The sequence below is a fragment of the Mycobacterium spongiae genome, assembly GCF_018278905.1.
Taxonomy (GTDB): Bacteria; Actinomycetota; Actinomycetes; order Mycobacteriales; family Mycobacteriaceae; genus Mycobacterium; species Mycobacterium spongiae.
The window spans coordinates 2,131,231-2,188,901 of the sequence record NZ_CP046600.1; the positions used below are offsets into that span (position 1 = coordinate 2,131,231).

Annotated in this window: 47 protein-coding genes and 1 pseudogene (1 of these 48 running past the window's edge); 35 read left to right on the plus strand and 13 right to left on the minus strand. The window is 66.5% G+C overall.

Going from position 1 to position 57,671, the window contains the following annotated elements; genetic code table 11:
- The first annotated feature begins 829 nt into the window (after positions 1-829).
- A complete protein-coding gene (locus F6B93_RS08815) occupies positions 830-4,843 on the plus strand; it encodes a PE family protein (RefSeq protein ID WP_211698756.1) in 4,014 nt (1,337 codons plus the stop codon).
- A gap of 69 nt (positions 4,844-4,912) precedes the next feature.
- Here the strand turns inward: F6B93_RS08815 and F6B93_RS08820 are convergent.
- Positions 4,913-5,905, minus strand: a pseudogene (locus tag F6B93_RS08820) (integrase catalytic domain-containing protein); the annotation flags it as partial.
- Between the two features lie 166 nt (positions 5,906-6,071).
- Between F6B93_RS08820 and F6B93_RS08825 the strand changes: the two are divergent.
- Positions 6,072-7,100 carry an Rv2578c family radical SAM protein gene (locus F6B93_RS08825; RefSeq protein ID WP_211698757.1) on the plus strand — a complete coding sequence of 343 codons (1,029 nt, stop codon included), beginning with the start codon at positions 6,072-6,074 and terminating at the stop codon, positions 7,098-7,100.
- 154 nt (positions 7,101-7,254) lie between these two features.
- The gene (locus tag F6B93_RS08830) at positions 7,255-7,650 is read left to right on the plus strand and encodes a heme-binding protein (RefSeq protein WP_211698758.1); all 396 of its coding nucleotides are present in this window, start codon (positions 7,255-7,257) and stop codon (positions 7,648-7,650) included.
- A 16-nt stretch (positions 7,651-7,666) separates the two neighbouring features.
- Here the strand turns inward: F6B93_RS08830 and F6B93_RS08835 are convergent, their stop codons facing one another.
- Positions 7,667-8,116, minus strand: a complete 450-nt coding sequence (locus tag F6B93_RS08835; protein WP_211698759.1) for a MarR family winged helix-turn-helix transcriptional regulator — start codon at positions 8,114-8,116, stop codon at positions 7,667-7,669.
- Between the two features lie 94 nt (positions 8,117-8,210).
- Positions 8,211-9,812, minus strand: coding sequence for a purple acid phosphatase family protein (locus tag F6B93_RS08840; protein ID WP_211698760.1), 1,602 nt, complete (start codon positions 9,810-9,812; stop codon positions 8,211-8,213).
- Positions 9,813-9,973: 161 nt separating this feature from the next.
- On the opposite strand from F6B93_RS08840, the gene F6B93_RS08845 reads away from it, so the two are divergent.
- Positions 9,974-10,360 (plus strand): hypothetical protein, encoded by a 387-nt coding sequence (locus tag F6B93_RS08845; RefSeq protein ID WP_425518533.1) that lies wholly within the window; start codon positions 9,974-9,976, stop codon positions 10,358-10,360.
- 301 nt (positions 10,361-10,661) lie between these two features.
- Here the strand turns inward: F6B93_RS08845 and ypfJ are convergent, their stop codons facing one another.
- The 3 genes from ypfJ to F6B93_RS08860 form a co-directional block, all read right to left on the minus strand.
- On the minus strand, positions 10,662-11,555 hold the full coding sequence (gene ypfJ / locus F6B93_RS08850; protein WP_211698761.1) for a KPN_02809 family neutral zinc metallopeptidase: 894 nt from the start codon (positions 11,553-11,555) through the stop codon (positions 10,662-10,664).
- A gap of 34 nt (positions 11,556-11,589) precedes the next feature.
- A complete protein-coding gene (locus F6B93_RS08855; protein WP_211698762.1) occupies positions 11,590-12,105 on the minus strand; it encodes an SRPBCC family protein in 516 nt (171 codons plus the stop codon).
- A gap of 61 nt (positions 12,106-12,166) precedes the next feature.
- The gene (locus tag F6B93_RS08860) at positions 12,167-13,063 is read right to left on the minus strand and encodes an oxidoreductase (protein WP_211699363.1); all 897 of its coding nucleotides are present in this window, start codon (positions 13,061-13,063) and stop codon (positions 12,167-12,169) included.
- 81 nt (positions 13,064-13,144) lie between these two features.
- On the opposite strand from F6B93_RS08860, the gene aspS reads away from it, so the two are divergent.
- The 4 genes from aspS to F6B93_RS08880 all read left to right on the plus strand — a co-directional run bounded on the left by aspS (position 13,145) and on the right by F6B93_RS08880 (position 17,733).
- On the plus strand, positions 13,145-14,935 hold the full coding sequence (gene aspS / locus F6B93_RS08865; protein WP_211698763.1) for an aspartate--tRNA ligase: 1,791 nt from the start codon (positions 13,145-13,147) through the stop codon (positions 14,933-14,935).
- Entirely contained in the window at positions 14,932-15,366 is a 435-nt protein-coding gene (locus F6B93_RS08870) for a nitroreductase family deazaflavin-dependent oxidoreductase (protein ID WP_211698764.1), read from the plus strand. Before aspS ends, F6B93_RS08870 begins: the two co-directional genes overlap by 4 nt.
- A gap of 75 nt (positions 15,367-15,441) precedes the next feature.
- The gene (locus F6B93_RS08875) at positions 15,442-16,491 is read left to right on the plus strand and encodes an FUSC family protein (RefSeq protein WP_211698765.1); all 1,050 of its coding nucleotides are present in this window, start codon (positions 15,442-15,444) and stop codon (positions 16,489-16,491) included.
- 297 nt (positions 16,492-16,788) lie between these two features.
- Positions 16,789-17,733, plus strand: coding sequence for a transglutaminase family protein (locus F6B93_RS08880; RefSeq protein ID WP_211699364.1), 945 nt, complete (start codon positions 16,789-16,791; stop codon positions 17,731-17,733).
- 34 nt (positions 17,734-17,767) lie between these two features.
- Here the strand turns inward: F6B93_RS08880 and F6B93_RS08885 are convergent, their stop codons facing one another.
- From F6B93_RS08885 to F6B93_RS08895, 3 genes are all read right to left on the minus strand, one after another.
- Complete coding sequence (locus F6B93_RS08885; protein WP_211698766.1) at positions 17,768-20,470, minus strand: circularly permuted type 2 ATP-grasp protein; 2,703 nt, start codon at positions 20,468-20,470, stop codon at positions 17,768-17,770.
- Between the two features lie 14 nt (positions 20,471-20,484).
- The gene (locus tag F6B93_RS08890) at positions 20,485-23,886 is read right to left on the minus strand and encodes a transglutaminase family protein (RefSeq protein WP_211698767.1); all 3,402 of its coding nucleotides are present in this window, start codon (positions 23,884-23,886) and stop codon (positions 20,485-20,487) included.
- Positions 23,887-24,293: 407 nt separating this feature from the next.
- A complete protein-coding gene (locus F6B93_RS08895; protein ID WP_211698768.1) occupies positions 24,294-25,415 on the minus strand; it encodes a hypothetical protein in 1,122 nt (373 codons plus the stop codon).
- A 203-nt stretch (positions 25,416-25,618) separates the two neighbouring features.
- Between F6B93_RS08895 and F6B93_RS08900 the strand changes: the two genes are divergently transcribed.
- Complete coding sequence (locus F6B93_RS08900) at positions 25,619-26,989, plus strand: replication-associated recombination protein A (RefSeq protein ID WP_211698769.1); 1,371 nt, start codon at positions 25,619-25,621, stop codon at positions 26,987-26,989.
- Between the two features lie 111 nt (positions 26,990-27,100).
- Here the strand turns inward: F6B93_RS08900 and F6B93_RS08905 are convergent, their stop codons facing one another.
- Positions 27,101-27,724, minus strand: coding sequence for a hypothetical protein (locus F6B93_RS08905; RefSeq protein ID WP_211698770.1), 624 nt, complete (start codon positions 27,722-27,724; stop codon positions 27,101-27,103).
- Positions 27,725-27,928: 204 nt separating this feature from the next.
- Here F6B93_RS08905 and F6B93_RS08910 point away from each other — a divergent pair, with 204 nt between their 5' ends.
- The 10 genes from F6B93_RS08910 (at position 27,929) to aroQ (ending at position 37,684) form a co-directional block, all read left to right on the plus strand.
- A complete protein-coding gene (locus F6B93_RS08910) occupies positions 27,929-28,318 on the plus strand; it encodes a secondary thiamine-phosphate synthase enzyme YjbQ (RefSeq protein ID WP_211699365.1) in 390 nt (129 codons plus the stop codon).
- Between the two features lie 160 nt (positions 28,319-28,478).
- Positions 28,479-31,199 carry an alanine--tRNA ligase gene (gene alaS / locus F6B93_RS08915; protein WP_211698771.1) on the plus strand — a complete coding sequence of 907 codons (2,721 nt, stop codon included), beginning with the start codon at positions 28,479-28,481 and terminating at the stop codon, positions 31,197-31,199.
- A complete protein-coding gene (gene ruvX / locus F6B93_RS08920) occupies positions 31,200-31,736 on the plus strand; it encodes a Holliday junction resolvase RuvX (RefSeq protein ID WP_211698772.1) in 537 nt (178 codons plus the stop codon). It begins immediately after the preceding gene.
- Positions 31,729-32,973: an endolytic transglycosylase MltG gene (locus F6B93_RS08925; RefSeq protein WP_211698773.1), complete on the plus strand. Its 1,245-nt coding sequence runs from the start codon at positions 31,729-31,731 to the stop codon at positions 32,971-32,973. Before ruvX ends, F6B93_RS08925 begins: the two co-directional genes overlap by 8 nt.
- Positions 32,951-33,871, plus strand: coding sequence for a shikimate dehydrogenase (locus F6B93_RS08930; protein ID WP_246541044.1), 921 nt, complete (start codon positions 32,951-32,953; stop codon positions 33,869-33,871). Before F6B93_RS08925 ends, F6B93_RS08930 begins: the two co-directional genes overlap by 23 nt.
- Positions 33,872-33,893: 22 nt before the next feature.
- Positions 33,894-34,334, plus strand: coding sequence for a prepilin peptidase (locus F6B93_RS08935; protein WP_246541045.1), 441 nt, complete (start codon positions 33,894-33,896; stop codon positions 34,332-34,334).
- Between the two features lie 21 nt (positions 34,335-34,355).
- A complete protein-coding gene (gene aroC / locus F6B93_RS08940) occupies positions 34,356-35,579 on the plus strand; it encodes a chorismate synthase (RefSeq protein WP_211698776.1) in 1,224 nt (407 codons plus the stop codon).
- A gap of 7 nt (positions 35,580-35,586) precedes the next feature.
- Positions 35,587-36,138: a shikimate kinase gene (locus F6B93_RS08945; protein WP_211698777.1), complete on the plus strand. Its 552-nt coding sequence runs from the start codon at positions 35,587-35,589 to the stop codon at positions 36,136-36,138.
- Positions 36,135-37,223 carry a 3-dehydroquinate synthase gene (gene aroB, locus F6B93_RS08950; protein ID WP_211698778.1) on the plus strand — a complete coding sequence of 363 codons (1,089 nt, stop codon included), beginning with the start codon at positions 36,135-36,137 and terminating at the stop codon, positions 37,221-37,223. The genes F6B93_RS08945 and aroB overlap by 4 nt, the downstream gene beginning before the upstream one ends.
- The gene (aroQ, locus tag F6B93_RS08955; RefSeq protein ID WP_211698779.1) at positions 37,220-37,684 is read left to right on the plus strand and encodes a type II 3-dehydroquinate dehydratase; all 465 of its coding nucleotides are present in this window, start codon (positions 37,220-37,222) and stop codon (positions 37,682-37,684) included. Before aroB ends, aroQ begins: the two co-directional genes overlap by 4 nt.
- On the opposite strand, the gene F6B93_RS08960 is transcribed toward aroQ, so the two are convergent.
- A complete protein-coding gene (locus F6B93_RS08960) occupies positions 37,671-38,444 on the minus strand; it encodes a B-4DMT family transporter (RefSeq protein WP_211698780.1) in 774 nt (257 codons plus the stop codon). The genes aroQ and F6B93_RS08960 overlap by 14 nt on opposite strands.
- Before the next feature lie 33 nt (positions 38,445-38,477).
- On the opposite strand from F6B93_RS08960, the gene F6B93_RS08965 reads away from it, so the two are divergent.
- The 5 genes from F6B93_RS08965 (at position 38,478) to F6B93_RS08985 (ending at position 44,318) form a co-directional block, all read left to right on the plus strand.
- Positions 38,478-39,620, plus strand: coding sequence for a M24 family metallopeptidase (locus F6B93_RS08965; protein WP_211698781.1), 1,143 nt, complete (start codon positions 38,478-38,480; stop codon positions 39,618-39,620).
- Positions 39,621-39,630: 10 nt separating this feature from the next.
- Positions 39,631-40,194, plus strand: a complete 564-nt coding sequence (gene efp / locus F6B93_RS08970; protein ID WP_211698782.1) for an elongation factor P — start codon at positions 39,631-39,633, stop codon at positions 40,192-40,194.
- Between the two features lie 2 nt (positions 40,195-40,196).
- A complete protein-coding gene (gene nusB, locus F6B93_RS08975) occupies positions 40,197-40,715 on the plus strand; it encodes a transcription antitermination factor NusB (protein WP_211698783.1) in 519 nt (172 codons plus the stop codon).
- Positions 40,712-41,119, plus strand: a complete 408-nt coding sequence (locus F6B93_RS08980; RefSeq protein WP_211698784.1) for an antitermination protein NusB — start codon at positions 40,712-40,714, stop codon at positions 41,117-41,119. The genes nusB and F6B93_RS08980 overlap by 4 nt, the downstream gene beginning before the upstream one ends.
- 367 nt (positions 41,120-41,486) lie before the next feature.
- The gene (locus F6B93_RS08985) at positions 41,487-44,318 is read left to right on the plus strand and encodes an aminotransferase class I/II-fold pyridoxal phosphate-dependent enzyme (RefSeq protein WP_211698785.1); all 2,832 of its coding nucleotides are present in this window, start codon (positions 41,487-41,489) and stop codon (positions 44,316-44,318) included.
- Positions 44,319-44,420: 102 nt separating this feature from the next.
- Here the strand turns inward: F6B93_RS08985 and F6B93_RS08990 are convergent, their stop codons facing one another.
- A complete protein-coding gene (locus tag F6B93_RS08990) occupies positions 44,421-45,635 on the minus strand; it encodes a serine hydrolase domain-containing protein (RefSeq protein ID WP_211698786.1) in 1,215 nt (404 codons plus the stop codon).
- A gap of 39 nt (positions 45,636-45,674) precedes the next feature.
- Positions 45,675-46,373 (minus strand): class I SAM-dependent methyltransferase, encoded by a 699-nt coding sequence (locus tag F6B93_RS08995; RefSeq protein WP_211698787.1) that lies wholly within the window; start codon positions 46,371-46,373, stop codon positions 45,675-45,677.
- Positions 46,374-46,481: 108 nt separating this feature from the next.
- Between F6B93_RS08995 and pyrR the strand changes: the two genes are divergently transcribed.
- The 11 genes from pyrR to coaBC form a co-directional block, all read left to right on the plus strand.
- Positions 46,482-47,087 (plus strand): bifunctional pyr operon transcriptional regulator/uracil phosphoribosyltransferase PyrR, encoded by a 606-nt coding sequence (gene pyrR, locus F6B93_RS09000; protein WP_281426157.1) that lies wholly within the window; start codon positions 46,482-46,484, stop codon positions 47,085-47,087.
- On the plus strand, positions 47,084-48,043 hold the full coding sequence (locus F6B93_RS09005; protein WP_211698788.1) for an aspartate carbamoyltransferase catalytic subunit: 960 nt from the start codon (positions 47,084-47,086) through the stop codon (positions 48,041-48,043). The genes pyrR and F6B93_RS09005 overlap by 4 nt, the downstream gene beginning before the upstream one ends.
- Entirely contained in the window at positions 48,040-49,332 is a 1,293-nt protein-coding gene (locus F6B93_RS09010) for a dihydroorotase (protein ID WP_211698789.1), read from the plus strand. Before F6B93_RS09005 ends, F6B93_RS09010 begins: the two co-directional genes overlap by 4 nt.
- Positions 49,333-49,408: 76 nt before the next feature.
- A complete protein-coding gene (locus F6B93_RS09015; RefSeq protein WP_211698790.1) occupies positions 49,409-49,936 on the plus strand; it encodes a PH-like domain-containing protein in 528 nt (175 codons plus the stop codon).
- A 108-nt stretch (positions 49,937-50,044) separates the two neighbouring features.
- Positions 50,045-51,175: a glutamine-hydrolyzing carbamoyl-phosphate synthase small subunit gene (gene carA, locus F6B93_RS09020; RefSeq protein WP_211698791.1), complete on the plus strand. Its 1,131-nt coding sequence runs from the start codon at positions 50,045-50,047 to the stop codon at positions 51,173-51,175.
- Positions 51,175-54,537 (plus strand): carbamoyl-phosphate synthase large subunit, encoded by a 3,363-nt coding sequence (gene carB, locus F6B93_RS09025; protein WP_211698792.1) that lies wholly within the window; start codon positions 51,175-51,177, stop codon positions 54,535-54,537. The genes carA and carB overlap by 1 nt, the downstream gene beginning before the upstream one ends.
- A complete protein-coding gene (gene pyrF / locus F6B93_RS09030) occupies positions 54,534-55,358 on the plus strand; it encodes an orotidine-5'-phosphate decarboxylase (RefSeq protein ID WP_211698793.1) in 825 nt (274 codons plus the stop codon). Before carB ends, pyrF begins: the two co-directional genes overlap by 4 nt.
- A gap of 536 nt (positions 55,359-55,894) precedes the next feature.
- Positions 55,895-56,212, plus strand: a complete 318-nt coding sequence (gene mihF, locus F6B93_RS09035; protein ID WP_003407240.1) for an integration host factor, actinobacterial type — start codon at positions 55,895-55,897, stop codon at positions 56,210-56,212.
- A gap of 308 nt (positions 56,213-56,520) precedes the next feature.
- Positions 56,521-57,147 (plus strand): guanylate kinase, encoded by a 627-nt coding sequence (gene gmk / locus F6B93_RS09040; RefSeq protein ID WP_211698794.1) that lies wholly within the window; start codon positions 56,521-56,523, stop codon positions 57,145-57,147.
- Positions 57,148-57,236: 89 nt separating this feature from the next.
- Positions 57,237-57,569 carry a DNA-directed RNA polymerase subunit omega gene (gene rpoZ / locus F6B93_RS09045; RefSeq protein ID WP_211698795.1) on the plus strand — a complete coding sequence of 111 codons (333 nt, stop codon included), beginning with the start codon at positions 57,237-57,239 and terminating at the stop codon, positions 57,567-57,569.
- 16 nt (positions 57,570-57,585) lie between these two features.
- On the plus strand, positions 57,586-57,671 hold the start of the coding sequence (gene coaBC / locus F6B93_RS09050) for a bifunctional phosphopantothenoylcysteine decarboxylase/phosphopantothenate--cysteine ligase CoaBC (protein ID WP_211698796.1). 1,177 nt of this gene lie beyond the right edge of the window; only the first 86 of its 1,263 coding nucleotides appear in the window; its start codon is at positions 57,586-57,588; the stop codon falls past the right edge of the window.

Here is a 57,671-nt window from a genome sequence, read left to right on the forward strand (position 1 = left end):
CTCGACGCCGCTCTGTTGGCCGACACGTGCGTGCACATGCTGCTCGACCCGCTGGGTGGGCTGCCCGGCTTTACAGCCGACCTGGTGAACGCAATCGCGCCGCGCTCCACGTCGGATGTCTGATCCGGAGCCCACGATGGCTAGAGACGTCTGATCTGCTGGTCGTTTCTGCTAGGCGGGGCCGCCTGGCATTGCCGAGCAAAGGGTTTTTCGGGCTGCGGCGTGTTGGACCTCGGCGAGTCCAGTACTGTCGGAAACTTTCGTTCACGCCGTGTCGTCGAGTGCGGCACCCCGCGCGCCGGCCGCAGGTGCCGGCGTCGGCGTGAGCGCCGGAATCGGTGCGGTCGGTCATCGCGGCCGGACCGATGAACGCATCCTGGTCATGGTCGGGCATATCTGTCCGACAAGGCTCGGATCGATCGTACTAGCCCGAGGGTGTGACCGTGTGTAGCTGAGCGCCTCACGGGTCAGCGCCGGGCGCGCACTAGCTTTGCCGCGGTCGGATCTTGGGCGCTGGCTTGTTAGACCCGTGCCTCGGCGCGGCGGTCAGTGTCTCGCTATTAGCAAACATCTGTACGAGCAACTTGGTCCGGGTAACGCTGCGTATGGTTGTTTGCCAGAAAGCGATTTCAAAACTTCAGTGCGATGTTAACGTTCGCGATATACTCGGGTGGACGCCTCTTGAGGCGCGTAGAGGGACCAGATTAGCAAAGCAAAACGGTTCGGCGGACCACAGATCAGCTTCGCTTATGACTTCGTCCCCACCGCCTACATCGACGGCGCCGCCGGCTATTGCGGGGTTGTGGACAGAGAATGCGAGGTTTGCCAGATGCCTTATATGTTCGTCACACTTGAGGTGTTGGCCGCGGCGGCCGCTGATGTGCAGGGTATCGGCTCGGCGCTGAGCGCGGCGAATGCGGCCGCGGCGGCACCCACGGCCGGTGTGCTGGCCGCCGCTCGTGATGAGGTGTCGGCGGCCATTGCGGAGCTGTTTTCTGGGCATGGCCGCGATTATCAGGTGCTTAGCGCCGAGATGGCGGGGTTTCATCAGCGGTTCGTGCAGACGCTGACCGGTGCTGGCGGGGCGTATGCGGCCGCTGAGGCGCTCAACGCGTCGGCGCAAAGCATCGAGCAAGACGTGCTCGGGGTGATCAACGCACCTACCGAGGCGCTGTTCGGGCGCCCACTGATTGGTGATGGGGCGGCTGGGGCGCCGGGGCAAAACGGTGGGGCTGGTGGGTTGTTGTATGGCAATGGTGGGGCTGGCGGTGCGGGCGATGCGCCCAATCCCAATGGCGGTCGTGGTGGGGATGCCGGGCTGATTGGTAATGGCGGGGTTGGCGGTGCTGGTTTTGGTGCGGGTAGCGGTGTGGGTGGGGCCGGGGGGAATGGCGGGTGGCTGTTCGGTAACGGTGGGGCTGGTGGTATCGGGGGCATCGGTGCCGCTGGTGGTAACGGCGGCGACGCCGGACTGCTGTCACCGTTCGGTACTGGCGGCAACGGTGGGGCCGGTGGTACCGGCGCGGCTGGCGCGGCTGGTGCTGTGCCTGGTGATCCTGGCGCCGATGGTGGTAGCGGCCTTCCCGGAAAGGCCGGCGGGACAGGGTCGCCCGGCGCTGCTGGTGGTACTGGCGGTGTGGGCGGTAACGGGGGTAGCGGGGGATGGCTGACTGGCACTGGGGGTGCCGGGGGCGCCGGTGGGGTCGGAGGGGTTGGCGGTGTGGGCGCGGTTGGTGGTAGTGGCGGTGCCGGCGGTGTCGGTGTTGCCAATGCTGCGGGAGTCGGTGGTGTTGGTGGGGTCGGTGGGGGTGGTGGTACCGGCGGCGCTGGTGGTGAAGGGGGGGGTGGCGGCAAGGGTGGAGTTGGTGGTGCGGGTGGACTGTTCGGGGCGGCCGGGCTCGCCGGTGACGGTGGGGAGGGCGGCCTCGGCGGTCTTGGCGGGGCCGCAGGTGACGGCGGGTCCGGTGGTGGTGGCGGGACCGGACTGGCCGGCGGTACGGGCGGCGCTGGTGGGGCCGGTGGTGCCCCAGGCGCGGGCGGGACCGGTGGTCAAGGCGGCGCTTCGGGCGGCGTCGGCGGCAGCGAGGGTGTGTCCGGTGGGGGCGGCGCCATCCCAACCAGCGGCGGTAACGGCGGGGCTGGCGGTGACGGTGGGGATGCTACCGGCACCGACGTTGCCGGTGTGGGTCTTGCCGGCGGGGTCGGCGGGGCCGGCGGTAACGGTGGGTTGGTCGGCAATGGTGGTGCTGGTGGTGCGGGTGGTGCTGGTGCGGCTGGCGCGGAGGGTGCCAACGCTGGCGCCTCGGGTGACAGTGGCGGTATGGGTGGTACCGGCGGGGTTGGCGGAGCCGGCGGTGCGGGTGGGACAGGAGGAGCCGATGCCGGTGACGGCGGCCGGGGCGGGGTCGGAGGTACGGGGGGGATTGGTGGCGCGGGAGGTCAGGGCGCCAGCGGTGCCAATGGCGACGCTCCCGGTGTGGCCGGCGACAACGGCGGCAACGGCGGCAACGGCGGTGTCGGAGGCGTCGGCGGGGCCGGTGGGGCCGGTGGGGTCTCGCAGGCCGTCGGGTTCCAGGCTGGCAGTCTAGGCGCTGGCGGGGCCGGCGGTGACGGCGGGACCGGCGGGAGCCCCGGCAATGGCGGTCACGGTGCCCTGGGCCCCACAGGCACCGCGAGTGTTACGGCTGGTGTGGGTGGGGCTGGTGGTAGTGGCGGTAACGCCGGTGCGGGCGGCGTTGGTGGGGACGGCGGCACCGGCTCGACCACGGGCTCATCCGGTGCAGCGGGTGTCAGCGGCAGTACTGGCGGGGCCGGCGGTAAGGGCGGCACCGGCGGCACCGGCGCCGCGTCGGGCATCGGGATTCACGGCGGCGACGGCGGGGCCGGCGGCCAGGGCGGCGACGGCTTGGTCGGCGGCGACGGCGGTGGCGGCGGCGCGGGGGGTGTGGCGTTGGCCGATGGCGGTAGCGGCGGTATCGGCGGGGCCGGCGGGGCCGGCGGCGCGGGCAGCAGCTACGGCGCAGGCGGTGACGGCGGCGATGGCGGCGGGGGCGGTCTCGCGGTGGGCACCGCAGGTAATGGCGGTGGCGGCGGCGCGGGCGGCGGCGGCGGGGTCGGCACCCTCGGCGGTAATGGTGGCGCCGGCGGCCTCGGTGGGACCGGCGGGCTGTCTGGCGACGGCGGTGCCGGCGGTGAAGGGGGCGGCGGTGGTGACGGCGGCGCAGGTGGAGACGGCGGAGCGGGCGGCTCAGGCGGGGCCGGTGGGCTGTTCGGGGGCACCGGCGGCGGTAGCGGCGGAGCGGGCGGCGGCGGCGGAGTCGGCGGTGACGGTGGCTTGGCCGGCTTCGGCGGCACGGGTGACGGCGGCGACGGCGGTATCGGCGGTGAGGGTGGGATTGGCTCCGGAGGGACCTCGGCCGCCACCAACAGTGGTGCGTCCGGTATGGCCGGCGGCGACGGCGGGTCCGGCGGTGCTGGCGGAGCCGGCGGCAAAGGCGGAGACAACGGCGGCAACGGCGGTGCCGGTGGTGATGGCGGCAACGGCGGTGCAGCCGGGGACGGAGGCGACGGCGCCCGAACCTTTGTCAGCAGCGCCACCGGCGGTGCGGGCGGCGCCGGCGGTGCAGCTGGGGACGGAGGCGAGGGCGGGGCCGGCGGCCACGCTCCCAACGGTGACGGCGGTAAGGGCGGTGCCGGCGGTGACGCCGGCGCCGCCGGCGACGGTGGCAACGGAGACGAAGGCGGACTCAACGATACCGCCGGCTCCGGCTCCGGCCCCGGCGACGGCGGGGCCGGCGGTGCTGGCGGCACTGGTGGCACCGGCGGCACGGGTGGGGCCGGCGGCGACGCCGGCGCCCTAGGCACTGGCGGTAGCGGCGGTGACGGTGGCAACGCCAGCGACCCGGGTCGCGGTGGTGACGGCGGTGACGGCGGTACCAACGGTAGTTCCGGAACTGGGCTCACCGCCGGTACGGGCGGTGCCGGCGGGACCGGCGGTAATGCCGGCGCCAGCGCCGCTGGGGGGGCCGGCGGCACCGGCTCCATCGCGGGCGCATCCGGCACAGCCGGCACCACCGTCGCGGGCGGGGCCGGCGGTAATGGCGGCTTCGGCGGTGTGGACCACGGTGCTGGCTTCGCTGGTGTCGGCGGCAGTGGCGGCAATGGCGGCACTGGCACCGATAGCGATGGTGGCACTGGCGGCGACGGCGGCCTGGGTGGCATTGCCTTCGGAACCCCTGGTAAGGGCGGTGTTGGCGGTAATGGCGGCAACAGCACCAACGGTGATGGTGGCACCGGCGGCAGGGGCGGCCCCGGCGGTTTGGACATCACAGGCAGCGTTGCCGGCGCCAACGGTGGTGATGGCGGCAGCGGGGGTAACAGCACCAACGGTAAAGGCGGCACGGGCGGTATCGGCGGCGGCGGCGGCACCGCCACTAACGGACTCAACGGCGGCACCGGCGGCACCGGCGGTACAGGCGGCACTGGGGTCAACGGTGGTGATGGTGGCGTTGGCGGCACCGGCGGTGGCGGGGCCTCCGGTGCTGGCGGCACTGGTGGCGATGGCGGCAAGGGCGGCGCCGGTGGTGTTGGCGGTGGTGGTACGACGGGCAGCGGCGGCGACGGCGGGGCGGGCGGCGTCGGCGGCCAGGGCGGCACCGGCTCACTCGGCGGCAGCGGCGGCACCGGCGGTACCGGCGGCACCGGTGGCCCCGGCGACACCAGCGGTGTTGTTGCGCCCGGCGGCGCTGGCGACGCCGGCAAGGCCGGCAGCCCCCCCACTAACAGGACCGGCGGCGGCGGCGGTCCCGGCGGCGATGGCGGCAATGGCGGCCAGCCGCTGTGACGGTGCTCGTGTGGTGCGGCAGCGACGGCCCGGGAGCTGTTGCGCTAACCCGGCGTCGAGGCCCGTGGTGTCGTATTTCTTGGTCACCTTGGTGCCGTCACGGACGTTGGATATCAGCTTCTGCTGGGGGTAGAAGTAGTTGGTCAACTGTGACCGAAGGTGCCAAATCTCGTTGAGTAACAACAGCTCTGCAGCAGTATCGTGGCGGTAATAGCCAACCACAGTGCGGACCACTGCCCAGTTTTTCTGCTCGACATGGCAGCCGTCGTTCTTATTGGTCGGCCGTGCCCGGGTGAAGGTGATCTTGCGGTTTCTGCACCAGATGAACAGATAGGCGTTGATGAACTCAGCTCCGTTGTCCGAGTCCACCCCCCCGGATCGGGAACGGCATCTTCTTCGCGATGCTTTCCGAGGCGCCTAGCACACATTTGGCCTCTTTGCCGGGCGCCGAGCGGTTCCGGTCCAGCCAGTGGCGACGTCAGTGACCGTGAGGGTGAACGCAAACGGACCGATGGTGTTTCCGCCGTCGTGGGAGACCAGATCGATCTCAACAAAGCCCGGCACAACGTCGTCCCTGTCTGCCCAGGTGCGAACCGGGATCTGACTTCTCAGCAGCGACCCGGCTTGGTGGCGCAACGCCCCTTGATCTGCCGTTTGGCTCGCTCACCTGTTAGGCGACGATCAATGGTGGCCGCCGACACGACACCAACAGTGCTGCAGTGTCATCATCGATGGTCAGTTCACCAAAGTGTCGTAAACTGCCACCAGTTTGTTCAGCATCGGCGCCAGCCTCTTGCCAGCCGGCATCCCTAGCACTGTCCAGCACACCGTGAGCGCAGCAATGACATCCGGACCGTACTTGGGTGGACGCGGACTTTGTCGGGGCGCGACCACCTTGGGCTGCAACGTCGCCTTCAGGGCCTTGCGGGCATGGCTACGGTGCCAACCTGTGTTAGCGCATAGCTCGCCCAACATCCTGCTTTTGAATCGCTTATCAGCGACCACGTAGCGGATCGTGGTCATCTCGGTCACCGCCCTGCGCTCAGCCAACGTCAATCCCATCGCCGAGGCCTAGCCACACCCCACTGAGACCTCACGTAGGCATGCCGCACGCGCGCATTTTCAATGAGGCAACGAATAGCCGCTTCGCGCGCACAAAAGGCGATTCGACGCGCCCTAGCTCGACCCTAGGCTTGACATTGTATCGAACACCAGTTCGAATAGTGGCATGCGTTGGGCTGGCCAGGCCGTCGCGATCAATGGGAAGCCGGTCGACGACGGCGCGCTCCCCGGGCTGCAGCGGATCGGCTTCGTCCGCAGGGTGCGTGCTCCGGAATTCGACGGCATCACCTTCCACGAAGTGCTGTGCAAGTCCGCCCTGAACAAGGTGCCCAATGCTGCGCTGTTGCCATTTCGGTACACCGTCAACGGCTATCGCGGATGTTCGCACGGCTGTCGGTACTGTTTCGCGCGGCCCACTCACGAATACCTGGACTTCAACTGCGGCAGCGATTTTGACTCCGAGGTAGTGGTGAAGACCAACGTCGTCGAAGTATTACGCCGCGAGCTGCATCGGGCGTCGTGGCGGCGCGAGACCGTGGCGCTGGGCACCAACACCGATCCCTACCAGCGCGCCGAGGGCCGCTACGTGCTGATGCCAGGCATCATTGGCGCGCTTGCTGGGTCCGGAACACCGATGTCGATTCTGACCAAGGGCACGCTGCTTCGCCGAGACTTGCCGCTGCTCGCTCAGGCATCCGAACAGGTTCCGGTGGCGCTTGCGGTGTCGCTGGCGGTGTGCGATCCGGAACTGCAGCGCGATGTCGAACCGGGCACGCCAGCCCCGGCTGCGCGCCTGGCGCTGGTTACGGCGATCCGTGAAGCGGGCCTCGACTGCCATGTGATGGTCGCGCCGGTGCTTCCGCACCTCACCGACTCGGTGGAGCACCTCGACCTTCTGCTTGGCCACATTGGCGCCGCCGGCGCCTCTGGCGTCACGGTGTTCGGTCTGCACTTGCGCGGTTCGACACGTGGCTGGTTCTTGTCCTGGCTGGGTCGCTCGCACCCCGAGCTTGTCGGCACGTACCGCGAGCTCTACCGGCGCGGTGCCTACCTGCCCCCGAGCTACCGAGAGACGTTGCGCCAGAGAGTAGCCCCGCTCATCGCGAAGTATCGGTTGGCGGGAGATCGTCACGAGGCTGTGCCGGCGACCGAATCGGTGGTGACGCAACCACGTGGGCAGCTGACTTTGTTCTAGTCCAGGTTCTAGCATGCGCAGCACAGTTATCGGATCGTTACCCCCGAGATCGTCAAGTAACTTGACAGTCTTCTAGGTCGCCCGTAGCGTCCGAAAAAAGCCGATCTGCGCTCGTCGAGGGCGCAGCCGTCTCGCCATAGCGAAGGAGCGACTAATGAAATCTTGGAGCATCCCTGCCCCGTCGGTGCGCCGTACTCTGGCCGCTTGTGGAATTGGCGGAGTCACCGCAGCCGCACTTGTCATTCCATCGGCGGGCGCCGCGCCGAATCCGTGCACGGCGCAAGGACTCTTCACGACCTCCAGCTCGGTATTTGCGGCCACTGGGCAGTACCTAGAAGCGCATCCAGCGCTCAACCAAACCTTGACTGATGTGAACTCGCAGTCGGATGATCAGGCCCAGGCCACGGTTCGGGACTACTTCAGCGCCAATCCAGGGGAGTACCTTGAAATGCGCGAAATCGTTCGGCCGCTGGGCGATTTGCAGGATCAATGCAACTCTTCGGTCGGGCCTAGCAGAGTCGGTAAGTTGATTCAGGGCTTGCTGGCATAGCCGGCGGCCAGAGGTATTACGAATCGGCTTCCGCGTCGAGCAAGATCTGCAAGGTCTTGCGTAGCTCGCCAAATCGCTGCTGGCCCAGGATCTGCTGCCATTGCTTTTCGACATCGAGGGCATCGGAACGCATCACCCGCAGTGCGCGGCGGCCGCGCGGAGTCAGCCTGATGATGCGGGTGCGGGCGTCGGCCGGGTTGGGCACGCGAGTGACGTAGCGGTGTCTTTCCAAGGCCGCCATCCCCTGTGCGACTGCCTGACGGCTCACCCCGAGGCGGTCGGCCACATCCGATGCATGCAGTGCGCCTCCGGCCAGTGGTACCAACGCGACCGCTTGCGCCGGTCGGATCCCGTCGAGTCCGGCTGCGGCGAACGCCGCCCTCAAGCGCGGACCCCTGGATGCAGCCACCAATTGCACCAGAGCAGGAACGGTGGGCTTCCAGCCGGCATCAAGACCACGTCGCATGACCCGAGTCTGCCACCCGAGCGCGAATGACAAGATGCTTGGCAAGTGAGTCGCGGGGTAGCGGTTCTGGGCAGAAGCGAGCGCGTCGTGAGGCTCACGAGGCCGCATCGCCACGCGGTTTGGTCAAGGTGAACTGGTCGATCGCCGTGACTGTGCCAAACGGCCCTGTCACCGCATAGTGCGTCGCCTCGATCGAGGTGCTCCCACCCGGCTGGCCGGGATCGACGTCGAAAGCCACAAAGCCGTAAGGGTTGTCGCGGTCGCGAAACGCAGACCAGGGCGCATCCTCGAGCACGTATCGGGGTGCCTTGTGCCCAAGCGCGGGATCAAACGGGCCGACGCTCGTCAAGACGCGGCATCGAGGTCGGGGGAAGAAGTTCGCATTGGATGGTCTGGACGTGCCGCCCCCGCCTATGACGAGATGGACGGTTCCTCGGGTGGCGTCGATGACGTCGGTGCCGGCGTCGACAGGGATCGGCGTTCGGACATCGGTCCCGAGTGCTCCCCGTACGGGATGCGACCGCTCGTAGTGATGTTCGTGACCGCACAACACCAGATCAACCCCGTACCGGTCGAATAGTGGCAGCCATTCTTCGCGGATACCGAGATCGGCGCCGTTGGTATGGTCGGTGGTCGATATCGCCGTTTGATGCATGACGACGACCACCCAATCAACCTCCGGGCTGCGTCGGGCAGCGGCGAGTTCGCCCTCGAGCCAGTGCCTTTGCTCTCCGCTCGAGTAACCTCTGATGTAGGAGGCGCCGCCGTCTTGGTAGGCGACGTCGTCGTTGCTCAGGCTGATCACGCGCACCGAGCCAGCGGTGAACGAATACCACAAACCTCGAAGTTCCCCAGGCGATCCGGAGTCAGGTAATGCGAAGTAAGTCTGATATGCGCCGAAACCGATTGGCCCGTTCCCCAACTCGTTCTCGTGATTGCCCGCTGCGGGCATCCAGGGCCGGTATCGCGCCGAGCGAGAGTTGTTCGCGAACCAGTCCGACCAGGTGCGAATCCGGTCCAGTGCGAGGTTTGCATAGCACAGGTCGCCGTTGACCAGGTTGAACAACGGAGCGATGCGCTCGATCGCGACGGTAATGTCGGCAGCCGCGGGTGACCCGAGGTTGTCGCTGACATACCGGCCGCCGGTCAACCTGCCCAGGGTGGGCGTCGCCTGATCCCCGAAGCTGGTGAAGCGCAGCGCCTTTCGCCCGAGCGGCGCGGTTCGTATAGTCCCTAGCTGCGGATCGGCGCCGTCGTGCACTGCGGCATACACGTAGTCGGTGTCCGGCGTCAGGTTGGTCAGGCGGGCATGGTTGACCCGGACCTCGGTTGTGGATTTCGCGTCCCGGTATGTTCGGGTTGCCGCCGCGACTGTCTTACCGAAGCCGGAGGTCGGCGTACCCAGCATGACCCGTGGATTGCGAACCGCGTCGGTGGTGTGCCATGACACCACGACCTCGGTGGCGGCGTTCGCGCCGAATTGCAGATGCAGACCGCCCACTGGCGCCGCCCCATTCGTATCGGGCTGGTACCAGACGGTCGGGTCGTGGCGGCGGGGCCACAACAGTGCGGCTCCGCCGACCCCGACGCCCATCCCGAGAAACGCTGAGGCTGCGCCCGTCGTCAAGAGCTTTCGCCGGTTGATCCCCGGAGGTGGCGCGACACCATCGGCGTGCTGCTGCGTTTCGTCGCCCATTGATGCTTCCTACCGGAGCCGAGTGAACGTCGCGCAACTGGCCTGCCCGTCGTGGCCGCACCGCTGCGCGGTCGCGTGCTCGCTCAACCACGAAGCGTGGTAACACGGCGGGTAGCGTCGTCGATATGAAAGGCATGCACATAGGGGCGACTGGCCTGTCGATGGCAGCGTGCACTGTGACCGTTCTCACCGTGGCCATGCCGGCGACCTCGCATGCCGATCCGGCCGGACATCAGGTCACCTACACAGTGACGACCACCAGCGATCTGACGGCCAACATTCGATACATGCATGCCGATCCGCCGAGCCAGGCAGCATTTGACGCGGAGTCGTCGAAGTACCTGACCACGGTGCACACCCCGATCATCGGTGGCCAGCCACTGGTGTACACGGCCACCTTGGCGGACCCGAACCAGTGGGCGATAGTTACCGCGAGCGGCGGCCTGCGGGTCAATCCGGAATTCCACTGCGAGATCGCCGTCGATGGCCAGGTGGTGGTGTCAGAGAACGGTGGCAGTGGCGTGAAGTGCTCGACACGCCCCTGGTAGTTGGTGAGCGATCGCTCGCGACCGAGTGGGCCATAACGCTCAGTGCCGGCGGAAATCAGACGCTGCATGATTTCCGCCGGCACTGGCACCCGAGAAGCGGATCCGGGCTATTTGGTCGGCCTTGTCAGTCGCAGATAACCGCTTGAGCTACCTCAATTCGGCGCGTTCTCATGATCCCTGCCATTCGGTATTTGCTGCAATCCACCAAGCGGGCCGAATAATTGTCCTGCGCTAGGAGGAAGCTCGTGTCCCCCAATCGGGGGATATGGCGTTGGTTTCGGCCCGCGGTGCCGCGCAGCAGCTAGCCGAGGTCGCGAGTGGCGAAGGTGTCGCACTTGTTCGGGTCGCCGGTCTGATAGCCGACGGTAAACCACTTCTGCCGTTGCGCCGACGATCCGTGCGTCCAGGATTCTGGGCTGATATGCCCCGTCACCTGCTCCTGGATGCGGTCGTCGCCCACCGAGGCCGCGGCGGAGAGCGCATCCTGGATATCCTGGTCGCTCAACGGTTCTAAGAACGGCACGCCGGTGCTCTCTTGCCTGACGGTCGATGCGTAGTGTGCCCAGACGCCTGCGTAGCAGTCCGCCTGTAGCTCGGTGCGCACGCCGGTGCCTGCCGCGCCCTGGGCGCCGTGCTGAGCGCGGCCGAGCACGCCCAGCAAATTCTGCACGTGATGACCATATTCATGGGCCACCACATACTCCTGCGCGAAGGGTCCTCCGCTAGAACCGAATTCTTCGACGAGTACCTGGAAGAAATCGGTGTCGAAGTATGCGGTTTGGTCCGCCGGGCAGTAGAAGGGCCCGACATCGCTGCTGGCCGGTCCGCATCCGGTGCTCACTTGACCGCTGAACAGTCGCAAGTTCGGCCGGGTGTATCCGGGCATCAGCTGCTTCCACACCGCATCCAGCGAGTTCGCGGTGGCTACCACACGGCATTGGACGAACGTGTTGGCGTCGGCCCCGGTTCGGCACTGGCTCAGATCGAAGCCAGGCGCCACGTCGCCGCGGGTATCGAGCGGTTGTTGGCTCAATACGCCGCCGGGATCAACACCCAGCAGCATCGCGATCACGACGATCGCTAGTCCGGCCAGACCGCCGCCGACCGCCATGCGGCGGCCGCCCCCGCCGCCCGCGGCCGACCCCGACGTCGACGCCGCACTGGTGTCGATGCGCATTCCCTCGTTGAAGGTCATCGCACGCTCCCCAGATCGATCCGGCCGAGACAGCCTAGCGCGGCGTGGCGGTGGCGAACCGGGTGTCGGTATAGCGGCGCAGGTTGCGCAGGAATCGGCGCAGGCCCAAGTTCAGTAGCGGCCGAAACATGTACATTCCCAGCCGCGCGGGGCCGGCGGGCTTCTGGGCCATCGTCCAAGTCAGTCGGCAGCCGGCAGGGATGACCTCGACCCGGTAGTCCTCGGCGAACGCGGCGACAGCTTGTGTGGAGCATTCATTGAACCGAAACGCCATGTGGGTGCAGGGCTCCCACGCAAGGAACTCCTCATTGCCAACGATGCCACCGCGCATCGCGACCGTGCGGGTGGTGCCGGCATGGTACGGCTCGGGGCTGGTCCAGGTCACCTTGGTGATGACGCTCGCCCAGTGCGGCCAGGCCTCGGCATCAGTGAACACCTCGAACAGCTGCTCGGGCGTGATAGCAAGCTCGATGCTATTGCGAAATACATGTGGCGCTTCACCGGAATCTGGGTCGGTGAAACTCAGGTCGACGCGCTCGCACGGGAACATACTCCTAGACACTAGACACAACCCGGACGCTAGACATCAGGCGCTAGACTGACGATTTCACCTAGCCTGGGCCGTCGCTGGCCGCGGCCAGCAGGGGGACGATGACGTCGCTGATCGGGGTCGCCAGGCCATGGATGCGCGCTTTGCGGACGATCACGCCGTTGCGCAGGTCCCATTCCAGCCGCTGGTGGTTCTCTCGATCCGCCAGGATCGAGGTGCCCATATCCTCCGGGGCCTCCTGGAAGAGGTCGACCATCTCCTCGACGGCGTCATCGCCGAGGCGGGCGCCCTCGGCCCGCGCCACCGCCAGGCATTCGCCGAGGTAGCGCCGCGACAGTGCCGCGATGTCGTCGCGGCGAAACATTCCCGACCGTCGGCCGGATAACGCCATGAAGCCGGCCAGCGCGTTGAGTAGCAGTTTGCGCCACGCCCCGGTGAGGAAGTCGGGATCGCAGTCCACGGTGGCGCCGGCGTCGCGCAACAGCTGGGCGAACTTCTCGGCGGCCGGCCCGGTGGGAACCACCAGTGCGGCTGGGCCGCGCAATCGCACCCACCCTTGGGGCTGTGTCTCCGCCGAATACCACACGATCGCGGGAACCACGGTCGCGGACGGACACAGCGGCTGGACATGTTCGACCTGTTCAACACCGTTTTGCAGGACCGCGACGATGGTGTGGCTGTGGCATAGTCGGGCCAGCCAGCCGCGGGCGTCGTCGATCTGAGTGGCCTTGACCGCTAGCACGAGCACATCGACCGGGCCGGTCACCGCACGTGGGTCGGTGTGCATCGGACCGGGCACCACGATCGGGTCGGCGTCGTCGGGACGCAGCTCGATCGCCGCGTGACGTGGGCGGGGGGTACGGCCGCACAGCAGCACCGAATGCCCGGCCTTATGCAACAGCGCGGCGACCGTGGTTCCGACGGCACCCGGTCCGACTAGGGCAACGGTGGTGGAGATGAACCCGAAGGTACCCTGCGTCGCCGACGCCGGTCCTGGGCCCCTTTACACTGAGCAGTCGATCAAGCCGGTTGGAGGGGAGTGTTTGTGCTGCGCAGCCACGCCGCTGGTGCATTACGGGATCGCGACGCGGGCCAGCAGGTGACCTTGGCCGGATGGGTGGGTCGCCGCCGCGACCACGGCGGCGTGATCTTCATCGATCTGCGGGATTCCTCAGGAGTTGCCCAGGTCGTGTTCCGCGACCCGGCGGTGTTGGCCCAGGCGCACCGGTTGCGGGCGGAGTTTTGCGTCGCTGTGGACGGTGTCGTCGAGATCCGGCCGGAGGGCAACGCCAACCCGGAGATTGCCACCGGCGATATCGAGGTCAACGCCACGTCGCTGACAGTGCTGGGCGACTGCGCGCCACTGCCGTTCCAGCTCGACGAGCCAGCGGGTGAGGAGCTGCGGCTGAAGTATCGCTATCTCGACTTGCGCCGCGACGGTCCCGCCGCAGCAATTCGATTGCGCTCCAAGGTGAATGCGGCCGCGCGCGCGGTGCTGTCCCGACACGACTTCGTCGAGATCGAAACCCCGACGATCACCCGATCGACGCCCGAGGGCGCCCGCGACTTCCTGGTGCCGGCCCGGTTGCACCCGGGCTCGTTCTACGCGTTGCCGCAGAGTCCGCAGCTCTTCAAGCAGTTGTTGATGGTGGCCGGCATGGAGCGCTACTACCAGATCGCGCGCTGCTACCGGGATGAGGACTTTCGTGCCGACCGCCAGCCCGAGTTCACTCAGCTCGACATGGAGATGAGCTTCGTCGGCGCCGAGGACATCATCGCGATCTCCGAGGAGATACTGACCGAGTTGTGGGCGCTGATCGGTTACCGGCTTCCGACTCCGATCCCGCGAATCAGCTATGCCGACGCCATGCGCCGATTCGGCTCGGACAAACCCGACCTGCGGTTCGGGCTGGAGCTTGTCGAATGCGCGGAGTTCTTCAAAGACACCACATTCCGCGTCTTCCAGGCACCGTATGTGGGTGCGGTCGTGATGCCCGGCGGGGCCGCTCAGCCGCGGCGCACGTTGGATGGCTGGCAGGAGTGGGCAAAGCAGCGCGGACATCGGGGACTGGCGTACGTGCTGGTCGGCGACGAAGCCTCTGGGGGCGCGCTCAGTGGCCCGGTAGCCAAGAACCTCAGCGATGCTGAACGCGCCGGTCTAGCCGCGCACGTCGGGGCCAAACCCGGAGACTGCATCTTCTTCTCGGCGGGGCCACCGAAGTCCTCGCGGGCGTTATTGGGCGCCGCCCGCACCGAGATCGCCCGTCGCCTCAACCTGATCGACCCCGATGCCTGGGCGTTCGTCTGGGTGGTGGATCCGCCGCTGTTCGAGCCCGCGGAGGAGGCGACCGCTGCCGGTGACGTCGCCGTCGGCTCGGGGGCGTGGACCGCGGTACACCACGCTTTCACCGCGCCGAAGTCCGAGTGGGAAGGCAGCATCGAATCCGATCCCGGCGGCGTGCTGGCCGACGCCTACGACATCGTCTGCAACGGCCACGAAATCGGCGGCGGCTCGGTTCGTATTCACCGCCGGGACGTTCAGGAACGGGTCTTCGCCGTGATGGGTCTGGACAAGGCCGACGTCGAGGAGAAGTTCGGGTTTCTGTTGGAGGCGTTCACGTTTGGCGCGCCACCGCACGGCGGGATCGCGTTCGGGTGGGACCGGGCCATCGCGCTGCTGGCGGGCATGGAGTCGATCCGTGAGGTCATCGCGTTCCCCAAGACCGGCGGCGGTGTCGACCCGCTCACCGACGCGCCCGCGCCGATCACCGCCCAGCAGCGCAGGGAGTCCGGAATAGACGCCGTGCCTCAAGAGGTTCACCGGGCATGACCCAACAAGTGCCAGACAAGGAAACTATTAAGGGATTCAACCGCGATATCGTCGATGAGTTCCGGACCAACGATGGCAAGGTCGGCGGGCAGTTCGCCAACGCGGATCTGCTGGTGCTCACCGCCACCGGCGCCAAGTCCGGCCAACCCAGGGTGACACCGCTGGCGTACTTCCGCATCGATGGCAAGTTGATCATCATCGGATCGTTCGCCGGGTCCGACGTCGATCCAGCCTGGGTGCACAACTTGCGGGCGAACCCGCAGGCACACGTGGAGGTCGGCACTGACGAGTTCGAGGTGGCCGCGCGCGAACTGCCGTCCGCGGAGCGCGACGAACTCTTTTCGAGAATCACCGCGGCGGCGCCGGGCTTCGCTGACTATCAGGCGCGGACAAACAGGGTGATCCCGCTGTTCGAGCTGCGGCGCGCCTAGCGTTTTCGGGTGGTCAGAATCAGGCGGGTGGTGAGCCGGGCCGGCCACGCCCCCCGGGGGGAGTAAACAGACGTCATGAGCACCTCTTTGCTGACCGCAGCGGCCGACGAGGGGCTGGCGGCGATCCGGCGCCTGCGCGTCGCGTTGTGGCCGATCACCCAGTCGTCGGTCGCTGCTGGCCTCGCCTGGTACCTCACTTATGATTTGCTGGACCACCCACAGCCGTTCTTCGCGCCGATTTCCGCGGTGGTGTGCATGTCGGCGACCAGCGTGTTGCGGGCGCGACGCGCCGCACAGATGATCGTCGGGGTGGCGCTCGGGATCGTCCTGGGCGCCGGTGTGAATGGCGTGTTGGGTTCCGGCGAGGTCGCGATGGCGGTCGTGGTGTTCGTCGCGCTGTCGATTGCGGTGCTCAGCGCGCGTGGTGTCATCGCGCAAGGCTTGATGTTCGTCAACCAGACTGCCGTCTCCGCCGTGTTGGTCCTGGTGTTTGCCGGTAATGGCGGTGTGGTCGCCGAGCGCCTCTTTGACTCGTTGATCGGGGGTGGCATCGCGCTGGTGTTCGCGATCTTGCTCTTCCCGGCGGACCCGCTGGCCTTGCTGCGCGAGGCCCGCGCCGCCGCGTTGGCCGCCGCGCATGACACACTCACTGATCTCGCCAACACGATGAGCGATCCGCCGAGTGCCCCCGCCGACTGGGCGATGGCGGCGGTTGACCGACTGCATCGTCAGGTGGGCGAGCTCATCGAGGTCCGGGCCACCGCTGCCTTGGTGGTGCGGCGGGCGCCTCGCCGCTGGCGGCTGCGCGGCGCGATGCGCGACATCAACGAACAGGTCGAGCACGTGGGTCTGCTGGTCGGTTCCTTGTTGCATCTGGTTCGTATGATCACCCGACCCGACCGGGGCGAGATTTCCGAACCCGTGCGTTGCGTACTCTCCGATCTCACGGCGGGCGTCGGTCTGGTCGACGCCGATCCCGCGGCGGCGACCGCACGCATGGCGGCGGCATGCCGCCACATCTCGGCGCTGCGGTCGGTCGCCCGGGACCCCGACGAAGTGGTGCTCGCAGATATCGTCCGAGTGTGTGTCAATGACCTGGAACGGGTCATCGAGCATCGCGTCTGATGCCGGCAGTCCGGGTGACTTGGCGGGAAACTCTGCGGGCAGCTTCGTGGGCGCCCGCGTCAACCACGCCTCGGTGATCAGCTCCGTGGGAAAGACGGCAACGCGCTCCCGCTATGGTCGCTTGGTAGCGCATGTGCGGGCTATCACGCCGCCACATCCTCATGTGGTGTGATCAGCCCTGCTCGACCGCAGCTGATGCAGAAAGGCATAGATGTCAGCAGGGAGCTCGTTGTCGTGGCCTTCCGGCTGGTGCCCCCCATTGTCCGGTGGGTCTCCGCCGAGCCCGGCGGTGAGGTGATGGCACCGGAAACTCGCGCAGCCGGCGAAGCGAACGCCCGGGCCAGCCATCGCTACCGAATCACGCACCGCACCGAGTATCGCTACTCCGACATTGTGACCAGCTCGTACGGTCGCGGGTTTCTCACACCGCTGGACTCGCTGCGGCAGCGCTGCATCGCGCATCGGCTCATCATCGACCCGACGCCCGCCGACAGCTCCACCACCCGCGACGCCTACGGCAACATCAGCTCCTATTTCCACGTCACCCAGCCACATCGCACGCTCAGCGTTACCAGCGAGTCCGTCGTCGACGTATCCCCGCCGGCGGCGGGGCTTTACACCAGCGGGCCGGCGCTAGATCCGTGGGAGGCTGCTCGGCCAGCGGGTCTGAAGGGTGCGTTGGCGACCGAGTTCACCCTGGACTTGAATCCGCCTGAGATCACCGGCGAGGTGCGCGAGTACGCGGCTCCTAGCTTCGTGCCGGAGCGTCCGCTGGTGGAGGTCTTGCGCGATCTGACGACCCGGATCTTCAACGACTTCACCTACCGTTCGGGGTCGACGACGATTTCCACCGGGGTCAACGAGGTTCTCGCGGCTCGGGAAGGGGTGTGTCAAGACTTCGCGCGCCTGGCGATCGCCTGTCTGCGAGCCAACGGCCTGGCGGCTAGCTATGTGTCTGGCTATCTGGTCACCGATCCGCCGCCGGGGAAGGACCGGATGATCGGCGCTGACGCGACTCACGCGTGGGCCGCGGTGTGGACTCCGCAACAGCCAGGTCGGTTTGAGTGGCTGGGCCTTGATCCCACCAATGACCAGCTGGTCGACCAACGGTATATCGGGGTGGGGCGGGGCCGCGACTATGCGGATGTGCCGCCCTTGCGGGGCATCATCTACACCAACTCCGAGGACAGTGTGATCGATGTCGCTGTTGATGTCGTGCCGTTCGACGGCGACGTGCCGTAGGCGTGACTGTCCCGCGGCGCGCGCTGGCCAACTCTTAGGCGGGCATGACCCGGCGGACATCGGGTCCCCACAGCGGCTGCATGCCGCCGGGCAGCGTTAGCTGGGTTGCGGTGATGGCCTCGGCGACGTCGCGCAGCTCGTCGTGGATCCCCGTGAGCAGCTCGGCCAATGTTTCTCGACGCCCGTCGGCCGCGACCTCTTCGAGCTCGGCGGGGTGCGACCGGCGCAGCACGGTGCTGATCTCATCCACCAACCGCTCGGGGCGCGACGACCCCGAGGAGCCGGGTAGGTCTCTGAGGTCGGCTCGCAGCCGTTGCAGCTGATACACCAACGACCGCGGGTTCTGCTCGTCGAACAGCATGAGCTCGGCGACGGCGGCAACACTGATCTTGCCCGCGGTGCGGCGCCGGTAGATGACCGCCGATTCACAGGCCACCAGGGTCGCCTCGATGATGGATTGCTCGGCGGCTGGGCCGCGGGCAGCTGTCAGCATGGCCCGCAGCAGTCCGGTGACCCACAGCCCGCGCTCAATACGTTTGCCGATGTCCATCATCGTCCAGCCGACGTCGTGCACCATCGACTCGCTGGCCACCCCGGACAGCGTCAGCATCCCGGCGAGCGTCTGCGATTGGGCCGTCGCGAGCAGCGCGTCGGCCTCGGTGAGCGATTCGGGTGGGTCGAACCTGCTCGGCAGCGCGTGCTCCACGTTTGCGAGCACCATCCACGTGTCGTTGGACAGCTGGTCGCGCACCGCCCTGGCGGCCAAGGCCAACCCGTCCACTGCCTGAACGAGGGAACCTGGTCGCTGTGGGTCCACCGTCAGCGACCACAGTGTTGACGGGGCAACCGCGATCATCTCCGCGCGGTCGTCAGCGTTGTCGGCACCGGTTCCCGTGTCGGTCCCGGTGATGCGTCCCAGCGCAGCCATCAACGCCGGCACGCACTCGCTTTCTTCCGTGTCCTGGTGGTGGCGGAAGATGTGGTAGCGCTCGCGGGTAACGATCAGCAGTCGGGCCATATTCTCCGCACGTTCGCCATAGCGGCCGAGCCAGAAAAGGTCGGACAACACCCGCGGAGAGCTGACCGCCCAGGTGCCCGCTCCGGTCTTCGCCGGCGGTGCCAGCGTCGGCTCCAACGACGTGAGGGTTACCGCCTCGGCATGCGCACGCTCGGTTGGTCGCACCCAGACATCTTTTGCTGCAACGGTTTTCAGCGTATATGCGGCTGGCCCGGGCGCCAGCACGTAGCCCAGGCCGCCGATCATGGGGGCATAGCCGCTGCGTTGCGCGACAGTGAACAAGCGCATGCCGACTCCAGCCGACGACAACACTCCGGCGTGGTCGGTCGGCGCCGACGAGAACTGCGGTAGCTCTTGGCCAACCCACTGCCACGGCATGTGCTCGATCCGCATCGCCAGCTGGGCCAGTTGCAGCGACGAAAGCGTTGGTCCGACAAGGGTTTCCCCGCCCACGGTGGACTTGATCAGAAGCGAGGGCAGATTCGCCAGGAGGTGCGAGCGTTCGCTGTCGATGCCGCCCCAGTAGACGGGTGCGGTGTGCAAGAGCGGGGTTTCGGCGAGCAGACGTTCGGCCAGCTCGGGCAGAAAGCGCAACAGCCCGGGGTTTTCCAAGATGCCGCTGCCCAGCGTGTTGACAACGGTGACCGTTCCGCGGTGTTGCGCCTCGACCAAACCGGCCACGCCCAGCCGAGAATCAGCGCGCAGATCCAGCGGATCCAAATAATCCGCATCGACACGGCGCAGCACAACGTCGACCTGCTTCAGCGTGCCCAGCGAGCGCATCCACAGCTTGCCGTCGCGCACCACCAGATCGGGGCTTTCCACGAGCGGAAAGCCAAGCAGGGTCGCCAAGTACGCCTGGTCAAAAGCGGTCTCAGAGTAGATCCCCGGACTGAGCACAACGACTACCGGGTCTTGGGCGACATCGGGCGCCGCGTCGAGCAGGGCGAGCCGCAGCGCTTGGGCGAACGGTGTCGCCGGTCGCGGCACAATGCTCTCGTAGAGGTCCGGAATCGCGTTGGCGACAACACGGCGGTCGGCGAGCGCGTACCCGGCTCCCGAGGGCGCTTGTGTCCAGTCGGCGTTGACCTGAAAACTGCCGTCCGGCAGGCGGCTGAGGTCCGCGGCATGCATGAAAAGCTGGTGACGCCCGGGCACCTCGATTCCGTTGGCCGCACGCACGTAGCCGGGATGGGCGAACAGCAGTTCGGCTGGTAGGAGACCCTCACTGAGCAAGGTGCGGGGCCCGTACAGGTCCGCGAGCACGGCATCGAGCAGCCGCGACCGCTGTACCAAGCCGGCCTCCAGCACTTCCCAATCGGCCGCGGAGATCACCAGCGGCAACGTGTCGATGTGCCAGGGCCCCGGCTCCAGGCCGTGGGCGCTCGGTACTCCCTCCCGGCTGGGATCGACCTCGTTGTAGGTGATGCCGTCGTGGTCGATCAGGCTGTGCACTACCGAGCGCAGTCGGTCCAGCCCGACCCTGCCACGCTCGGCGACCGTGTCGGCCAGCTCGACCCAGGCTTCCCGCACGTTGCCGTGTTCGTCGACGAACTCGTCGTAGCCGATCCCCGGGCCCTCTGGGCTGGCGGGTCGCAGGTCGAACAACGCTTCCTGGGCGCGCGCGGTGCGGTACCCGGCCAGTAAGTTGTCGACGTCGTAGCGGTCGCCCGGGGCCGCCGCTGGGCTAGCCGGGTCAACTGCAAATTGTTGTGCCATCTTTGCCGACGCCATTACTGCTGCACGGTACGCACGCGTCGCAGGTCGAGGATGCCCGGCGCGCCGACGTCGGTGAAGATCCTGGCCTGCTTTTCCTTGATGCCGGACAGGTCGACCTTGCCCGGGGTGAATCCGATCGCCTCGAAGCGCCGGGCGCGGCGCGACTCGGCCTCGACAGCGTTGACGGGTGGCTCGTCGTACGCCCGTCCCCCGGGGTGGGTGACGTGGTAGGTGCAACCGCCGCGCGATGTTGCGGTGGTGAGGTCGATCAGTTCGAATTGCAACGGGCTGTCGACGGTGATGGTCGGATGCAGGGCGCTGGGTGGCTGCCACGCCTTGAATCGCACGCCGCCGACGTGGATATCGGGGTTGTCGGTGGCCAGTAGCGGCACCGGGTAGCCGTTGCAGGTCACCACGTAGCGGTGGCGGTCGGCGCCGATGATGCGGACCTGAATCCGTTCCACTGACGAGTCCACGTATCGGGCGGTGCCGGTGCCGGTGGACTCCTCGCCCAAGGTGTTCCACGGCTCGATCGCGTTGCGCAGCTCGATCTCCACACCGTCGAAGACAGCGGTGCCGATGCGCGGGAACCGGAATTCGGTGAACGGGTCCAGCCAGCTGGTCTCGAAGGCGACGCCGTGCGCGCGCAGGTCGGCGGCCACATCGGCGATGTCATGGATCACAAAGTGCGGCAACAGGTAGCGGCCGTGCAGGTTGGCGCCGTGGTGGATCAGTGGGGCGCGCAGCGGCTGGTCCCAGAACCAGGCCACCAACGAGCGCACGAGCAGCGACTGGACCATCGCCATCTGCAGGTGCGGAGGCATTTCGAACCCCCGCAGCTCCAGCAGGCCGAGTCTGCCTCGCGAGCTGTCGGGGCTGAAGAGCTTGTCGATGCAGAACTCGGCCCGATGGGTGTTGCCGGTGATGTCGGTGAGCAGGTGCCGCAGCGCGCGGTCGGTCACCCAGGGTTGTGGACGTCCGCCGCCGGAATGCGGAGACAGCCGGGCGATCTCGGCGAACGCGATTTCCAGTTCGTAGAGCGCTTCGGCTCGGCCCTCGTCAACTCGAGGGGCCTGCGACGTCGTTCCGACGAATCGTCCGGCGAACAGGTAGGACAGCGACGGATGCCGCTGCCAGTAGGTCAGCAATGAGACCAGGAGGTCCGGGCGGCGCAATAGCGGCGAGTCGGCGGGCGTGACGCCGCCCAGCGTGATGTGGTTGCCACCGCCGGTGCCGCTGTGTGCGCCGTCGACGTCGAACGATTCGGTGGCCAAGCGGGCCAGTCGGGCCTGTGCGTAGAGGGTTTCCAGCTGTTGGCGTTGTTCGTCGAAACTGGCGGTGGGCGCCACGTTGACCTCGATGACCCCGGGGTCGGGAGTGATAGTCGTGGACTTCAGCCGAGGGTCCGGCGGCGGGCCGTAGCCCTCGATCACGACCGGGCAGCTCTGTGCCGCCGCGGCGGCTTCCACTCGGGCAATCAAGTCGACGAAGTGTTCCAGCGCCTCGGTGGGAGGCATGTAGATATAGAGCAGGCCATCCCGAACCTCGCCGACCACTGCGGTCGTCGGTGCCGTATCGGGGTCCTCGAGCACCGCCTTGGTCGGTTCGATCGTGCCGGACTCCGTGGTCAACGCATCCTTGTCGGCCACCGGGTCGGCGTCGAATCTCGCCCGCGGCGGCCGCCAGCTGATCGAATCCAGCGGCAGCCGAAGACCCGCAGGAGAATCTCCTTCGAGCAACACGATGCGCCCACGGCGTAGCTGCCAGTCCGCACTGGCCCAGCCCTGGTCGTCGTCGCGGCGATGGAGCGGCAGCACGAACGCCGCGGGGGAGGAGACGGACTCGTCGAGGCGCTGTAGCAGGGCCTGACGCTGGGCAGCGGTATCGGCGACGCTGTCGGGGTCGTCGTCTGGGCCGAGGTCGTCGCCCGGCTCCACCGGATCGCCGGCGGGCATGCGCACTGCGGCCGTGAGCCGGCTCAGCGGGTCTTCGTATGCCGGCCGCACTTGGGAGAGCGGCAGCCCTAGGTCGTCGGCGATCCGGGCGAGTACCCGGCAGGCCGCCTGGCTCTCGCCCGGTTCGTCGTCGGGCTTGTTGGGCGTGGTGCGCTCACTCTGCTCTTGTCGCTCACGTTCCCACGGGTCGGCCAGCAGCGCGGCGTCCTGCCACAGTGGTCGCCCGTCGGTGCGCCAGTAGAGCGAAATCTGCCAGCGCGGCAACGGCTCTCCCGGATACCACCTACCCTGCCCGCGGTGGATCAATCCGTGCGGAGCCCACGCCGCTTTGAGACGTGCGGCTAGCTCGGATGCCCGCTGGCGCTTGTGCGGGCCGTCGGCCTCTGTCCTCCATTCCTCGTCGACCTGGTTGTCGACCGACACGAATGTCGGCTCGCCGCCGACGGTGAGGCGTGCGTCCGCGGCGGCCAGTCGGTCGTCGACCTGCCGGCCGACCTCGCCGATCGTCTTCCAGGCCGTATCGGTGTAGGGCAAGGTGACTCGCGGGTCTTCGTGGACGCGGGTGACGGTGTTGGTGAATTCCAGCACCGTGTCGCAGATATCGGTGCCACCACTGATGGGTGCGGCGGACGCGGGATGCGGTGTGGCGGCCAACGGGATGTGGCCCTCACCGGCGATCAGCCCTGAGGTGGGGTCCAGCCCGATCCAGCCCGCGCCCGGGATGTACACCTCGGTCCAGGCGTGCAGGTCGGTGAAGTCCGCGGCTGGCCCCGAGGGTCCGTCGAGCGCCTCGATGTCGGAGGCCAGCTGCACGAGGTAGCCGGACACGAAGCGGGCGGCCAGTCCCATCTGGCGCAGGATCGACACCAACAGCCAGGCCGAGTCCCGGCACGAGCCGACACCGGTGCGCAGCGTGAAATCCGGTGTCTGGACTCCAGGCTCCATGCGCACGCTGTAGCCGACGTCAGCGTTGATTGCGCGGTTGAGCGCGACCAAGAAGTCGATCGTGCGGGTGCCGGTTGGAACCGCAAAGTTACGCACCCAGGCCGCGACGAGCTCGCCGGGGCCCGACCCGTCGCCGTCCTCGTCGACGGGCCGCAGGTACGGTTCCAAGTCATCGGCCAGCGCCCTCGGATAAGTCAAACCCGCGGCTGGCCACGTCTCGGCCCAGTCCTCGATAAAGAAGTCGAACGGATTGATCACCTTGAGGTCGGCGATCAGCCCGACGGTGATGGTCAGTTGTCGCGTGGGATTCGGAAAAACCAAGCGGGCAAGGAAATTACCGACCGCGTCCTGTTGCCAGTTGATGAAGTGATCGGTGGGCTCGATGCGCAGCGAGTAGGCCTCGATCGCAGTGCGGCAGTGCGGGGCCGGGCGCAGCCGCACGATGTGCGGAGACACCCCGACCAGGCGGTCAAAGGTGTAGCTGGTGCGGTGCTCCAGCGCAACTTTGATGCTCATAGCTGCTGATCAGATCACACCGGCCAGACCGCCGCAGCGCGTGCCGGTAGGGACGGCCGCGCCAACCCAGTGCGGGTGACGGGCGGTGGTGCCAATGACGGTCCCGGATAACGGCTCTAGGACCGCGGCGGGTGGGTCAGGTTGAGTCCGCAGACCCTATTTGCCGCCGCCGGCGATTCCTGTCTGGTGGCATGCCACCGTGGCCGATGACGCCGTGGCACCGGCGGGCTGGGATGGCGCCGATTCCGCTCCCCGACGTGCTCATCGTCCACCGTTGTCGAAACGAATGGAACCGCCAGTTCGGGGGCAAGACACGTCCGCGATGGCAGACACTGGCGCACCGCGCTGTGCCGGTGCGCTTACCGCAAACACGCGGCGCCCAAATGCCGACTGGCGTCGCCTGGCGGCTACGCCACCGGCGAGCCAGGAGGTGGACCGGGCGGTGTGGCGGGCGGCGGACCCGGCGGTGTGCTCGGCGGCGGACCCGGCGGCATGCCGACCGGAGGTCCGGGCTGGCTGAGCGGAACAACGTGGCCACCTGAGAGTTTCCGCCAGGTGTAGGTCTGGACGAGCGAGGCGACCGGGATTCCGGCGAGCAGGCCGACGAAACACAGCAGTTCACCGATGAACACCGCGGCGCCTTGGACAAGCCACGACAACACAGTGCTACCGATATCGGAGCGAACAGTGGCGACGCTGGCTTTGATCGAATCGATGGGCGATAGGGATCGGTCGACGGCGGCAACGATAGCGAACTGGGCGAGGAAGCCGATGATCAGGCCCGGAATGACGCACAGCACCGATCCGACCAGGACGAGGACGGCGAACAGCAGCCCAGTGACGATCACCGTGCCGAGATTGCGTGGCCGGAAGAACGTACCGACGGTCACCGGTTTGCCGTCGGCGATGTCGAGACAGCCGGTAGTGATGCCGGCATGCATGAATACCGCCACGAAGAACACAGCGATGTACCCCAGGAACAGGATGAAGACCGCGACCGGGCCCAGCGTCATGTTCACCGATTCACTGGTGAAGCCGTAGTCGTCGGTGTAGGTCGTGGCCGTATGGTCGGATAGGCCGAATACCAACGCCGCCGTTACACCAATCACCGCGCTCAGCGCCACGACGTAGGCCAGAATCGGAACCACGAGGGCCAGGGCGTTCTGCGTGAACCTGTTCCATGCCCAACTGATCGCGTCGCCCACGTTGAAGCCTGATTTCGGCGGACCGCCCATGCCGGGCTGAGGCGGGTAGCCGGCGGGGGGTTGGCCGTAGCCGGGCGGCGGGGCTGGCGGTGGCGGCGCGCTGTAGCCGGGGGGAGGCGGTGGCGGTGCGCCGTAGCCGGGTGGTGGGTAGCCGCCAGGAGGTTGGCCGTAGCCGGGCGGTGGGGCTGGCGGTGGTGGCGCACTGTAGCCGGGGGGAGGCGGTGGCGGTGCGCCGTAACCGGGTGGCGGCGGCTGGCCCGGAGTGCCCTGGTTGCCGCCTTGCGGATCGGCTGGGTGTCCTGGGTGTTCTGGCGGCTGGCTCATCGCTGTCCTAATTCGCTTCCCTGTTGTCGGTACGCGCGCGGAACTAAGCAAACCGAAACTTAACAAATATGCGCGGTAGGCGCGCGGTCTGGTGGCCTCCGAATTTGGGGGCACTTATGGGGCCACTTTGGCGACCACGCGGGGTCGTGTCCGGACGGCGCAAGTGTCCGCCCTGCATAGCGGGAGCCCTAAGGTGGGGGTGTATGCCTGATGCCGTGTCCGACGGTCTGTTTGACCTGCCCGCGAAGCCCGAGACGACCGACCACAACGTGGGCGCGTCGCCGGGGTCTCCGCTGGCGGTGCGGATGCGGCCAGCCTCTCTGGACGAAGTAGTCGGGCAGGACCACTTGCTGGTGCCTGGGTCTCCGCTGCGCCGTTTGGTGGAGGGCTCGGGATTGGCGTCGGCGATCCTCTATGGCCCGCCGGGAAGTGGCAAGACCACCCTGGCGGCGCTGATCTCGCAGGCGACAAGCCGACGGTTTGAGGCGATGTCGGCATTGTCGGCCGGTGTCAAAGAAGTTCGAGCGGTTATCGAGCATGCACGTCGAGCGCTGCTCTCCGGCGAACAGACGGTGTTGTTCATCGATGAGGTACACCGGTTCTCCAAGACCCAACAGGACGCCTTGCTGTCGGCGGTCGAGAACCGGGTCGTGTTGCTGGTAGCGGCGACCACCGAGAATCCCTCGTTCTCGGTGGTGGCCCCGCTGCTGTCGCGATCGCTGATCCTGCAACTGCGGCCCCTGACGACCGACGACATTCGCGAGGTAGTCCTCCGCGCGATCGACGACCCCCGCGGCCTTGCCGGGCAGGTCGAAGTGGCACCGGCGGCCGTCGACCTGCTGGTGCGTTTGGCAGCGGGCGACGCCCGCCGCGCCCTGACGGCGCTAGAGGTCGCTTCCGAAGCAGTTGGGGCGTCCGACCAAGAGGGCCGGCAGGTGGTCAGCGTCGAGACGATCGAGCAATCGCTGGACAAAGCCGCAGTCCGCTACGACCGCGACGGCGACCAGCACTACGACGTGGTCAGTGCCTTCATCAAGTCGGTGCGCGGCTCGGACGTCGACGCGGCGCTGCACTACCTGGCGCGCATGCTGGTCGCGGGCGAGGACCCACGCTTCATCGCGCGCCGCCTGATGATCCTGGCCAGCGAGGACATCGGCTTGGCCGACCCCACCGCGCTGCAGGTGGCGGTTGCCGCGGCGCAAACGGTAGCGCTGATCGGCATGCCCGAGGCGCAGCTCACGCTGGCACATGCCACCGTCCACCTGGCCACCGCGCCGAAGTCGAATGCGGTCACTACCGCGTTGGGCGCTGCGATGAGCGACATCAGGTCGGGCAAAGCCGGTCTGGTGCCGGCTCATCTGCGCGACGGGCACTATTCCGGTGCGGCGGCACTCGGCAATGCGCAGGGCTACAAGTATTCCCATAACGACCCGGACGGCGTTGTCGCCCAACAGTATCCACCTGACCAACTGATAGGGGTGGACTATTACCAGCCCACCGCTCGCGGCGCCGAACGGGACATCGTCGGCCGGCTGGACCGGTTACGAGCGATCATCCGCAAGAAACGCGGGTGATGGGTTCGCCAGGCAGGGAGTAGCTGGTCCCGCGTTCTCAGACCACTCGACCACCAGCCGGTGACACCACTGACGGGCGACGCGTTCGGCCAGCCCGCGTGGCCGTCGCGTTCAGATCAGCTCGGGTACCCGAAGGTGGGCGATCGCCAGTTCGAACTCGGCGACGTCGACCAGCTCGGCGCCCAAGTCTCGAACGCGCCTGCTGCGCAGCTCGGTCGCGCGGTCACGGTTTCGGGCCATCGCGTCCATGCTGTCGAAGGTCGAACACGACACCGCGCGTCGGCATGCGGGGTGGTCGACCATCAGGCTGGCACTGCAGAATCCCTCGAGGCTCTCCAGTTCTGGAAGCACCGCGCTCCGGTAGAAGTCCAGGGATCGTCCTACGTGGTCCGGTACCACCTTGAGCCAGGCAGCCCGCACGCACGCCCCCTGATGCGAATGATGGTCGCGGTGCAGCAGCGCAATGTCCCATTCTTCGACCCTCGCGCTTCCGTCGAACATCAGCGCGGCGCGGTCACGAACGGACGCCACCTGCCCAGCGCTGGAGCGCATTGCCTCCAACGATTCCCAGGAGCTGGTGGCGATGCACAGGCCGGACTGCCGGTCGACCAACAGCGACAATCCGACGCAGCCGTCGATCTCCTGCAGCGCGGGCATCACGACGTCGCGAACATGCGCAATCCCAATATCGATCGACAGAGGTTGCGCCTGGATGGTGGTAGAGCGTGCGTACACGATCGACCCCCTCCCGTATCGGGGCGGCGCCCCGGTGGCGCCACCGGTCCCACCACATACCTTCCTCCTGCCGATGGGCCGTGGCAATGCCATGGCGGGGGCTTCTCAGGAGCTTCTCGGAAGTCTCGGAGGCGCTCGGCAGGCGCGCCGCGGATTGGCAGGCCACAACACCCCCGCCGTAGGCTGGGCGAGGTGGACACCGATGTGCTGGAAGTGGACACCGCGCGTCGTCGCATCGTTGATCTCACCGCCACGGTGCGGGCATTCTGCGCGAACCGCGGGGACGGCTTGTGCAACGTGTTCGTCCCGCATGCCACGGCCGGAGTCGCGATCATGGAGACGGGCGCGGGATCTGACGAGGACTTGGTGGACACGCTGGAGCGATTGTTGCCGCGCGACGATCGCTATCGGCATGCGCATGGGTCCCACGGCCATGGAGCCGACCACGTGATGCCCGCCCTGGTCGCGCCGTCGGTAACGGTGCCGGTCTCGGGGGGTGAACCGCTGCTGGGGATCTGGCAGAGTGTCGTTTTGGTCGACCTCAACCGGGACAATCCGCGGCGATCCGTGCGGCTGAGCTTTTTGGCAGGTTAACGGGAGGTTTGGCACCGGGCCGGTACTGTGTGCGGTCGAAATGCGTCGTTGGACGGTCATCTCATTAGCGCGGCGAATAGGCTGGGAGTTGAAAGCAAGCGGGCTGCGCGATGCCGGCGGAATGTAGGGAACTTAAAGAACCTAAGGAAGCGGAAATACAGTGCAAACACACGAGATCAGGAAGCGGTTCCTCGATCATTTCGTGAAGGCGGGCCACACCGAGGTGCCCAGCGCCTCGGTGATCCTCGATGACCCCAACCTGTTGTTCGTCAACGCAGGCATGGTCCAGTTTGTGCCGTTCTTCCTCGGCGCGCGTACGCCGCCTTACCCAACGGCCGCCAGCATTCAGAAGTGCATTCGCACTCCGGACATCGACGAGGTGGGCATCACCACCCGGCACAACACGTTCTTCCAGATGGCCGGTAATTTCTCGTTCGGCGACTATTTCAAGCGCGGCGCCATCGAGCTGGCCTGGACCTTGCTCACCACCAGTCTTGATGACGGTGGGTACGGCTTGGATCCCGAAAAACTCTGGACGACAGTCTATTTCGACGACGATGAGGCCGTGCGCCTATGGCAGGAGGTCGCCGGTCTGCCTGCGGAACGGATCCAGCGCCGCGGGATGGCCGACAACTACTGGTCGATGGGCATTCCCGGCCCGTGTGGCCCCTCGTCGGAGATCTACTACGACCGCGGTGCCGAATTCGGTCCCGACGGCGGTCCGGTTGTCAACGAAGACCGCTACCTCGAAGTGTGGAACCTGGTGTTCATGCAGAACGAGCGTGGCGAGGGAACGACCAAGGAGGACTTCGAGATCCTTCGCCCGCTGCCCCGCAAGAACATCGACACCGGCATGGGCGTCGAGCGGATCGCGTTAGTGCTGCAAGGCGTGCACAACGTCTACGAGACCGACCTCCTACGGCCGGTGATCGACTTGGTGGCCGCGCAAGCGCCGCGCCCCTACGACGTCGGTTGCCACGACGATGATGTGCGGTACCGCATCATCGCCGACCACAGCCGCACCGCTGCGGTTTTGATCGGTGACGGCGTCAGCCCCGGCAATGATGGCCGCGGCTACGTGCTGCGACGCCTGCTGCGTCGGGTGATCCGCTCGGCCAAGCTGTTGGGTATCGACACTGCGATCGTCGGAGATCTGATGGCCACGGTGCGCGACGCGATGGGCCCGTCGTACCCCGAGTTGGTCGCCGACTTCGAGCGAATCAACCGGATCGCGGTTGCCGAGGAGACAGCGTTCAACCGCACGTTGGCATCGGGCTCCCGGTTGTTCGAGGAGGTGGCCAGCTCCACCAAAGCCTCGGGGGCCACCACGCTTTCCGGGTCGGACGCTTTCACCTTGCATGACACATACGGGTTCCCCATCGAACTCACCCTCGAGATGGCCTCGGAGGCCGGGCTGAACGTCGACGAACTCGGTTTCCGCGAGCTGATGGCCGAGCAGCGTCGTCGCGCCAAAGCTGATGCCGCGGCGCGCAAGCACGCGCACGCCGATCTCACCGCGTACCGCGAGCTGGTCGATGCCGGACCGACCGAATTCACTGGATTCGACGAGTTGACCTCTCCGGCGCGGATTCTGGGTATCTTCGTCGACGGTAGACGTGTTCCGGTCATTGCCCACAGCTCCCAAGCCGAAGCCGGCGGTGGGCAGCGGGTTGACTTGGTGCTCGACCGCACTCCGTTCTACGCGGAGTCAGGTGGTCAGCTGGCTGATATTGGCACTATTAGCGGCACGGGCACGAGCGGAAGCGCCAAGGCCGCGATCACCGACGTGCAGAAGATTGCCAAAACCCTTTGGTTGCATCGGGTTAACGTCGAATCAGGAGAATTCGTCGAGGGCGATACGATCGTCGCGGCGGTGGATTCCGGATGGCGGCGGGGCGCAACCCAGGGTCACTCGGGCACCCACATGGTGCATGCCGCGCTGCGTCAAGTATTGGGTCCCAACGCGGTTCAGGCCGGCTCGCTGAATCGGCCCGGATACCTGCGGTTCGACTTCAACTGGCAAGGTCCGTTGACCGAGGACCAACGCTCCCGCATCGAGGAAGTCACCAACGAGGCGGTGCAAGCCGACTTCGAGGTGCACACGTTCACCGAACAGCTCGACAGGGCCAAAGCCATGGGCGCCATTGCGCTCTTCGGTGAGAGCTATCCCGACGAGGTGCGGGTGGTGGAGATGGGTGGCCCGTTCTCGTTGGAGCTGTGTGGCGGAACTCACGTGCAGAATACGGCGCAGATCGGTCCGGTGACGATACTGGGCGAATCGTCGATCGGCTCGGGGGTCCGTCGGGTGGAGGCCTACGTGGGTCTGGAGTCGTTTCGGCACCTGGCCAAGGAGCGTGCGTTGATGGCGGGGCTGGCCTCGTCGTTGAAAGTGCCGTCCGAGGAGGTGCCGGCGCGGGTCGCCAACCTCGTGGATCGGCTCAAGGCAGCCGAGAAGGAACTGGAGCGCACCAGGCTGGCGAATGCCAAGGCGGCTGGGGCGAATGCTGCTGCTTCGGCCGAGCGGATAGGTAACGTCCGTGTGGTGGCGCAGCGAATGTCGACCGGGATGACCGCGGCCGACCTGCGTTCCCTTGTCGGTGATATCCGCGGCAAGCTGGGTAGCGAGCCGGCCGTCGTGGCACTGATCTCGACGGGCACGGGCGAGAATCCGACTGTGCCGTATGCGGTCGCGGCCAATCCTGCCGCCCAGGATCTCGGGATCAGCGCCAACGCACTGGTCAAACAGCTCGCCGTCGCCGTCGAAGGCCGGGGTGGCGGCAAGGCCGACTTGGCGCAGGGCTCGGGGAAGAATCCCGCCGGTATCGACACCGCGCTCGATGCGGTCCGCTCGGAGATCGCCGAGATAGCGCGGGCCGGTTGAGTGATCTTGTCAGCGCACCGCTCGCCCGACCGGCCCGGCGACCCGGATCAGGACCCCGGACCGGGACGCCGCCTCGGCGTCGATGTGGGCAGTGTGCGCATCGGGGTGTCGTCCAGTGACCCTGACGGCATCCTCGCCACCCCTGTGGAAACGGTGCGCCGCGACCGCTCCGGCAAGCACGTACGCCGGCTGGCGGCTCTTGCCGCCGAATTGGACGTCGTCGAGGTGATCGTCGGGCTTCCGCGCACGCTGGCAGACCGCATCGGCGCCTCGGCCCGCGACGCGATCGACCTGGCCGAGGACTTGGCGCGCCGAGTCGCACCGACACCCGTCCGGCTTGCCGACGAGCGGCTCACCACGGTCAGCGCGCAGCGGTCGCTGCGGGCGGCGGGTGTCCGGGCCGCCGACCAACGTGGGGTCATCGACCAGGCCGCTGCGGTGGCGATCCTGCAGAGCTGGCTAGACCAGCGCCGCGCTGCGCTGGCTGCTAAGACCTCTGGCGTTGGACTCGAGGCCGGGGATACTTCCGATGGCTGATGGTGGCCGCCGCCATCGAGCCCAGCCGGTGGCCGTAGGACGCAACCGGCACCGCCGGACCCGTGCCGACCGGATTCGGGCCGAACGCGGCCGCCGCCGGCGGCGCGTTGCCGGCGGATTCGTTGTCGGATTGCTCGTCGTGGTGGTGGTTGCCGCTGTCGTTTTCGGCGCCAAGCTGTGGCACACAATGTGGGTTTCCGACAATGACTACACCGGAAACGGCAAGCAGGACATTGTGATTCAGATCCAGCCGGGTGATTCGACCACGGCGGTGGGCGAGACCCTGCGCAAGCGCGGGGTGGTGGCGACAGTTCGCGCGTTCGTCGATGCCGCGCATGGCAACGCCGCGATTTCGTCGATCCAGCCCGGCTTCTATCGGGTGCGAACCGAGATACCGGCGGCTACCGCAGTGGCGTGGCTCGCCGATCCTCAAAACCGGGTGGGGAGGCTGGTCATCCCGGAAGGGCGTCAGCTCGACGACACCACTGACATGAAGACCAACGTGGTCAATCCCGGAATTTTCTCGCTGATCTCTCGGGCCACGTGCGTCGATCTCGATGGTCACCAGCGGTGTGTCCCGGTGGCTGATCTCCGCTCGGCGGCGACCACGAGCACGCCTGCGATGTTGTCGGTGCCACCGTGGGCGGTTGAGCCGGTGGTGGAACTGCGCGACGACCACCGGCGGATCGAGGGTTTGATCGCACCCGGGACCTTCAATATCGATCCGTCGGGCTCGGCCGAGAGCATCTTGGCGAAGCTGATCAGCGCGGGCGCCATGAAGTACGTCAAGAACGGTCTGATTGACACCGCGGCGTCAATGAGCTTGTCGCCCTACGACATCCTGGTGGTCGCATCGTTGGTCCAGCAGGAAGCCCATGCGCAGGATTTCCCCAAGGTGGCTCAGGTCATCTACAACCGGCTGCACGAGCATCGAACCTTGGAGTTCGACTCGACTGTGAACTATCCGCTGGACCGCAGGGAGGTGGCTACCAGCGACGCCGACCGTGGTCAGCGCACACCGTGGAATACCTACATGTCCGAAGGGCTGCCGGCGACTGCGATCTGTTCGCCCGGGGTCGACGCACTGCATGCCGCTGAGCATCCCGAGCCAGGTGACTGGCTGTACTTCGTCACCATTGATTCCTCGGGTACGACGCTGTTCACCAGGGATTATCAACAGCATTTGGCGAACATCGAGCTGGCGAAGAACAATGGTGTCCTCGACTCCGCGCGATGAGCAGAGCCGCGCGGAGCGCGGTGAAAAGCAGAGCCGCGCGGAGCGCGGCGGTGAAGAGCGCAATCAGACCGGGCGCGCTAGTCGGGTGCCCCGAAAAGCCGGTGTTCTGGGCTCGCCGATCGCACACTCCCGGTCCCCGCAACTACACCTGGCCGCTTACCGTGCCCTGGGCTTGCCAGATTGGACCTACGAGCGCATCGAGTGCAGTGAGGCGCAGCTACCGAGCGTGGTCGGCGGGTTCGGCCCGGAATGGGTGGGCGTGTCGGTGACGATGCCGGGCAAGTTCGCCGCCCTGCGATTCGCCGACGAACGCACCGCGCGCGCGGAACTGGTCGGATCGGCCAATACCTTGGTGCGTACGCCGCGTGGCTGGCGGGCCGACAACACGGACATCGACGGCGTGACGGGGGCGCTGGGGCCACTACCCGCCTCTGGGCCGCAGCGCGCACTGGTGTGCGGGTCGGGGGGAACCGCCCCGGCGGCGGTGGCCGGGCTGGCCGAGCTCGGCGTCGCCGGCATCACCGTCGTGGCACGTAATCCGGACAAGGCGGCACGGTTGGTCGACCTGGGAATAGAACTCGACGTGGCGAGCCGGTTCTGCAGCCTCGATGACCCCAGTTTGGCCGATGAGGTCGCGGCCGCACAGGTGCTGATCAGCACGATTCCGGCGGCCGTCGCGGCCGGCTACGCCGAGACGTTTGCGGGGATCCCGGTGCTGTTGGACGCTATCTATGACCCGTGGCCTACGCCGCTCGCCGCCGCGGTGGCTGCCGCGGGTGGCCAGGTGATCAGCGGCCTCCAGATGCTGCTGAATCAGGCATTTGCGCAGGTGGAGCAGTTCACCGGGTTGCCCGCGCCCCGCGAGGAGATGACTTGCGCAGTGCGCGCAGCGGATTAGCGTGCCGGGCATGTGGATAGGCATGTCGACCGGTGTGGCTAGCGCGACTGCGGCTGCTGTGGTGGCCTGGCTGGCGGCGCTGTGCTACTACGACGTTCGGCAGCGCCGGCTCCCCAACGCGCTGACATTGCCCGGGGCGGGGCTGATTCTGCTGGTCTCCGGGCTTGCCGGGTGCGGTTTTGCGGCGTTGGCCGGTGCGGCCGCCTTAGCCGGAGCGTATCTGGCGGTGCATGTGGTTGCGCCGGCTGCGATGGGCGGTGGCGACGTCAAACTGGCGCTCGGCCTGGGCGGTCTGGCCGGCACCTTCGGGGTCGGCGTGTGGTTTCTGGCTGCGCTCGCCGCGCCGTTGTTGACGTCCGTCTGCGGCGTAGTTGGCTTGCTCCGGGGTGTGCGCACCGTGCCGCACGGCCCGTCGATGTGTGTCGCCACCCTCGGCGCCGCGGGGCTGGCCTTGCTGGCCTGACCCCCATGGGAAGATGGTCGGGTGTTGCGCTGGATCACCGCGGGGGAGTCGCACGGCCGCGCCTTGGTGGCCGTGGTCGAAGGCATGGTTGCGGGTGTGACCGTCACCTCGACCGATATCGCCGATCAGTTGGCCCGTCGCCGGCTGGGGTATGGGCGCGGCGCGCGGATGTCGTTCGAGCGCGACGCGGTGACCGTGTTGTCCGGGATGCGCCATGGCACCACCCTGGGCGGGCCCATTGCCATCGAGATCGGTAACACCGAATGGCCGAAATGGGAAACGGTGATGGCCACCGATCCCGTCGACCCGGCGAACGCGGCCGATCTGGACAGCTCAGCTCGCAACGCCCCACTGACTCGGCCGCGGCCTGGGCATGCCGACTACGCGGGCATGCTCAAGTACGGTTTCGACGACGCCCGGCCCGTTCTGGAACGGGCCAGTGCCCGCGAGACTGCCGCGCGGGTCGCCGCGGGGACTGTCGCCCGGGCGTTCCTGCGTCAGGCGCTGGGCATCGAGGTGCTGTCCCACGTCATTTCGATTGGCGCTTCGGTGCCTTATGAAGGTCCGCCACCACGTGCCGAAGACTTGTCTGCGATCGATGCCAGCCCGGTCCGCGCGTTCGACGGGCAGGCTGAGCAGTCCATGATCGCCGAGATCGAAGCCGCCAAGAAGGACGGTGACACGCTAGGCGGCGTGGTGGAGGTCGTGGCGCTGGGCGTACCGGTCGGGTTGGGTTCCTTCACCAGCGGCGACAACCGGCTCGATAGCCAGCTGGCCGCCGCTGTGATGGGAATCCAGGCCATCAAGGGCGTGGAGATGGGCGATGGGTTCGAGACCGCGCGTCGTCGGGGCAGCCGCGCCCACGACGAGATGTACCCCGGGCCAGACGGTGTCGTTCGCTCGACCAACCGGGCGGGGGGAGTTGAGGGCGGTATGACCAACGGCCAGCCGCTGCGGGTGCGCGCGGCAATGAAGCCGATCTCCACTGTGCCGCGGGCGCTGGCCACCGTGGACATGGCAACCGGCGACGAGGCCGTCGCCATCCATCAGCGCTCCGATGTCTGCGCCGTGCCGGCCGCCGGTGTGGTCGTCGAGACAATGGTGGCGTTGGTCCTTGCTCGCGCCGTGTTGGAGAAGTTCGGCGGCGATTCGCTCACCGAAACCCGCCGCAATATCGAGGCCTACCAACGCGCGGTCGCCGACCGGGAATCGCCGGACGCCCGGGCTCGGGTTTCCCAGGGGTAGACGCGACATGGCACCCAAGGCGGTACTGGTGGGCTTGCCGGGCTCCGGCAAGTCCACCATCGGGCGGCGGCTGGCCAAGGCGCTCGGGGTCAGCTTGCTCGACAGCGATGTGGCGATCGAGCACCAGACTGGACGCAGCATCGCCGACATCTTCGCCACCGACGGGGAGCGGGAGTTCCGACGTATCGAGGAGGACGTGGTGCGCGCGGCATTGGCTAACCATGACGGCGTGCTGTCGCTCGGTGGCGGCGCGGTCACCAGTCCGGGCGTGCGCACGGCGCTGACCGGCCACACGGTGATCTACCTGGAAATCAGTGCCGCTGAAGGCGTGCGGCGTACCGGCGGCAATACCGTGCGACCGCTGCTGGCCGGGCCAGACCGGGCGGCCAAATTCCGGGCACTGATGTCGCAGCGGGTCCCCCTCTACCGGAGGGTGGCGACCATCCGAGTCGACACCAACCGCCGTAATCCCGGTGCGGTGGTTCGCTACATCGTGTCGCGGCTGGAGAAGCTGTCAACCGCGCCCACACCCACCTCGACGCCCGGGGTCACGCCATGACGGATATCGGCGCACCGGTGACCGTGCAGGTAGCCGTCGACCCGCCATACCCAGTGGTGATCGGCAACGGTCTGACGAACGAGCTGGACGAGCTGCTCGCGGGTCGGCATAAGGTCGCTATCCTGCATCAACCCGTGCTGACGGAGACCGCTGAGGCCATCCGTAGCCGCCTCGCCAACCAGGGCGTTGATGCACACCGTATCGAAATCCCGGACGCCGAGGCCGGCAAGGACCTCCCCGTCGTCGGATTCATCTGGAACGTGTTGGGCCGCATCGGGATCGGTCGCAAGGACGCCCTGGTGAGCCTTGGCGGCGGCGCCGCCACCGACGTCGCGGGGTTCGCGGCGGCAACCTGGCTGCGCGGCGTAGCGATCGTGCACATGCCCACCACGCTGCTGGGTATGGTCGACGCCGCGATCGGTGGCAAGACCGGCATCAACACCGACGCCGGCAAGAACCTGGTCGGAGCGTTTCACCAGCCGCTCGCCGTATTGGTCGACCTAGCGCAACTGCAGACCTTGCCGCACAACGAAATCGCCTGCGGGATGGCCGAAGTGGTCAAGGCTGGCTTCATCGCCGACCCAATGATCCTGGACCTGATCGAAGCCGACCCGGGGGCCGCGACCGACCCATCTGGCGATGTCCTGCCGGAGCTGATCCGGCGCTCGATCAGCGTCAAAGCCGAGGTGGTCGCCGCCGACGAGAAGGAGTCCGAGCTGCGTGAAATCCTCAACTACGGACACACTCTGGGGCACGCGATCGAACGCCGAGAGGGCTACCAATGGGCTCACGGTGCCGCCGTGTCGGTAGGGCTGGTCTTTGCCGCCGAGCTCGCCAGACTGGCCGGGCGACTCGATGACGCTACCGCCCAGCGCCACCGCGCCATTCTGTCGTCATTGGGCCTGCCCGTCAGCTACGACGCCGACGCGTTGCCACAGCTGCTGGAGGTCATGGCCGGTGACAAGAAGACCCGGGCGGGGGTGCTTCGGTTCGTGGTCCTCGATGGGCTGGCCAAGCCAGGCCGATTGGTGGGGCCGGATCCGTCCTTGCTGGCCGCCGCCTATGCGGGACTTGATGGCTCATGAGTGCGGCGGCGAAGACGACCGTGAACGTCATCAATGGTCCGAACCTGGGCCGGCTGGGCCAGCGCGAGCCCGCCGTGTATGGCAGTACAACTCACGATGAGTTGGTCGCCCTGATCGGGGGTGAAGCCGATCGTCTCGGGCTCAAAGCTGTTGTTCGCCAAAGCGACAGCGAGGCGCAACTGTTGGACTGGATTCATCTGGCCGCCGACGCCGGCGAGCCTGTGATTCTCAACGCCGGCGGGTTGACGCACACGTCGGTCGCGCTGCGCGATGCCTGCGCCGAACTGCGCGGTCCGCTGATCGAGGTGCATATCTCCAACGTGCATGCGCGCGAGGAGTTCCGGCGCCACTCCTACCTCAGCCCGGTCGCGACCGGGGTGATCGTCGGGCTGGGGATCCAGGGCTATCTGCTCGCCCTGCGGTACCTGGCCGACCGTGCCGGAGGCGCTAGTTCTTCTTAGGCTGATCCCCAGGCTCGGTCGCGTCCGCCGCGGTGTCCGTGGAGATCACCTCGGTGGCCGACTCGCTGGCGGTCGTGGGGATCACCTCGGTGGCCGACTCGCTCGTGGTCGTGGGGATCACCTCGGTGGTTGCCTCACGTTCGGTCGTGGCGATGGTTTCGGTGGGCTCCTCGCGTGCGACCGTGGCCACCGCCGTGGTTTGGGCCGCGGACTGCGCCCGGTCCGATTCGACGGGTATCTCGCCGGTCGGACTGTCGTCGGCGCGGACGGCGGCGAACACGTCGGTGTCGGCGCGTTCCTGTTCAGCGGCCAGCCCGTGATGTCTCACCGGCTCTTTCGCCAGATGACGGTCTACCCTCCAGCGGCCGGTCGCGACTCCACTGATCCCGGGCAGAAAAATAAGGAGGGCGGTGAAGGCCGCAAACGTGGTCAGCTCGTTGATGACCCCCCCGGCATAGAGGCCCTTGTACAGCAGCGAAATGATCCAGCTCACCGCGCCGCTGATCACCCCCGCCACCAGGCCGGCCAGCAGCCACGTCATCGCCAGATCCTCGCGCCGGTCCGGATCCGGGTTTGCGTGGGCGTCGGCGCGTCCGTCGATCGTCCCCCACGCGACCACGCCGATGACGAACAGCAGCAGCAACGTCAGGCTGATCTTTCCGGCCTGGGCCTGCCATGCATTGATCAGCGCACCTTGAATCACACGGAGAACGACCATCGCGGCGGCAAAGACCAATCCACGCAGCATCCAGTTCCTCATGAGGGTTTAGCGTAGCGAGTACCGTCAAGAGCTGTGACACATTCCCAGCGCCGAGACAACCTGAAAGCATCAATCGCAGCCGCGGGACTAGATGCGATGCTGGTCACAGACCTGACAAACGTTCGATATCTATCCGGTTTCACCGGCTCCAACGGCGCGTTGCTGGTGTTTGCCGATGACCGCGGGTCCGTGCTGGCCACCGACGGGCGATACCGGACCCAGGCCGCCGAGCAGGCGCCCGACTTGGATGTGGCCATTGAGCGAGCACTCGGACGCCACCTGACGGGCCTGGCCGCCGACGGCGGCGTGAACAAGCTCGGCTTCGAAAGCCATGTGGTGACCGTGGACGGGTTTGACGCGCTGTCAGGTGTGCTCGACGACCAAGAGTCTGGCGGGTCCACGGAATTGGTTCGCGCAGCTGGGACGGTGGAGCAGCTGCGCGAGGTCAAGGACGCCGGAGAATTGGCGTTGCTGCGGCTGGCGTGCGAGGCGGCCGATGCCGCGCTGACCGACCTGGTGGCTCGAGGCGGCCTGCGGGCGGGGCGGACCGAACGTGAGGTGGGCCGTGACCTGGAGGCCCTGATGTTCGACCACGGCGCCGACGCGGTGTCATTCGAGACCATCGTGGCCGCTGGGGCCAATTCGGCGATCCCGCATCACCGGCCCACTGATGCGGTGCTGGCGACGGGCGACTTCGTGAAGATCGACTTCGGCGCGCTGGTCGCTGGCTATCACTCCGATATGACCCGCACCTTCGTGCTCGGGCCGGCGGCCGACTGGCAGCTGGAGATCTATGAGCTGGTCCGACAGGCGCAGCGGGCGGGCCGAGAGGCGCTGCGGCCGGGTGCCGAGCTACGCGACGTGGACGCGGCCGCCCGTCAGCTGATCGCCGACGCAGGCCACGGCGAGCACTTTGGTCATGGGCTGGGACACGGCGTGGGCCTGCAGATACATGAAGCGCCGGGCATCGGGGCCACATCCGCCGGTACACTGCTTGCGGGCTCCGTGGTGACGGTGGAGCCCGGCGTCTATTTACCCGGCCGCGGCGGCGTCCGCATCGAGGACACATTAGCCGTGGCCGCAAACGCAACACAGGCGAACCCAGCGACCTCAGAAGGCGCTGGCCACACCCCGGAATTGTTGACCCGGTTCCCGAAGGAACTGGCCGTGCTCTAGGAGATTGACCGTGGCGACCACCGCTGACTTCAAGAACGGACTTGTCCTGGTTATCGACGGGCAGCTGTGGACGATCATCGAGTTCCAGCACGTCAAACCCGGCAAGGGTCCTGCCTTCGTGCGCACCAAGCTCAAGAACGTGCTCTCGGGCAAGGTCGTCGACAAGACGTACAACGCCGGGGTGAAGGTGGAGACCGCCACGGTCGACCGCCGCGACACCACCTACCTCTATCGCGACGGCTCGGACTTCGTGTTCATGGACAGCGAGGACTATGAACAGCACCCGCTGCCGGAGACCCTGGTTGGCGACGCCGCGCGGTTCTTGCTAGAGGGCATGCCGGTGCAAGTGGCCTTCCACAACGGATCACCGCTGTACATCGAGCTGCCGGTCACCGTCGAACTCGAAGTCACCCACACCGAGCCCGGGCTGCAGGGCGACCGGTCCAGCGCGGGTACCAAACCGGCCACCGTTGAGACCGGTGCGCAGATCAGTGTGCCGCTCTTCATCAACACCGGCGACAAGCTGAAAGTAGATTCGCGTGATGGCAGCTACCTGGGCAGGGTCAACGCCTGATCATGTCCGACGAACACACGACGCCGGACACGGACCCGGTGGAGCCGGTCAGGCCGGTCAGGCCGGTCAAGGGACGCCACCAGGCCCGTAAACGCGCCGTGGACCTCTTGTTCGAGGCTGAGGCTCGCGGAATGAAACCAGTGGAGGTGGCCGACATGCGAACCGGGCTGGCCCAGACTAAGTCCGACTTGGCGCCGCTGCACCCGTACACGGACACAGTGGCTCGCGGGGTCAGTGAGCACGCCGCCCACATCGACGACCTCATCACATCGCACCTGCAGGGTTGGACGCTCGAAAGGTTGCCCGCCGTCGACCGCGCCATTCTGCGAGTTGCGGTGTGGGAGCTGCTCCACGCCGAGGACGTGCCGGAGCCGGTCGCCGTCGACGAGGCCGTCGAGCTGGCCAAGGAGCTGTCCACCGACGACTCCCCGGGCTTCGTCAACGGCGTGCTCGGCCAGGTCATGCTCGTGACACCGCAGATCCGCGCCGCCGCAGCCGCAGTCGCCGGGGGGGCCTCATGACCCGGCTAGAACTGCGTGTCGTCGTCGCCGCCTGGCTGGCCGCGACGGTCGTGTTCGGTGCCGTCATCTGCGCCGCGTACGGATGGACCATTGGCGCGTCGGTGCTGGCGATCTATGCCCTCGGCGTCGGCGCCTGGCTGTACCACTCGATCGAGCGCTTGATTGTCGCCCGCCGCATCAGCACGGTCCGCACCGCGGCGAAACCGTTGCAGCCGTTGCTACCGGTCATGGCCGCCATCATGGGCCTCTCGCAAGCGGTCGTGAAGTCGCTCAGCGATGTCACCGATCTGCCGGGGCGGCGGTGGGAGCTTTCGCAGCTTCCGGGGCTGCGCTGGGTGGAGAACCCACTGGGCATCCGGGGCACTCGGCGGATCGTGGACAGCGACGAGGAATCCGACCACTGACCGGCTCGACCGGCCGTCGAGCCCACATGCTGTGGACGTGACCTCGCGCCGAGCGCCGTCCCGGCGCAGAGCACCTGCCAGACCTGGGTAAGCCAGCGAAGGCCCGATTCGCACGAGTGCTTTCAGTCGCCGTGGGGAAACGTCTACTGTGGCATCGAGATGTCGCACACCACCACCGTCGCCGCGTGCGAAATCCGCGATCACACCTGGGTCGCGCGGATGGCGCGCTGCGCGCGAGATTGGGGGGACCGGGTTACGTTGCGCCGGGACAGCTCCCCGGAAATGTCGTACTACGCCGATACCGTCCAACGCCCCGGAAACGAGCAACTGGGACGGCGCCACCCGCACCCGAGGAACAGGTGACGACATGAATCACGACAGCGCCCGGCCGCGACGACTGCGTGTATCGGCGTTGGCAGCGGTAGCCAACCCGTCATACACCCGGCTGGACACGTGGAATCTGCTCGATGACGCGTGTCGTCACCTCGCCGAGATCGACCTCGCCGGCTTGGACATCGCCCACGACGAAGCCAAGGTGCGGCGGCTGATGGACCGCATCGGAGCCTATGAGCGCTACTGGCTGTACCCGGGCGCAGACAACTTGGCGACTTTCCGCGCTCACTTGGACAGCCATTCCTCCGTGCGACTCGCCGAAGAAGTGTCGCTGGCTGTGCGCTTGCTCTCCGAATACGGCGACCGTACAGCGCTGTTCGACACCTCCGTGTCGCTGGCAGAGCAGGAGCTGGTCGCGCAAGCCAAGCAGCAGCAGTTCTATACGGTGTTGCTGGCCGACGATTCCCCGGCAACGGCGCCGGACAGTTTGGCCGAGTGCCTGCGAGCCCTGCGCAATCCGTCTGACGATGTGCAGTTCGAGTTGCTCGTCGTGGCGAGCATCGAGGACGCGATCACCGCCGTCGCGCTCAATGGCGAGATTCAAGCCGCGATCATCCGCCACGACCTGCCGCTTCGGTCCCGCGACCGAGGGCCGTTGATGACCACATTGCTCGGTAGCGAGGGCGGCGATGTGGTCGAAGAGGATACCCACGACTGGGTCGAATGCGGTGAATGGATCCGGGAGTTGCGGCCACACATCGACCTCTATCTGCTCACCGACGAGTCGATCGCCGCGGAGACTGAGGACGAACCCGATGTCTACGACCGCACTTTCTATCGACTCAACGATGTCACCGACTTGCACAGCACGGTGCTCGCCGGTCTTCGAAGCCGTTTTGCCACACCGTTTTTCGATGCGCTGCGCGCCTACGCGGCCGCGCCGGTCGGCCAATTCCACGCGCTTCCCGTCGCACGTGGCGCCAGCATTTTCAACTCCAAGTCGCTGCAGGACATGGGCGAGTTCTATGGCCGCAACATCTTCATGGCCGAGACATCGACTACCTCCGGTGGGCTGGATTCGCTGCTGGATCCGCACGGCAACATCAAGTCGGCGATGGACAAGGCCGCGCTGACCTGGAACTCCAATCAGACCTACTTTGTGACGAACGGTACGTCGACCGCCAACAAAATCGTCGTTCAGGCACTGACCCGTCCCGGCGATATCGTTCTCATTGACCGCAATTGTCACAAGTCACACCACTACGGCCTGGTACTTGCTGGTGCGTACCCGATGTACCTCGACGCGTATCCGCTGCCCCAGTACGCGATATACGGTGCCGTGCCGCTGAGCACCATCAAGAAGGCGTTGCTGGATCTCGAGGCTGCTGGACAACTGCATCGGGTCCGGATGCTGTTGCTCACCAATTGCACCTTCGACGGCATCGCCTATAACCCGCGGCGGGTCATGGAGGAGGTGCTGGCCATCAAGCCGGACATCTGCTTCTTGTGGGACGAGGCATGGTATGCGTTCGCGACCGCGGTGCCCTGGGCGCGGCAACGGACCGCGATGGTGTCTGCCGAGCGACTCGAGCAGATGCTGTCGTCAGACGAATACGCTGAGGAATACCGAGAGTGGCGCGCGTCGCTTCAAGGCGTGGACCGTTCCGAGTGGGTTGACCGCCGGTTGCTGCCGGACCCTGACCGCGCTCGAGTCCGGGTCTATGCCACACATTCGACCCACAAGTCGCTGTCGGCACTTCGGCAGGCATCGATGGTGCATGTGCGCGACCAGGATTTCAAAGCGCTCACCCGGGATGCATTCGCTGAGGCGTTCTTGACTCACACCTCGACATCGCCGAACCAGCAGCTTCTGGCCTCATTGGACCTAGCCCGTCGGCAGGTTGACATCGAAGGGTTCGAGCTCGTACGGCACGTGTACAACATGGCACTGGTGTTTCGCCATCGGGTCCGCAAGGACCGGTTGATCAGCAAGTGGTTCCGCATCCTCGACGAGTCCGACCTGGTGCCCGACGCGTTTCGGTCCTCGACGGTCAGCTCCTACCGTCAGGTCAGGCAAGGTGCTCTGGCCGAGTGGAACGAAGCCTGGAGGTCGGATCAGTTCGTCCTCGATCCGACCCGAGTCACCCTGTTTGTCGGGGCCACCGGAATGAACGGGTACGACTTCCGGGAAAAGATCCTGATGGAGCGATTCGGCATCCAGATCAACAAGACGTCGATCAACAGCGTGTTGTTGATCTTCACCATCGGTGTCACCTGGTCGAGCGTGCACTACCTGCTTGACGTGTTGCGACGGGTGGCCATCGACTTCGACCGGAGTCAGAAGGCGGCCAGCGGGGCCGACCTCGCCCTGCAGCGACGCCACATTGAGGAGATCACCGAAGACCTGCCGCATTTGCCCGACTTCAGCGAGTTCGACATTGCCTTCCGCCCGAACGAAGCCAGCTCGTTTGGCGACATGCGCTCGGCCTTCTACGCCGGCTATGAAGAGTCCGACCGCGAGTACGTGCAGATCGGCATGGCCGGGCGCCGGCTTGCGGAGGGCAAAACCCTGGTGTCCACCACATTTGTGGTGCCCTACCCACCGGGTTTCCCGGTCCTGGTTCCCGGTCAGGTGGTCTCGAAGGAGATCATCTACTTCCTCGCCCAGCTCGACGTCAAAGAAATCCACGGGTACAACCACGACCTCGGGTTGTCGGTGTTCACCGAGGCGGCGCTGACCAGGATGGAAGCCGCGCGCAACGCCGTCGCCGCGGCGGGTGCGGGGCTGCCGGCCTTCGAGGTGCCGCAGGATGTGGCGGGCAGCAATGGTGATAGCGCCGTGCAGGTTGTTTCCGGCGACGCGTGACGGCCCCTGGTCCCACGAGTGTGTGCGCGTGGCGTCCGATGTGCATTCAGGGCGGGAATTTGTGCGATTTCTCGACCTGGATGCACTCGACGCCAACGCCGTCTAGAGCTCGAGTGCGCGATAGGTGCGTCGGACGAACTTCGGTTGTGCTGTCCGCAGTTTCGCCAGCGACGGGTTACCGGCGACGGCCGTGGCTGCGTCCACGGACAGATCCGGACAATGCTGAATCAAGTACAACAGGATGAGATCCGCGGAGGGGTCGGCCTGCCACCACGTCCCGTAGGCGCCGGGCCAGCTGAACGTGCCCAGTCCGCCCGGCCCGAACACCGGGGCCGATACGGCCGGGTCGGTCACCACTGACAGGTTGAGACCGAACCCGCGTCCCACCCAAAACGGCGCTCCTAAGAAGTCATGTCGCTTCTGCTCGTCGGTCAGCCGGTCGGTGCGCATCAGGCGCACCGACTCCGGCGACAGCACTTGGACACCATCTATCGACCCGTCGCCCAGCAGTATCCTGACGAACCGTAGATAGTCGTCGGCGGTTGACCACAGGCCGCCGCCGGCGTTGCAGAACGACGGCGGTTCGATGTGCGGCGAGCCCATCACATCGTGTTGCATCCGGTCCTGCTCGTCGAGCCGGTACATGGTCGCCGCCCGCCGGCGTGCCTCGGCCGACACGAAGAATCCGGTGTCCGTCATGCCTGCCGGAGCCAGCACCCGCTCGTCGAGGGCTTGATAAAACGGCTTGCCGTGAATACGGGACACGATGACGCCCAGCACGTCGATGGCGTGGCTGTAGGTGACGCGGTCGCCGGGCTGGTGCGCTAGCGGTATCGCGGCAAGTCCGGCTAGCCACACGTCCGGCCCCTGCCCGAATGGCAATCGCATGTACTCGCGCGAAATCGGTCCGGATACCGAAAACCCGTAGGCCAGCCCGCTGGTGTGGGTGAGAAGATCCTCGACCAGGATGGCCCGCTCGGCGGGATGTGTTCGGTCCAGGGGGCCGCCGGGGTCGTCGAGCACCCGCGCGTCGGCGAGCTCCGGCACCCATTTCGCAATCGGGTCGCGCAGACCCAGCTTGCCCTCATCGACGAGCGTCATGGCGGCGGCCACCGTGATCGGTTTGGTCATCGATGCAATGCGGAACAGCGTGTCTCGTTGCATCGGTAGACCCGCGTCGACGTCCCGGTAGCCGATTTCGTTGACTTGCAATAGTTCTCCGCGCTGCCACACCATCGTCACCGCGCCGGACAGCAAGCCGGCGTCGCAGACCTCGCGGATGCCCGCGTGGTTGCTGTCGAGGTTGGCCCGGTTCACGTTCGTTACCTCCAGGGGAGCTCTGCCATCGCCGGAACCCTAATTCGGGTCGCGCCGTGTCGCGCGCACGTACCAGAACGCCATCTCGATTTCCTTCCCGTCGAATTCGCGGCGCACCGTGGCGGGTTCCAACGAGGTGATATCCCAGCCGGCGCCGCCGAGGACGTCGCGCAGCGTCTGTTCGGACACCGCCGGCCGCGGCCAGGCGTCGTCGGGTGGATCGGCATCGGAGAAGCAGCTGAGCAACAGGGTGGCACCCGACCGGGTGGCGCGGTGTGCTGCTGCGGCGTAGCTGCGCTTGCCATCCTCGTCGAGGCAGTGAAACATGCCGCTGTCGACGACGGTGTCGAACACCGCGACATAGCCGTCCAGCTTGGTGGAGTCGGCCACGGCGAACGTCACCTCGACTCCGGCATCCGCAGCGCGCTGCCGCGCGGTAGTCAGCGCGGTGGGCGAGATGTCCAGCCCGGTCACGCGGTGTCCGTTCTTGGCCAGGTAGACCGCGTTGTCCCCGAGCCCGCAGCCAACATCGAGAACGTCACCGGTCACCCAGCCGCCGCTATGCCAGCTGATGACGTTCTCCTTGGGTGCCTTGATATCCCATGGAGGTGTCGCCACGGGAGGAAGGCCCTCTCCCGGGCTCTCGCCGCGATAGAGCGCATCGAAATCCAGGCGCTGCGATCGACTTGGGGGACCCGGGAAGCCGCAATATCCGGTGGACGAATTCGAGCCTGTCATTTTCGCCAGGGTAGCGCGTCCCGCATCGCCGCCAGGGAACCGGCAGTGTTAGGCTGCCCGGCAGTCGACATCCTTTAACGATCCGTCCGGAGAGGCGGAGAAGGAGGTCTGGGAGCACAGCATGTCTCCTATGGGCGCTGGGGAGATGCGGCGTTGAGCCGGCAACCCCGAGAATTGATGTCTGCGGCCGATGTTGGCCGAACCATTTCGCGCATTGCACACCAGATCATCGAGAAGACCGCGCTGGACAGCCCCGACGCCCCACGTGTGGTGTTGCTGGGTATCCCGACTCGCGGCGTGACGTTGGCGACGCGGCTGGCAACCAAGATCGGCGAATACAGCGGAGTCCAGGTCGGCCATGGCGCGCTGGACATCACCCTGTACCGCGACGACCTGATGATGCAGCCGCCACGGCCGCTGGAGGCGACATCGATCCCGGCTGGTGGGGTCGACGACGCGCTGGTGATCCTCGTTGACGATGTGCTCTACTCGGGGCGCTCGGTACGCAGCGCGCTGGATGCGCTGCGCGATGTCGGCCGGCCGCGGGCGGTGCAATTGGCCGTGCTGGTCGATCGCGGGCACCGGGAATTGCCCGTGCGGGCCGACTATGTGGGTAAGAACGTGCCGACATCGGTTGGCGAGAGTGTGCACGTGCACCTGAACGAGCACGACGGTCGAGACGGCGTGGTCCTCTCCCGGGACGGTGGCGCATGAGCAGACACTTGTTGGCGGCGGGCGACCTGGGCCGCGACGACGCCATCGCGATCCTCGATGACGCCGACCGGTTCGCGCAGGCGTTGGTGGGTCGCGAGATCAAGAAGCTACCGACGCTGCGCGGCCGCACGGTGATCACGATGTTCTACGAGAACTCGACCCGCACCCGGGTGTCGTTCGAGGTGGCCGGCAAATGGATGAGCGCCGACGTGATCAACATCAGCGCGGCCGGATCGTCGGTGGGCAAGGGTGAGTCACTGCGCGACACCGCGCTGACGCTGCGCGCCGCGGGAGCGGATGCGTTAATCATCCGGCATCCGGCGTCCGGGGCAGCGCATCTGCTTGCTGACTGGACATCCGAAGCCAACGACGGCGGCCCGTCGGTGATCAATGCCGGTGACGGCACGCATGAACACCCGACGCAGGCGCTGCTGGATGCCCTGACCCTCCGTCAGCGGCTCGGCGGCATCGAGGGCCGGCGCATTGTGATCGTGGGCGACATTTTGCACAGTCGGGTGGCGCGGTCCAACGTCGTGCTGCTGGCCACCCTCGGAGCCGAGGTTGTGCTGGTCGCGCCGCCGACATTGCTGCCGATGGGTGTGGACGGCTGGCCGGCTACTGTCTCCTATGACTTCGATGCCGAGTTGCCCGCCGCCGACGCGGTGTTGATGCTGCGGGTGCAGGCCGAGCGGATGAACGGCGGATTCTTCCCGTCCGCGCGCGAGTATTCGGTTCGCTACGGCCTTTCCGACCGGCGTCAGGCGATGCTTCCGGGGCATGCCACGGTGCTGCACCCCGGCCCGATGATGCGTGGGATGGAAATCGCATCATCGGTGGCCGATTCATCGCAATCTGCGGTGCTCCAACAGGTTTCCAACGGAGTGCATGTGCGGATGGCGGTGCTGTTCCATGTCCTGGTGGGGACCGAGTCGGCCGGGGAGGAGGGCGCGGCATGACGGTGCTGCTTCGCGGTGTCCGCTTGTACGGCGAAGGGGAAGGCGTCGACGTCCTGGTCGATGACGGTCAGATCGCCGGTATTGGCACCCGGCTCGCCGTCCCGGAATTCGCCGATGTGATTGACGCCACTGGACACGTGTTGCTGCCCGGATTCGTCGACCTGCACACCCACCTGCGCGAGCCCGGCCGCGAATATGCCGAAGACCTTGAAACCGGTTCGGCAGCAGCGGCCCTGGGCGGCTACACCGCGGTGTTCGCGATGGCCAACACCAACCCGGTCGCAGACACTCCGGTCGTCACCGACCACGTGTGGCATCGGGGACAGCAGATCGGCCTGGTCGACGTCCATCCCGTTGGCGCGGTCACAGTGGGTTTGGGCGGCGTCGAGCTGACCGAAATGGGCATGATGCTCGACGGTGCCGCGCAGGTGCGGATGTTCTCCGACGACGGCAAATGTGTGGACGACCCGCTGGTGATGCGCCGCGCCCTGGAATATGCCACCGGACTTGGGGTGCTGATCTCCCAACACGCCGAGGAGCCCAGGTTGACGGTCGGCGCCATCGCACACGAGGGGCCCACGGCGGCCAAGCTGGGACTGGCCGGATGGCCTAGGGCGGCCGAGGAGTCGATCGTCGCGCGGGATGCCCTGCTGGCCCGAGACGCCCGCGCCCGGGTGCACATTTGCCACGCGTCGACCGCCGGCACGGTCGAGATTCTGAAATGGGCTAAAGAACAAGACATTTCGATCACCGCTGAAGTCACGCCACACCACCTGCTGCTCGATGACAGCAGACTGGCCAGCTTCGACGGGATGAATCGGGTCAACCCGCCGCTGCGCGAAGCCGCCGACGCCATCGCGCTGCGCCGCGCGCTTGCCGACGGGGTCATCGACTGTGTGGCCACCGATCACGCCCCACACGCCGAGCACGAGAAGTGCGTCGAGTTCTGCTCCGCTCGCCCCGGCATGCTGGGATTGCAGACCGCCTTGTCGGTGGTGGTGCAGACGATGGTGGCGCCGGGCTTGCTGAGCTGGCGTGATGTTGCACGGGTGATGAGCGAGAATCCGGCGCGTATCGCGCGCTTGCCCGATCAGGGCCGGCCGCTGGAGGTGGGGGAGCCGGCCAACTTGGCGGTCGTGGACCCCGAGGCTACCTGGACGGTCGCGGGGCGTGACCTAGCCAGCCGGTCGGCCAACACGCCCTACGAGTCGATGCTGTTGCCGGCCACTGTGTCCGCGACCCTGCTTCGGGGGAAGGTCACGGCTCGGGATGGGAAGTGCCCGGCATGAGTCGCGCCGGCGACGATGCAGAGCAAGAGAGCGATGTGGGGGTACCTCCCGCTTGCGGGGGAGAGGAGCGGCGCGCATGAACTCCGGGACGCTTGTGGGATCGCTCATCTTTGCCGCGATACTGATGGTGTTGATCACTGTGGTGATCGCGCTGATGCTGCGCGGCTGGCGGAACCGGGCGCAGCGCCAGGCGGAGCTGCTTGGCGACTTACCCGATGTGCCCGAGCGGGTGGGCGCGGCGACGCTGTCTACCCGGGGCATGTATGTCGGCTGCATGCTATCGCCAGCATGGAATGAGCTGGTCATGGCCGGCGATCTCGGGTATCGCAGCAAGTCGGTGCTGAGCCGTCACCCCGAAGGAATCATGATCCAACGCAACCGCGCCCAACCGATCTGGATCCCGCGGGAGTCGGTTACCACCATCCGCACCGAGCGCGACCTACTGAGTAGTGGGGCCGGTCGGATCGTGGACCCCAATCCAATCCTGACGATTCGATGGCGGCTGTCCTCGGGTGCAGAGATGGACACCGGATTTTGGGCGAGCAATTGCAGCGAATACTCGTGCTGGCTGGACGGCCAGCAGGAACAGGAAGATGTCGCATGAACCGCGCCGACGACGAAGCGGAGCAAAAGAGCAGCAACAAGGCGATGTGGGGGTACGCCCCCAGAGGGAGGTGCCCCCACCCGCTTGCGGGGGAGAGGAGCGGCGCTCGTGAGTAAAGCCCTGCTGGTCCTTGAGGACGGCCGCATCTTCACCGGAACGCCATTCGGCGCAGTCGGACAGACGCTCGGCGAAGCCGTGTTCAGCACGGGCATGTCCGGCTACCAGGAGACGCTGACTGATCCCAGCTATCACCGCCAGATCCTGGTCGCCACCGCGCCGCAGATAGGCAACACCGGCTGGAATGGTGAGGACGGCGAGAGCCGCGACAACAAGATTTGGGTTGCCGGGTACGCGGTGCGTGACCCGTCGCCACGTGCCTCCAACTGGCGCGCCACTGGCACGCTGGCCGAAGAGCTCACCAGGCAAGACATCGTGGGTATCGCTGGTATCGACACTCGGGCGGTGGTGCGTCATCTGCGCAGTCGCGGCTCGATGAAGGCCGGAGTATTCTCCGGCGTTGCGCTCGCCGAATCCCCCGATGCAGACGAACTCGTCGACCGGGTCCGAGCGCAGCAACCGATGCTGGGTGCTGATCTCGCAGGGGAGGTCAGTACGACCGCTGCCTATATTGTGGAGCCCCAAGGGCCGCAACGTTTTACAGTTGCGACCTTAGACCTGGGGGTTAAGACCAACACGCCGCGCAACTTCGCCCGGCGTGGGATCCGTAGCCATGTGCTACCCGCGTCGGCCACCTTCGAGCAGATCGCCGAGCTCAACCCGCACGGGGTGTTCCTGTCCAATGGTCCTGGCGATCCGGCGACCGCCGATCATGTCGTCGCGCTCACCAGGGAAGTGTTGGGCGCCGGAATTCCTTTGTTCGGAATCTGTTTCGGCAATCAGATCCTGGGCCGGGCACTGGGGTTATCGACCTACAAGATGGTTTTTGGTCATCGCGGGATCAACATCCCGGTCATCGACCACGACACCGGCCGTATCGCGGTCACCGCGCAGAACCACGGCTTCGCGCTCGAAGGGGAAGCCGGCCAGTCCTTCGACACGCCGTTCGGTCCGGCGGTGGTCAGCCACACGTGCGCCAACGACGGGGGTGTGGAGGGTGTCCGGCTCGGTGACGGGCGGGCGTTTTCGGTGCAGTATCACCCCGAGGCCGCAGCCGGTCCACACGATGCCGAGTACCTGTTCGACAGATTTGTTGACCTGATGGAAAGGGAGGGCCGGTAGTGCCGCGCCGTACCGACCTGCGTCATGTGCTGGTGATCGGCTCGGGGCCGATCGTTATCGGGCAGGCCTGCGAATTCGACTATTCCGGCACACAGGCATGCCGGGTGCTGCGCGCGGAGGGATTGCAGGTCAGCCTGGTCAACTCCAATCCGGCGACCATCATGACCGACCCGGAGTACGCCGACTTCACCTACGTGGAGCCGATCACCCCCGCGTTCGTGGAGCAGGTCATCGCCCAGCAGGCCGAGCGCGGCAACAAGATCGACGCCGTACTGGCCACACTGGGCGGGCAGACCGCACTCAACACCGCCGTCGCACTGCACGACAACGGGGCGTTGGAGCGCTACGGCGTCGAGCTGATCGGTGCCGACTTCGACGCCATCCAGCGCGGGGAGGACCGGCAACGGTTCAAAGACATCGTCGGCAAGGTCGGCGGTGAATCTGCGCGCAGCCGGGTGTGTTTCACCATGGAAGAGGTCCGCGAAACGGTCGCCGATCTCGGTCTGCCGGTGGTGGTGCGGCCTAGCTTCACCATGGGCGGGCTGGGTTCGGGCATGGCGTACTCGGCCGACGAGGTCGAACGGATGGCCGGCGCCGGACTTGCGGCATCGCCGAGTGCCAATGTGTTGATCGAGGAATCGATCTACGGTTGGAAAGAATTCGAACTCGAGCTGATGCGCGACGGCAACGACAACGTGGTCGTCGTGTGCTCGATCGAGAACGTCGACCCGATGGGTGTGCACACCGGCGATTCGGTCACCGTCGCCCCCGCGATGACGCTGACCGATCGCGAATACCAACGGATGCGGGATCTGGGTATTGCCATTCTGCGCGAGGTCGGTGTGGATACCGGTGGCTGTAACATCCAGTTCGCTGTCAACCCGCGCGACGGTCGGCTCATCGTCATCGAGATGAACCCCCGCGTCTCGCGGTCCAGTGCGTTGGCGTCCAAGGCCACCGGCTTCCCTATCGCCAAGATCGCCGCCAAACTGGCCATCGGCTACACGCTCGATGAAATCCTCAACGACATCACCAAAGAAACACCGGCCTGCTTCGAACCCACCCTCGACTACGTTGTGGTCAAGGCGCCGCGGTTCGCCTTCGAGAAATTTCCGGGGGCCGACCCAACACTCACCACCACCATGAAGTCGGTTGGGGAAGCAATGTCGTTGGGCCGCAACTTCGTCGAGGCCCTCGGCAAGGTGATGCGTTCGTTGGAGACGACCCGCGTCGGTTTCTGGAGCGCCCCTGATCCCGAAGGTGGGCTCGACGACGTCCTGACGCGGCTGCGAACCCCGACCGAAGGCCGGCTCTATGACATCGAGTTGGCGTTGCGGCTGGGGGCTTCCGTCGAGGATGTGGCCCAGGTCTCCGGCGTGGATCCGTGGTTCGTCGCGCAGATCGGTCAGCTCGAGGCGCTGCGTGCCAGGCTGGTGGATGCGCCGTTCCTCGATGCCGATCTGCTGCGCCACGCCAAGCATTACGGACTGTCGGATCGCCAGATCGCGGCACTGCGACCGGAGCTGGCTGGAGAAGACGGTGTGCGGTCGCTGCGCGAACGGCTCGGCATCCACCCGGTGTACAAAACGGTCGACACCTGCGCCGCGGAGTTCGAAGCCAAGACGCCGTACCACTACAGCAGCTATGAACTCGACCCCGCCGCGGAGACCGAGGTAGCCCCACAGACCGTGAAGCCGAAAGTGCTGATCCTCGGGTCCGGGCCCAACCGGATCGGCCAGGGCATCGAGTTCGACTACAGCTGTGTGCACGCGGCGACCACATTGAGCCAGGCCGGTTTTGAAACCGTGATGGTCAACTGCAACCCGGAGACGGTGTCGACCGACTACGACACCGCCGACCGGCTGTACTTCGAGCCGCTGACGTTCGAAGACGTCCTCGAAGTGTTCCGCGCCGAGACGGCGTCGGCCAGCGGCGGCCCCGAGGGAACCGGGGTCCTGGGGGTTATCGTCCAACTGGGCGGTCAGACCCCGCTTGGGCTGGCGCAACGGCTTGCCGATGCCGGCGTTCCGATCGTGGGCACCCCGCCGCGAGCCATCGACCTGGCAGAGGATCGCGGTGCATTCGGCGACGTTCTGAACGCTGCGGGATTGCCGGCTCCGCGCTACGGCACTGCCACGACCTTCACGCAGGCTCGCCGGATCGCCGAAGAAATCGGCTATCCCGTGCTGGTGCGGCCGTCGTATGTCTTGGGTGGTCGCGGCATGGAGATCGTCTACGACGAGAGCACGCTGCGCGACTACATCACTCGGGCCACCGAGCTGTCCCCCGAGCATCCCGTCTTGGTTGACCGTTTTCTCGAAGATGCGGTCGAGATCGACGTGGACGCCCTGTGCGACGGCACCGAGGTCTACATCGGTGGAATCATGGAGCACATCGAGGAAGCCGGTATCCACTCCGGTGATTCCGCCTGTGCTTTGCCGCCGGTGACCTTGGGCCGCAGCGACATCGAGAAGGTGCGTAAGGCGACCGAGGCCATCGCGCACGGCATCGGTGTGGTTGGTCTGCTGAATGTGCAATACGCCATCAAGGATGACGTGCTCTACGTCCTCGAGGCCAACCCACGCGCCAGTCGTACGGTGCCGTTCGTGTCGAAGGCCACCGCAATCCCGCTCGCCAAGGCCTGCGCACGGACGATGCTGGGCGCCACTATCGCTCAACTTCGCGAGGAGGGGCTGCTGGCCCCATCGGGGGATGGCGCCAGCGTGTCGCCGCAGGCTCCGATTGCGGTCAAGGAAGCCGTGCTGCCGTTTCACCGGTTCCGGCGGGCTGACGGAGCGGCTATCGACTCGCTGCTCGGTCCAGAGATGAAATCGACCGGTGAGGTGATGGGAATAGACCGCGACTTCGGCAGCGCCTTCGCCAAGAGCCAGACCGCGGCCTACGGCTCGCTGCCGGCCGCTGGCACGGTATTCGTGTCGGTGGCGAACCGCGACAAGCGATCCCTGGTGTTTCCTGTCAAGCGGTTGGCTGACTTGGGCTTCAATGTTCTCGCCACTGAAGGCACCGCAGAGATGCTGCGCCGCAATGGAATTCCGTGCGACGAGGTCCGCAAGCACTTCGAACCGTCACAACCCGGCCGGCCGGAGATGTCCGCGGTTGATGCGATCCGCGCTGGTGAAGTCGACATGGTCATCAATACGCCCTACGGCAACTCTGGTCCGCGCATCGACGGCTACGAGATCCGATCGGTTGCGGTGGGTGTCAATATCCCATGCGTGACGACGGTGCAGGGCGCCTCGGCAGCCGTGCAGGGCATCGAGGCAGGGATCCGCGGGGATATCGGTGTGCGGTCGCTACAGGAGTTGCACCGGGCGATCGGTCCAGGGGGCGCCGGCCCATGAGGAGCTTCGGCGCTCGCCTCGCCGACGCGAAATCGCGCCGCGGGCCGCTGTGCCTGGGCATCGATCCGCACCCCGAGCTGCTTCAGGCCTGGGGTCTCCCGACTACCGTCGATGGGCTGGCGAGTTTTTGCGACATCTGCGTAGCCGCGTACGCCGGTTTCGCCATCGTCAAGCCGCAGGTGGCGTTTTTTGAGGCCTACGGTGCCGCGGGATTCGCCGTGCTGGAGCGCACCATCGTGGCATTGCAGGCTGCCGGAGTCCTAGTGCTGGCCGATGCCAAGCGCGGCGACATCGGTTCGACGATGGCGGCCTACGCGGCGGCCTGGGCCGGCGAGTCGCCGCTGGCCGCCGACGCCGTGACAGCATCGCCCTACCTTGGGTTCGGGTCGTTGCGCCCGCTGCTCGAGGTCGCCGCGGGCCACGGTCGAGGGGTATTCGTTTTGGCAGCCACGTCCAACCCCGAGGGCGCGACGGTGCAGCGCGCTACGGCGGACGGTCGCACGATAGCCCAGGTGATCGTCGACCACGCTGCGGCTGCCAACGCCGAGACACGACCCCAGCCCGGATCAGTCGGTGTGGTCGTTGGGGCAACGGTTCTTGATCCACCCGACCTGAGCACGCTGGGCGGACCGGTGTTGGTGCCGGGTCTGGGGGTACAGGGCGGGCGCGTTGAAGCGCTGGCGGGGCTGGGCGGGGCGGCTTCGGGGCAATTGCTGCCTGTGGTGTCGCGGGAGGTGTTGCGGTCGGGGCCGAGTGTGGCCGAGCTGCGAGCAGCGGGCGAACAGATCCTCGACACCGTTGCGTATCTCTCAACGGAGTAGCGATCTCACGGCCTATCACGGCCTATCAAGGGCTATCGAAGACTCTCGCTACGGCCACGTCCACTGGCGTCGAGGGTGCTTCGGGTCACCCTTTACCGTGGCGATAGTCACTTTTTCTGGATCTAGTTGTCAGGTTCACCAGGATGGCGACGACGAAGGGGTGGCTGGGCTGGGCCGGATGGGTGGTGTGACACGTCGAACAGGCGATGCAGTCGCGCCACCGAGGCGGCGTGGTTCGCCGCGCCAACGGAAAAATGCCTGTTCAACGGCGTTTTTTGGGTCCCCGCGGGCACCGCGGGTGTTCGTCATACAACTCCTGGTTCAGTCGGGGTGACCCTCGCTGGGAGACCGGCGGTCTTCGCCGTGCGAACGACTCACGCTGGGTCGATGCCGGACACACGCTGGTGAAATGTCCCCAAAACCAGGGGGTCGGGTTAGATTTCGTCAGGGAGCGTGAGTACGGTCGTCTGCGCTGGCCTCAGTACCCGGCTGAGACAATTGACGATCGATTGTTATCGATGAGAGACGGAGGAATCGTGGCCCTTCCCCAGTTGACCGACGAGCAGCGCGCGGCCGCGTTGGAGAAGGCTGCTGCCGCACGTCGAGCACGAGCAGAGCTCAAAGATCGGCTCAAGCGCGGCGGCACCAACCTCACACAGGTGCTCAAAGACGCCGAGAGCGACGAAGTCTTGGGCAAGATGAAGGTATCTGCTCTGCTTGAGGCGTTGCCAAAGGTTGGCAAGGTCAAAGCGCAGGAAATCATGACCGAACTCGAGATTGCGCCGACTCGTCGCCTCCGCGGCCTCGGAGATCGTCAGCGCAAGGCGCTGTTAGAGAAGTTCGGTTCCGCCTAGCTCGCCGACGATGCAGGCCGGACGGTCTGAGGAGGAGGCGAGCAATCAGGTCGAGCTCGCCGACGATCCAGGCCGGACGGTCTGAGGAGGAGGCGAGCAATCAGGTCGAGCTCGCCGACCCAAGCCGATCACGCAGGCCGGACGGTCTGAGGAGGAGGCGAGCAATCAGGTCGAGCTCGCCGACCCAAGCCGATCACGCAGGCCGGACGGTCTGAGGAGGAGGCGAGCAGTCAACCCGAGCTCGCCGACCCAAAGCCGATCACGCAGGTCAGCTAGCCTGACCTGAGGGTAGCGACCCGGGAGTGCCAGTGAGCGCCAGCGGGGGACCGGATGCTGAGCAGGCCGCAGCTCGCGAGCCTGCCAGTGCAGGACGTGTGGTCGTCCTGTCCGGTCCCTCTGCGGTCGGCAAAACCACCCTGGTCCGGTGCCTGCGTGAGCGGATTCCGAACCTGCATTTCAGCGTCTCGGCCACGACGCGTGCGCCGCGGCCCGGTGAGATCGACGGCATCGACTACTACTTCGTCACCCCCACCCGATTCCAGGAACTCATCGACCAGGGAGAGCTGCTGGAATGGGCTGAAATCCACGGTGGCCTGCACCGATCGGGTACCTTGGCCGAGCCCGTGCGGGCCGCGATGGCGGCCGGCGTTCCGGTGCTCGTCGAGGTTGATCTGGCCGGGGCCAGGGCGGTCAAGAAGGCAATGCCCGAAGCCATTACCGTGTTTGTGGCGCCGCCCAGTTGGGCTGACCTGAAAGTTCGGCTCATCGGACGAGGTACCGAGACTGAAGAAGTCATCCAACGGCGCCTGGACACGGCAAGGATGGAACTGGCAGCTCAAGACGACTTCGACGAGGTCGTGGTGAACCGCCGATTGGAATCCGCGTGTGCCGAATTGGTATCCTTGCTGGTGGGAACTGTGCCTGGACCGTCGTGAGCCGCCTAGCCAGACCGGAGCCAGAGCAGACCCAGCACGAGGTTCTAGCCGTTTCGCAAAGGTTCTACGTCGCCAGGAGATTGTATTAAGTGAGTATTCCGCAGTCCGACGGGTCGCTAGCCGCTGTCCCTGCCGTGGATCAGTTCGATCCGTCGAAGGGTGGCGCAGGCGCATATGACACCCCCCTGGGCATCACCAACCCGCCCATCGACGAGTTGCTGGACCGCGTCTCGAGCAAGTACGCGCTGGTGATCTACGCGGCCAAGCGGGCGCGCCAGATCAACGACTACTACAACCAGCTCGGCGAAGGCATCCTCGAATACGTGGGTCCGCTGGTCGAGCCCGGGTTGCAGGAGAAGCCGTTGTCGATAGCAATGCGCGAGATCCACTCCGACCTGCTCGAGCACACCGAGGGCGAATAACAAGGCGGGGCCGGAGGTGATGGACCGCAAGCGGATCGTCGTCGGTGTCTCCGGAGGTATCGCCGCCTACAAGGCCTGCACCGTCGTTCGTCAGCTCACCGA

What these genes read in the sequence shown, in the direction of transcription:
- F6B93_RS08840 (WP_211698760.1), bottom strand. Translation starts at nt 9,812, where the DNA reads ATGGGCGACGAAACGCAGCAGCACGCCGATGGTGTCGCGCCACCTCCG.
- F6B93_RS08985 (WP_211698785.1), top strand. Translation starts at nt 41,487, where the DNA reads ATGAATCACGACAGCGCCCGGCCGCGACGACTGCGTGTATCGGCGTTG.
- F6B93_RS09015 (WP_211698790.1), top strand. Translation starts at nt 49,409, where the DNA reads ATGAACTCCGGGACGCTTGTGGGATCGCTCATCTTTGCCGCGATACTG.
- F6B93_RS08945 (WP_211698777.1), top strand. Translation starts at nt 35,587, where the DNA reads ATGGCACCCAAGGCGGTACTGGTGGGCTTGCCGGGCTCCGGCAAGTCC.
- F6B93_RS08815 (WP_211698756.1), top strand. Translation starts at nt 830, where the DNA reads ATGCCTTATATGTTCGTCACACTTGAGGTGTTGGCCGCGGCGGCCGCT.
- F6B93_RS08880 (WP_211699364.1), top strand. Translation starts at nt 16,789, where the DNA reads ATGGCACCGGAAACTCGCGCAGCCGGCGAAGCGAACGCCCGGGCCAGC.
- F6B93_RS08895 (WP_211698768.1), bottom strand. Translation starts at nt 25,415, where the DNA reads ATGAGCCAGCCGCCAGAACACCCAGGACACCCAGCCGATCCGCAAGGC.
- pyrF (WP_211698793.1), top strand. Translation starts at nt 54,534, where the DNA reads ATGAGGAGCTTCGGCGCTCGCCTCGCCGACGCGAAATCGCGCCGCGGG.
- F6B93_RS08960 (WP_211698780.1), bottom strand. Translation starts at nt 38,444, where the DNA reads ATGAGGAACTGGATGCTGCGTGGATTGGTCTTTGCCGCCGCGATGGTC.
- F6B93_RS08830 (WP_211698758.1), top strand. Translation starts at nt 7,255, where the DNA reads ATGAAATCTTGGAGCATCCCTGCCCCGTCGGTGCGCCGTACTCTGGCC.
- aroQ (WP_211698779.1), top strand. Translation starts at nt 37,220, where the DNA reads ATGAGTGCGGCGGCGAAGACGACCGTGAACGTCATCAATGGTCCGAAC.
- F6B93_RS08885 (WP_211698766.1), bottom strand. Translation starts at nt 20,470, where the DNA reads ATGGCACAACAATTTGCAGTTGACCCGGCTAGCCCAGCGGCGGCCCCG.
- F6B93_RS09010 (WP_211698789.1), top strand. Translation starts at nt 48,040, where the DNA reads ATGACGGTGCTGCTTCGCGGTGTCCGCTTGTACGGCGAAGGGGAAGGC.
- ypfJ (WP_211698761.1), bottom strand. Translation starts at nt 11,555, where the DNA reads ATGACCTTCAACGAGGGAATGCGCATCGACACCAGTGCGGCGTCGACG.
- F6B93_RS08845 (WP_425518533.1), top strand. Translation starts at nt 9,974, where the DNA reads ATGGCAGCGTGCACTGTGACCGTTCTCACCGTGGCCATGCCGGCGACC.
- F6B93_RS08935 (WP_246541045.1), top strand. Translation starts at nt 33,894, where the DNA reads ATGTCGACCGGTGTGGCTAGCGCGACTGCGGCTGCTGTGGTGGCCTGG.
- aroB (WP_211698778.1), top strand. Translation starts at nt 36,135, where the DNA reads ATGACGGATATCGGCGCACCGGTGACCGTGCAGGTAGCCGTCGACCCG.
- F6B93_RS08980 (WP_211698784.1), top strand. Translation starts at nt 40,712, where the DNA reads ATGACCCGGCTAGAACTGCGTGTCGTCGTCGCCGCCTGGCTGGCCGCG.
- F6B93_RS08900 (WP_211698769.1), top strand. Translation starts at nt 25,619, where the DNA reads ATGCCTGATGCCGTGTCCGACGGTCTGTTTGACCTGCCCGCGAAGCCC.
- F6B93_RS09005 (WP_211698788.1), top strand. Translation starts at nt 47,084, where the DNA reads ATGAGCAGACACTTGTTGGCGGCGGGCGACCTGGGCCGCGACGACGCC.
- F6B93_RS08855 (WP_211698762.1), bottom strand. Translation starts at nt 12,105, where the DNA reads ATGTTCCCGTGCGAGCGCGTCGACCTGAGTTTCACCGACCCAGATTCC.
- F6B93_RS08875 (WP_211698765.1), top strand. Translation starts at nt 15,442, where the DNA reads ATGAGCACCTCTTTGCTGACCGCAGCGGCCGACGAGGGGCTGGCGGCG.
- F6B93_RS08995 (WP_211698787.1), bottom strand. Translation starts at nt 46,373, where the DNA reads ATGACAGGCTCGAATTCGTCCACCGGATATTGCGGCTTCCCGGGTCCC.
- F6B93_RS08925 (WP_211698773.1), top strand. Translation starts at nt 31,729, where the DNA reads ATGGCTGATGGTGGCCGCCGCCATCGAGCCCAGCCGGTGGCCGTAGGA.
- F6B93_RS08870 (WP_211698764.1), top strand. Translation starts at nt 14,932, where the DNA reads ATGACCCAACAAGTGCCAGACAAGGAAACTATTAAGGGATTCAACCGC.
- F6B93_RS08835 (WP_211698759.1), bottom strand. Translation starts at nt 8,116, where the DNA reads ATGCGACGTGGTCTTGATGCCGGCTGGAAGCCCACCGTTCCTGCTCTG.
- nusB (WP_211698783.1), top strand. Translation starts at nt 40,197, where the DNA reads ATGTCCGACGAACACACGACGCCGGACACGGACCCGGTGGAGCCGGTC.
- F6B93_RS08890 (WP_211698767.1), bottom strand. Translation starts at nt 23,886, where the DNA reads ATGAGCATCAAAGTTGCGCTGGAGCACCGCACCAGCTACACCTTTGAC.
- F6B93_RS08825 (WP_211698757.1), top strand. Translation starts at nt 6,072, where the DNA reads ATGCGTTGGGCTGGCCAGGCCGTCGCGATCAATGGGAAGCCGGTCGAC.